We start from the raw sequence: 57,671 nt of genomic DNA, 5'->3' as shown, positions 1-57,671 counted from the left end.
GTTCATTTTTCTTTTCCCCTTAGAATCAATTTTTTAAAATACCTGTTATTTATATAGCTATATATTATATGCTAACACAAATATTACATCACCTGTTTACGAATCTGAATTATGTTATTCAAATAAAATAATTAATACTTCAAAAGAATTGCCAGATAAAAATTACATACGAAATAGGATATTTTTTACATCAGAGGAAGAAAAACAAATCACTAAGGAAACTTGTAAGATGATTGATGCTAAAAACCAAGCCTAATTGAAAAATATAAAGTAAATAAGAAAAAAGACTTGTGAATAATTACAAAAAATCGTGTTGATTAAGGAAAGTATTAAGCAAGGAAAAATGTCTACAATTCCTTTTATATCAGTAGATTTCATAGATTTTATTTTTACAATGTATGTAATATCGTAAATTTGATGTTCAATATACCTATTAACATATATTAATTTAGATGAAATATTAATATACAATGAGAATTCCTGTTATTGACGAAATATTAAGTCTTAATTGAGCAAATAAAAAAACTTCTATAAGAATAGAAGTTTTAAGATGCGTAAAATTAGCTAAATTTCTTAACCAATTCTGCTACATATGTTTCTTCATGGTTTTGAATTTCAAGCCATCTACGTCTATTTGTCTGAATCATTTCTACAGATTCTTCGGACTCAACTTTTTCAATTAAACCTAAAAAGTGTTGATTTTTTTTCACAATCATATACTCTTTCTTAATTGATTCAATTAATTCTGCCAATGCTACTAATGAACCTGCTGAACCTTTATTTATAAATCTTTTTATTTCTTCTTTCTGCATTAACGCACAAACAACAAAAGAAGTATGTTCATCTGTTTTTACGATATCCCTAATATGTTGTTCCCATCCTTTCAAAAACTCATTTACCATTGTTTGTTCATTATTCATCATCATTCTCTCCTCAATTATTGAATTTTTTTAAATACCTAATTTATATAAACTATTGTATAATACTTAGATTGCAGAAGAGATATAACATATCTTCCTTCACATCCATAAAAAAATACGGTACAATTTTTTATAAGAATGTAATAGAAAGGAGCTATTTCATTTGTTTGAAACAGACGTCCTAATCAAAAAAGTAATAGATAAGATTTCTAAAACAACATTATTAGAAAAAATGGAAGACAAAAATCTTGGTGATATTGAGGATATCATTTCTTACATATATAAAGAACATTTTGAAAATAAAGATGCAAAAGAAACATTAATTAAGGTAAAGAAAGATTCCGTAAATCGAACAAAGAGAAGATGGACACAAAATGCTATCAAGGATTATGACAAGAAAGTAAATCGAAAAAATAAAAAGGAACTTCTGGGTGAGTTCGAGCTACTAAACGATTATTATGAGAAGAATGGTAAAGAGCTTTTCTTAAAACAATTCAATAATCATCCAAATCCCGAATCTGTCATTGAAGAACGCAAACAACTTTTACTGGTATGGAGTGAATCTGATGAGAAATCACTTTCCAGCTACCCTTATCTTCATCAAAAAACAAAGAAACAAGTGGAAACAGCTATTTTTACAGATATTACAATGATTGTAGGAATGACATTATTAGAGGAAGAACGGAATTCTTATTCTACCAATATTGTCGTAGAAAGCCCCTTCTCTGCTATTGAGTATCCCATTTTTGGTAATGTAAGAGGTAAGGTAAAAGTAAATGACCATAAAGAAAAAAATACAAATGAATCTGATTTTTATGCTGATGAATACAGCCTATCAGATGGAAATAAATTCGATATTCTTATCAGTAAAGACTATGTTGATGAGTTAAATCATAACGTAAAAGATTTAGACCCTTTCGACTACAAGTTATTCTTAGAAGTGATGAGTCATAGGGATGAAACTTTTACTACACAACGTACAATCATTGTTACAATTGGTGATTTAGTGAAGAAGCTATATACATCTGACGGGAAAAAGAACTACACCGCAGTTTCAGAACGATTGCTCAAGATGGGTAATTTTAGATTTACAAACATGAAAGATGATGGCGAGGTTAACTTAGTTGGTGTGTTTTCAGATGTTAAACTAACGCCTATATCAAATGGTAACGTGGTTGCAAGAATTGTAGTTGCGGATAGTATGTACCAGAACTATATACAACGCCAAACTGTTTTGGTATATAAACAAAAAGTTGATGAATTAAAAGTTGATTTAGCCCATCATCTGGTTTTTGTACTTCAAAAAGAACGAATGATATGCTATCAAACAAGTGGTTCATATAAAATCTCAAGAGATTTAATATATTTTGCAGGAAGTATCCGATTCAAGAAGAGAAGTAAGCCTGAAAATATAAAAGAAATTGAAAAAGCATTTGACGAAATTATAGAGAAACAAATCATTGTAAAAGCATATAGAAGGATTCGTGACACGTTCCATATCGAATTCTATCCAGTGGAAGAACAGGAAGCAAAAGACTTATTAGAAACAAATTACAAAGACATTCCGATGGGATTAAACACACCGTTATAGGGTGTGTTTTTTATTTATTTGAATTTTTTGCTCTGCTAATGTGTATTTTTGCTCCTAACTCCCGTACCAATACGTAATTTTGCTCTTAACCTCCGTACTAATATGCAGTTTTGTTCTTAAAACCGCTAATTCTCCGTACTAATATGTATTTTTGCTCTTAATCTCCGTACTGATATGCAGTTCTTTATATTCTTGGTCTTTTTTTTAAAAAAAATTGTGAACATTTTGCGTCTAAAAACTCGTGTTTTCCATGATATTGCTCTCTATTTCCGTACCAATATGCAGTTTTGTTCTTAAAACCGCTAATTCTCCGTACCAATATGTAATTTTGCTCTTAACTTCCGTACCAATATGCAGTTTCTCTTGAAAATTTGTGATTCTCCCCTGCATCAATTGTCAGTTTTTTCTAAAACTACACACATTTTTGCTCTTAATCTCCGTACTAATATGTAATTTTGCTCCTAATATGCTTAATTCTCCGTACCAATATGCAGTTTTGCTCCTAACTTCCGTACCAATACGTAATTTTGCTCCTAAACTCCGTACTAATATGCAGTGTTGAACAACAAGCTATGAAGCCTGTTGTTATCACGTTTCTACAAAAAATGCTCCTAACTTCCGTACTAATATGCAGTTTTACAATGTTAGCCAAAATTTACTATACTAAACCGTAGATTAATGTCGGAGAAAGGAGGAATTTGAAATGAGCAAACCTACACTAACAATTAAAAGACATACTTTGATTGCAAATAAGCTCTTAGTACTATTCAGTGGTTTAAGTCGAAATACAAAAGTAGATGATAAGTACTATTACGAAAAACATGCTTTCGGGATTGACAGTAAGTTTTTACCTATCCCTGGTGAATTCAAATGGACAAGTTCTTTAATTAAACAAGTAATCGCATATGTTGCTAAATCAAATAGTGAAGGATTCATTTCTTTCCTTTCTGAAGAAGAGTTAGCGAATACAATTCACTGCTCTGTTCGTACTATCCGCAATAACAATAAACTTTTAGAAGATAAAGGCATTATTCGTTGGGATAGAATTTTTGGTGAATATATCAAGGTAGAACTGGTGGATTATTTATTACAGTTCTTAGACCTCCAACCCAAAGATATTGCAAACATAAAAAAAGATGATGTATTTGCAGATGTAAAGGAATACATAGCAAATGTGAAAGTTGATTTATTAGGTGAAGAATTAACTGATTATGTTTCAAAAGGTGGATATACATCAATTTCCGATGACGTTATTTATGAGTTGTTCAAAATTAAAGATGTGAACGTGCTTAGACTGGCTATGAGGGCTCTTTATTCCTTTGAAAAAGAAGTAAATGTAAAAGAGAATTCGGAAGCTGTCGTTTCCTACAGTGAAATTAAGAATGTATTACCTCCGTATATTGGATATAAGTCTGCTATTCGCAAGATGGCCGACAAACTTTCGCATATCTTCCAATTAGAATTATTCGAAGGCAATCAATGTATTCGTACCTTCTTTGAAGAAAAGAAAGCGAATAAATCAATCGAAAATAAAATCAAAGATGGTTTCGTCTTATCCTTTAACCTTGTCGGAACAAAACATAGCAAACAACAAAAGAGAACTGAAGCAATTCTCGGTGTATTTGAGTTCAACAAATTTGCTCGTAACATCGAATCATGGGGTGGCTCTTTAGATATTACAGAAAAACAAATCAAATCTCTTGTTTATGAGTTTGGTTTAGACTCTCTAAATAAAACAATCGTATCTATTGAAAAGAACATTAATGAATCTATTAAAACATTAAACGATTCAAAAGGATTCCTCGATAGAATGAAAGAGAATACATATGGTTTCATACGCAATATTGCAAATGGGTATTATCAGGCAAAAATTACAGCTTAAATACCCCTTCTTTCCCATGCCCTTTTTTAAGAAATACACCTTTTTCTCGCTTTTTAAAGTCGGAATATTTAGTCTTAAAAGCATTTCATTTCCGTATTCACACTAATTATACCGAAAAAAATTTTGAACATCGTACAAAATAGGATTTATTTTACATCCAAGGAAAAAAATCAAATTTTTAAAGAAGAATATAAAATTATCAGAGATAAAAAACAGATAGAATTGAAAATTATAGAGTGAACAAGAAAAAAGTAGTGTGAATAATTACAAGAAATGATGTTTATTATGGAAGGTATCAAGCAAGAAAAAACAACGACAAACCCTTTTGTATCAAGGGATTGAAGATATTTTATTTTTACAATGTATTTAATGTGTTGAATCTGAGTCTCAATATACCTATTAATATTTATTAATACTAATTAAATATTACTTATAAATGAACTAATGGGTGTATTTTCTGAATACTTCGATTTCCTTTATGTAAGGACCTTTCAAAGATATATAAAACTGTAAAATGTTATATAATAAAATCAAGATGTATAGGAGGTGATATAGATGAAGTTTAAAATAAAACACAGTCCAATTCCTGTAGCAATAGCTTTGATGTTTATGCCTTTAATATTTAATATTCTGTTCAGTAACCACAATAATATTGGTTCAGTAAGTTTAATGCTATTTAGTCTCATTACATTCTTATCTGTCTTTACATCTTCTTATGAGATTACTGATAAAAGTCTCATTTTAAAATACATGTGGTTTAATAAAGAAATTCCTTTTGAAGACATTCGTCATTTACGTTATTCAGGAAAACCTTCCAATTCCCCAAAATGGTCCTTGCAGAAAATAGAGGTCATGTATGGCATGTATGAAACATATTCTATTGGTGTGCCACGAGAAGAGGAAAAATTTCTTCAAATGTTACAAGAAAAATGTCCTCAAATGAAGGTAATGGATAGACCTGTAATATAACAGAAAGTTTTAGAGAATGAAAAATAGCCATCCTTTTAAAGGAGTGGCTATTTTATTTGATTACTTTTGCAATTCGATAGTTGCATAAAATTCCTTATTATGAAACATGTCAAATCGACCTACTATGTAAACTGGATATTCTTTAATCGTTAATAAAGGCTTTGATGAATCAAATTCTTTATTAACCACCTCTGCTAATTTTGAAATCAACTCTATAAATAATTCTTTTGATGGCTGTATTTTTGCTTTTTGATTAGATTCCATATCCCCAACATAAAGGATATCTTCATTTGTAAAGGAAAAACGTACAAACCCTTCAGTAATAAACGGACCTAAAAAACTATCATTTAGAATCTTCAACAATTCCACACTAATAGCAGTGTCCACATGCATTTGAGGATTTAATTTCTTTTTCAGTACTTGTGAAATGTCTTCCATATTCGCTTTTCGATAATGGGATGCCGTTACATCAAAAGCTCTGGTACTTTCATTCAAGATATTTTTCCCATAATAAACATCACCAAAATTTTCGGTTAAAATTTCTGTGATTAGATAAACACTCTGTTCATCAGTTGCATAAATAAATTCATTTGCATTAAATCGCATTTAATACCCCTCCTGCCCTTCTGTAACCAATTTATTTTTGTTTAGTAGTTTTGTATCATGTAAATAGCAGAATCCCCTATATGGAGCTCCTGCTATGTTTGTAGAGCGTATGTTTAATTCATAAACTCATGATTCCAACCAGAGTGAATCATCTGACTTGCAATTTTAGAGATATTACGAGCATCATCAATTCCTCTATGATGAATGCCCTCTAATGGTAGATGATGCCTTTTTAAGGCTCTTTCCATCCCCATAGGTCGTTGTTTTATCCAAGTACCATGTTGATGCTTTAGACTGATATGCAAATGCCCAAATGGATAATCTACGCCGAATCTCTCACAAACCTGTTTAAATTGTTTCTTGTCATAAAATCCCCAAGAAGCAAATACGCAATCATATTTGTTGTATAATGAAGCTATTTCATTCATAGCATCTTTAATGGATTTTCCATTGTTCACTTCATCCTGCCTAATCGTAGTTAAATGCAAACAATATTCGCTCAAGGTAGGAAATAAAACAGGCTTCACAAAGGTCTGATACTCTTCCACAATTTCAAAGGTTTCTGTATTTAACACTACTGCACCGATTTCAATAATTTCTGAGAAAAAATTGCGAGGTTCTGTTCCTTGTTTGAAGCAAGTAGATTCTAAATCAATAATTAGTAAATGTTTCATGTTGTTCCCCACTTCCTATTGTTGTACGGGTAATATTTCAGGATTGTCATATTCATTCCCTATTACTCTTGCACCTTTTCCGATTATATATTTTAAAAATCGCACTCCATTATCACGAAAGCTAAAGATAGCTTTATCTTCTTCATCAACTTTGTAGTATTCACATTCAGTCAAAAATTGATTATTTCGTTTTAAATATCCCTCATACTTTACTTCCATAACATCTGAAACGAAAATATGAATAATTACTTCATCAATATTATGCTCTTTCATTATTTGCCCTGCATTTGAGTTCCAAAACCCATCATTTTCATCAATTAATTTTCTTTCTAAAATTAGAAAATCCCCTTCAAAAATTTTCTTTTCTTCAGCAGAGATTTCGTTAAGTCCAATCCACTGGTTTACTGTTTCAGGGATTACTGGTGCTGATTGATGGTGCTCATCAATAAAAAACTGTTTTTCCGTATAATTTGAAATGAGAGAGCCGTATAACCAACGATTATCAGTTGTACTTTTCCCTCGGAATAATACTTTTTTCATTTTTATTAACTCCTATTTAATATAGTTTTATATGTATTGTTTATTGATAAATCTTTAGCTACTAAAAAGAAGAGGTTTGTACCTCTTCTTTTCTGTTTAAAGAAATTCTTTTAATTTGCTTTAAAGTTATACACTGGTTTGATAATTTTTTCGATACGAACAGAGTCTTGAATATTTGCAATGATTTCATCCATAGGTTTATAAGCCATAGGACTTTCATCGAGGGTGCTTTGACCAACAGATGTACTCCAAACGTCTTTCATTGTTTCTTCAAAATCAGTTAAAGACAATTGTTCTTTTGCTTTAGAACGACTCATCAATCGACCTGCCCCATGTGGACCAGAGAAATTCCAATCAGGATTTCCCTTTCCATAACAGATTAGACTTCCATCTCTCATGTTGATTGGGATAATAACCTTCTCATCTTTTTGAGCAGAAATAGCACCTTTACGTAAAATCATGTTATCTATGTCAATGTAGTTATGAATAGTCGAGAATTCTTCTACAACTGTTAAATTCATACGTCTAACTACTTCATCCATCATCGCTTTTCTGTTTAACCAAGCAAATTTCTGGGTAATTCTCATATCATGTATGTAATCATTAAATGCAGGTCCTTCTAAGTAAGCTAATTCTTTTCTTACTTTTGGTGTTGCTACTTGTTGTAAAGCGGTTTGAATTTCAGACTCTCGTCCTTCAGCTTTTAGTTGCTTGATAAGTTCAGCCTTGGTATTTGAAACAGAACTTAATATGTCATAGGCTTTATTTTGATAAAGCTCTGCAACCTGTTTCCCTAAATATCTACTACCTGAATGAACCACCATGTATAAGTTGCCTTCATCATCTCGATTGCACTCATAGAAATGATTCCCTCCCCCAAGACTACCGATACTTAACATTGCTCGTTGTAATTTAACATGGTCTGCACAACGTAAATCTTTCAAATTGATTAATTTTGCAAATGGATGTTCTTTTTCACGAATAGAAAACCCAGATGGGACATACTTTCTAATTACGTCATCTAATTGTTCGAAATTGATTTCTTTTTCTTTTAGTTTAACAGTATACATGCCACAGCCAATATCAACCCCTACTAAATTAGGCACGATTTTATCTTGGATTGTCATCGTTGTACCAACTGTACATCCTTTTCCTGCATGTGTATCAGGCATAATGCTGATTTTGCTATTCTTCGTGAATTCTTGGTTACATAAGTCAATGATTTGTCCAGTTGCTTGCTGTTCAATATTATCTGTAAACACTTTTGCATTTGCATATTTCCCACGTAGTTCTATCATTTCAACCACCCCTTCTTGTTAACTATAGTATATAATTTTATATAAAATTAGTCAATTATTTTTTACCTGATGTACAAAATTAGTTACTCCGTTTACTATAAATGCTAAAGATTATGCTACTATCTGCATAGGAGTTCTTGTAATTACAACATCATCACAAGGAACGACTTCCTCAACGTAGCAAATCCTTTTTCTATTTACGTTCTTTAATTTATCACTAAAGATATATACATTTTCAAACTTTGTGCCCTTATCTTTTTTCCCTTTTGCATCAAGATTTGTAACCCAATCATATAATTCAAATAACTCAACATCGTATCCTTTAGAACTATCCCATTCTACCAATACGTGTTCCATCTCACGTACCTTCTCAATACTAACTAAAGACACATGACTTTCGCTGTTCCCAATTCGGTCAATGTTGTATAAATAAGCAAATAAATTAGGGATTGACTCATCTATATAAAATACAAGATGTTTTACATTTACAAATTCACGGATACCGACAGTTGTTAAAGCGTTCACATCGTCAAAAGTTTGTACCTTGTCTGTATCTTTACTTCTCATAGAGTTGTTTGTAAGCATGGTAATCTTTTGTTGTGTTTTATGAAATTTATCTGGATGCTGAATGAAAATTTGAGCATTTTTAATTTTGTAGAATAAATCTTCAGCTTTTTGTTTGCCACTTCTCTCAATAACGGAAGCTAAGATTGCTCCACGAATCGTTGATAACATCGGATGCTCATAACTACGAGCAAGCAAATGACTATCTTTGTATTTTTTTAATGAAAATAATGATTTCACTTTATAAGTAACTTTTAGCATGTTCTATCATCCTTTTTTATCTGCGCTAAACATAAGGCAAGAAGGGATTAAATCCCTTCTTTCACCAATTCGCTTTATAGTACAATTGTTCTTTTTCTAAATCTCGGTGTTCAAATCTAAATTCAGTTTCTCTCCTGTTATCTTATTTGCTTGTTTCTGCAAATTGAGAGTTAATAAAATTCATGTTTCGTTCAATCATAAAGTCAAGGTATTCATCAGCTAATACTGTCTCCATGACTTTGTTGAATTCTGTAATATCTTTGAACTCATGAGAAACCTCAGATAAGTCTTTATGAATGCTGATAAAATCATCATTTAAAGCAGAGTATTTTGTCATTAAATCTACTGCATTTGTTTTCTCCGTTACAATACCTTTTACTTTAATTAAGTGAGGCATGTTACTGGAACATTTTGCACCATGAATATCTAAAATTGTATTACGGAAAGCAATTAGAGCTTTCTTGATACGACTCTTAATTAGCTCTTTATCTTCAGAGATGTATGTTTGACGTTCATCATCAAAACCAATACGAGATAAATTCATTTGTGTTCCTAAAGCATATTCAGAAGAACGCAATGTGCCATGGAATAACATTTGTGTATTTTGGTCTTTATTTGTATTTGCATCGGATGTTGTATCTTCTTTTTGTTTTGGTTTTGCATTCTTTTCTGTAGGGTCAACACGACTATGTAAGACTGTATATGGAGCAGGCCCTTTTGACTGAATGCCCCAAGAGAAGCTAACTGTTTTTTCACGTTTCTCATTTGCACCTTTACCTGCATTCATAAAGCCCATGATGTCATCAATTACACAGTTTTTCACTCGATTTCCACTCGCGGACAAAGTAGTATCAATTTCACGAACTGCCCCATTTCGCATGGGGGACATGATTTTACATGTACTACAAATTTCATCTACATTTGATAAAGCACGTAGATTTGATGCGAATACATGACTTAGCATAGGTCCAGATAGTGCATTTCGGATATCTCCATCTGTTAAAGTAACAACTCTTCCTTTTGTCACGTTACCAATTGTATCTTCGTTATTTAAAGCCTCTGCCACAAGTTCTACTCGTAAAGCAAAGTGCAATTTCCACATATAATCTTCAGTTGTAATTTTCTTTAAATCTCGTTTCATGATTCGTTTCCTCCGTATGTATGCTTATGCAACGTTTTTTGTTAGCTTTTGATTTTCTTCCACATTTTTATATTCAGGGTTCCCATTTTCATCTGTTAGAATATAAGCCTGGTTATTATCTAAAGAAATCTTTTCATTCTTCTGCACTTTCTCTTTGTAAGTGTTTGAAGATAATAGAATGAGGTTTGAAAGTGTTTTTAATTTCACACCATCATTTAAAAGGCTCATTAATTCATTCATATTTTCGTCATTTAACAAGTACGTTTTGTAATTCCTGTTATATAAGAGAGACATTTCTTGTAATACCTCAATAAGGTCTTCCTCATGTACACATGACATAAGAGATACCTGTAATGAATATCCCTTTTTGTCCCGAACTAAACGATTTAAGCCTCGTCCTAATTTTGTAATTACTTCAGCGTTATAAACGTCTTGGAATGCATTCAATTTTAATAACTCCTTTGCAGTGTTCTTACTAATCGTTTCATTTCGTTTTACGTATTGCTGTATCATTTTAAACAGGCTATCTTCATCTGGATTTAAAACATATGAAGCAGTTGCATATTTACAATCCCGATTCACAGTAGAATAGGTAACTTTTTTCAATAGTTCTTCTAATGATTTTTCGTTTAAATTAAGAATGGTAAATACCTGCACCTTATCCATTAATGGTTTGTTATTTGTGGGTACAACCTGCATCACCCATAATCCGTCATAGTTATTTGAAATTTGCTCACCTTTCAAATATTGAATGATTTCCAGATAAATACGTGACAAGGTAACCACCTTTGAATCATCTCGGATTTTTCTAAGCGATTTTATCTCTCCCGTTTCTTTGTCAACGTAAGAAAATAATTCGATTTTTAAAACATCTTCAATTTCTTTTGGTTCTAACAACCAACTAATTTCAACCTCATCACTGAGACGCACATAACTGGATGCATAATGAAATCCTAAAAAAGAAAGGAATTTTTCAAAGGGATAAACCCTTTCTGATTTAGGCGCTTTATAAGAGCGAAGTCCTTTGCTATAAAAACAAGTCCCTACATATAAAGCCCCTTCATCACGTTTGTACGATGAAATAATTGATTCATCCAATGTTTCATAGTATTTGAAGATGTTGTCCAGGTTCTGTTCACATTCAAAAAATTCTTGTATTTTTGCTAATAATTTTTCGATTTCAGATTTATTAATAGTAGAATTCAAATTATTTACTTTTTCAAAAGGCAAATCATCCAAGAAGAATTCAACATAATCCACCTCATCGTAAATCTCGATTAAATAACATGCTTTCTTGTTACTTAATTTACAAGAAACATCATTTTGTCGAAGAATGGCTAATAAGCCGTAGGCAATACAAAGTTCTTGGATAGGATTCTCTACCTTTAGAATCTTTAATTGTTTCATTTAAACAGCCTCCCAAAGTAATCCATGAGCGGTTGCTGTATTTTCACCAAATCCAACTTCATAGAGAGCCTGAATTGCTTCATAGTCACCTTTGACTAACAAAACAGATTTCCATGATGGGATATAGATGTCGTCTTTGTAATGAGTAGAAACAGGTGTTTTTTGAATGATTTCAAAATGAATGTCACCATCAATCCCCAATACTTTTAATTTTCTTTGAGAAATTTCTTTTAAACGTTCCTCAATTTCTTTCTCATCTTCAATGCGTACTTTTGTACCATCAATGGTATAGCTTGTAATGACTTTTCCTTTTAAAATATATTTCTCTTTTTTAGGCAATTCAGGGATTGTAATAATGTTTGTAATAGAAAGCATCATATCTCCAACTCGTTTCATGTTGGATACCTCGATACTATCAATAACCTCTTGAATCAAATGGTTCATTCCTGATAAATAAAAATGAAAAGTATCCTCATTTATGTAGATATTTGAAAATGTAAACAATCGAAACTTTTTAGATTGCTGATTATGAATTTTTTTCGCTCTATCAGGATTCATCGTTCCTAATAACATTGAATACATTTCATGAGTATAAAATACTTTCTCATGATTTGTTTTAGAAAGAATCTTGCCAGAAACTTTAATCCTCATATATAAATACCTCCTTCAGTAGTTAATGTGTATGTCAAGACGAAACTTGTCCTATATATTTTGACTATAGGGGAATTATAATATTTTCATTAACTATAGTCAATGAAAATAAAAGATAAAAGGGAACCTTATAAGGTTCCCTTTTATTTCTTAATCTATTTTTCGTTAACTTGTTTTTAGTTATATATCATTTTACAAAAAAACAGGTATTATATTTTCTCAGTTTCTTTTCCACCGTATTTCTTCATGAAGTCTTTGAAAGGTAATTTGTCTATTACGGTTTTTTCGTCCATTGGTGCAACAACTTCCTGCTCATCAAAGACCCCTTTTTTAGCTACCCTTGAAGAAATATCAACTGCTTTATCAGATAGAACAACTATAACAAAACCCCGTAATCTCTTTTCTGCAAAATAGGCTGAACCGATTACATCAGTGCTTTTTGTAAATGATGACCAATGATTATTAAAGTCAATTGCTTCAATATTATTGTCAGCTCGCCAATTTTTATGTGCTTCTTCAAAGACTTTAGGATAATTTGGTTGGTCATCATAATCAGTTCGTTGTGGTTCGTCATTTCCACCAGCATGAACTCTAAATAGCAATGTTTCAGGCTCAACTATTAAATCTTTTAACTCATCATTGTTATACTGTAACTCTTCAAATACTTTTGTCCATTTTTCGTCAAATCTGGTCGAACTTTCATCATTTTTAACACCTATACTTCGTTCGTGCCAGTCAAAAATTACTTTCTCTATTTCCTCTATTTTCATATGTATTCACTACCTTTTCTCTATATAGTTTTTGGCATTAGGTTTTAGGGGTAAGTTTTCTATATCAGATTTTTAAGGCAGGTTTAGTTAGGCTTTACTTAGTATATCAAAACTAAATAACAGGTTTTTCATTATCGAATATGATGCTTTTGATTGTCCTATAAATCCTCTGTTTTAAACTCTGTATAACCCTCATAGTAATAACTTGCGTCAATTCCTTTAAACAGACTTTCCATGCTCAAGTCGTCCGTCAGAGCGTTCTGTACAAGGTATTTAAGCTCTCCAGTGCTTACACTACTTCTAATCATGGCATTCAAATACTCGTCTTTTTCTATGATATTCCAGTCCGCGATTTTGCCCAGTTCCTGCTTGAGCATGCAATCGACCCATATTCGCATTGAACGACCATTTCCATCTCGGAAAGGGTGTGCCACATTCATATCAGCGTACTTGTCAAGAATTTCGTCAAAAGTCTTGTGTGGCAATTCATCAATGTATTTCAGCGACTGCTCTAAGAAAATACGAGGTGCAAACTGAAAATTACCTTTTGCAATATTCACATCTCTCACCTTGCCCGCAAAGCTATAAATTTCAGAGAAAAGCTGTTTATGTATCTCAGCTAAACCTTTGAATGTACCGACCTCGATTTTATCAATTTTGCCCGTATCAAATAGCTCTTTGGCTTTGATTTTTGACAAGCGTTCTTCCTCACGAGCAAGCTCGGTTGAGTTCGTCAAACCAAGTTTATTTTTCAGTACCATTCTTAACACCTCATTTTTCTCAACATATTACTCTTAATGGTTATTTTAGCATGAAATGAAAAGCCAGTAGATACATTCTACTGACTTTCTAAAACATATTGATATATATACTTTCTTTGGTTAGCTATCATTCTGTTTAATATCCCCAATATTGAATATTGAATCCATTTGGTGTCAGTGGTTTATCGAAAACTATTAATCGAAACTTATCATTTCTAAACATAATAGGTTGATTATTTTCATCAGGTATAAGCATATTTTGTGTGCTCCTTTCAAATCCTTTCAGTACATCTAAACAATCATTTCCTTGAATGACCCCAAAATCCTCACATTGTTCATTTAAAATTCCATGAGTAACAAGTCTGCCATTTCTAATGATAGGTTTCTCTAACTCTTTTACAACCCCAAGGAATAAAGGTTTTCCCTCAATGATACAGAATTCTTTTATATTTTTATTAGCATCCATTAACGCCATTAATTTTTCATATGTTAAAGACATGTCCCTCATCTCCTATACAAACATCACCTTCTCACCTTAATAAGGAGAAAAAGATGATGTTTATTATTTATCACTCTGAAACAAAAGTATTACTCTGCTTTTTCTAACACCATAAAGAATGTACTATCAGGAAGTGCTACAGCATTACCAGACATATCTTCGAAATCAATTTTTTCTCTCAAGTTAATTGTGTACCCTTCTTGTAGATAATTCACAGCTTTAACAATCTTTACTTTGTCTCCGAAAATATTAGTTACGAATTCTTTATATTCATTTGGTGTGAAGATACCAAATTGTTCTTGCACTTCATGAGCAAATGAATCTTCCCCCCATGTATATGTATATAAAAATTCCATAGCATCATTAATAGGCATCTTCACTGCATTGTCTGAAAGCACTTCATATTGAATCTCACGACCTTTAAATTCACGAGCATATTCTTCTAAAAACTTCAGACCATTTTCATCTTTAAAACGAACCACACGCATTAAATCTTTATCTTCGGTCATAATCCCATCACGAATGATAATTCGACCACCTGGTTTTAATGCTTCATATGCACTCTGTAATCCCTTTTTAATCACTTCCTTATTGAACTTCTTCCCCTCATATTCAATATAAGAAAATAGCTCATGAAAAATAGAAGAATATACGATTGTATCTACCGATTCTTTTTTGAAAGTATCAGCGAAGTTAAGAGCATCGCCTTTTATAACATCCCATGAACGAGACTCATTTTGTTTTTTCTGCTTCAATGAATTAATAACATTCTGTGAAATATCAATTCCATAAATATCTTTTCCCTCTGTTTCTTCTTCTATCATGTCTAACATGACTCCACCGCCTGGTCCTACATCGACAATGGTATCGCCTTTTATGTAATCCAGAATAATTCTTTTGTCATCAGCAGAGCTGTTCATATGTTCCAAATAAAGCTCTTCATTATGGAATCTATCATATGCATCCTTACGTAATCCGAAGAAATCAAATAAAAGTATATTTGCACGATTATGCATCATATCAACTTTTTCTGCTTCTACACAGAAAGTAATTAATGCTTCACCAACCGCAGAAAATTTAAAGGAAACATTTGCAGTCTGCATAGATTCATCCAACTCAACATGAAAAGAGACATGAGTATTGTCAGGATTTTTATTTTTGCGATATTCATGTAGGTATTTTTCGATAACACGTTTGCGATATACGTTATTATGTTTCTTTCCTTTAAAATCATAATGTAGTTGTTGCATTAGTGTTTCAAAGTGAATGTGATGAATCTTACTATCAGATACAGTATCTTTTATCATCAAGAAAATCGTCCAAATATCTTCGAAGCTTAAATCATGCATAGCAGGTTCAACGTACCATAAATCTTTACCTGTTAAGAAATTCTGAACGAGAAGTTCTTCATCTCCCATGATTCGTTCTTTTTCTGCTACCGTTTCTCTATGTTTATGTGTTAAACGATGCATTCGAGAAGAGAATGGTTCTACATTCCCATTAAATAACCCGTCAATTACAGCTTTTACATCTTCTTTCACCTCATTCCACAAAGATGGTGAAACACCCTCGATAATACACAGGTTTAAGTAATACAGAATATTTTTAAGTTCTTCTTCCGTGTATCTTTCATAGAAACGATTAATCATGCTTACATGTGAATCAAGACGTGCTTCGCCTCGAATATATTGACCGATTAATCCATGGGTTAAAATTAAATCACCAATTAAAAAACGTTCTCTTCTTTCATCTATATTTTCTACATGTAAGGCCGTCAAATTTTCTTCCCAATAAATACTTTTAGAGCCTTCATTATGAATCATGAGGTTAAAGCCATTTTCTAACCATTTTCTCCGTTGTCTCAATGAACCACCTTTTCCTACCTCGCTATAAACCAATACTGTTTCAAGGATTCGATATGTTTCTTCATCAACAGAAAGTTTTTCTAATGATTCTAAAGTGCGTATCACATAACTTAATAGACTATTTGTAGAAAGCTCACTAAGAGATTCTACATTTTCATAGTTTTGATGAATTTCTTCAGTCTCTACTAAATACTTTAGCCAATTAGGGATTTTACGAGTTTTACCCGAAAGGTATGCATTAATAATTTCAATGTTTTTCATGTGTATTATCTCCTTTATAACAACAAGTTTTATTTTAAATTTAAGAATTATAGCCTTGAATATTTATGCCCTTTGAATAACAGATAGTTTATTTTCAATTAGAATAAATGTGTCTTTCTATGTTTTACATTCTTTATACTTTGTATATCTGATTGCATTAATGTCCCTAAGAGATATACAAATAAAGGCCAGTCATCATCTCCAGGTGTTAAAAGGTTTGCATCTACAATCTCACCTGAGTCTGCTTTCGTAATTACTTTTTCAGTCCATCCGAGCTCACGTAGTAAACAAGGAGTCTCCTTTATAAGTTGATAAGAGTTAACCCTTTGAATACTGCCACTTGGCATAAATCGTCCATGATGTTGCAAGATAAGATTAAATTCTAATTTGTTAACAACAGGTTTTACAGACAATGCAGAAACTATATTATGTTTCACTCCACGAATCAGACCTACTTTTCTCGGTTGAAATGGCATGTGAGCCAATGGAATGTCTTCATAACCAATGTACTTTTGCCAAGCAGTTGTTAACTTTCCTAAATCATGTATACCTGCAATGAGTGAATATCGTTCTATTTCATTTTCTTTCTGAATGACACCATCCCTAATCAAGGTTATCTTCATAACTTCCTTTATTTCTTTCGAATGTTCAATCCATGATTCTTCTATATAATCTTCATATTTTTGCTTTTCTACTTTCTCCTGATTCTCTGAAAAAGATAGACAATTCAATCCATCTTCTAAGCGAAATCCACAAGCATCATAGAAACTATTGAATCCTCGTATGACTAAAGAATCACCAATACGGACAGAATGAGGGTGAACCTCTTCTATATTGCCAGATGTTCCATTCGATAATCTATATAAGACATTTGATTTTGCAAGTTTTTGTAAGGATGAAAGAGAGATAGATATAGATTCTTTTAGAAAGCTATCTTGATTTACTTCATTATCGACAATCAAATTCACATTTTGAATTGCACGTATTAAATCATTACGACTGCCATTTTTCATAGCTCTTTTATGCTTTTTTAAAGACCTCTCAGTAATGAATTGCTCATAATATGAATTCATAATTTCATTCACCCACTGTTTTTGCAGTTGCCACGAAAAACAAATACCTGGATTAGCAAGAAGCTTTTCTTTTGTAGCGAGCACAACCTCTTCATCGTATATCCCTTGATAATGACCGCTAAAAACAGTTAGACACCCATTACCACCCCAACGGGCTACACGCCCTTCACGTTGGATAAGACTATCAATCGAACAAAGGGAGGAATATACGTTAGGTGCTGAAATGTCCATCCCTGCTTCAATGATTTGTGTCGATATTAAGATTTTGTCATTAGAAAGAGAACCTTTTCCAAAATACTTAAATACATCTGCTTCAACTTGTTCTCTATCTTTTTGTTGCAACTTGTTATTTAACAAAATAACTCTACTCTTGTCTTGTATCTGTGTATACAGTTCAATTTGCTCTTTTTGCGTGTTGCAAATAATAATTTGTTTCTCCTTAAGAGATTCAATAGAAGTATAATTAAGAGATTCTTCATAAGAAACCGTAACCTGTCTGTTTTCTATAACAGGGTTTTTAACTTCAATTATTTCAGCGTTGTATCTATGGCTCATAAATTCCATTAAGTATGTCGGCATTGTTGCAGTCATTATCATAAATTGATTTCCATTTTCATGGATAGAATCCAACATGCCAAACAATGTTTTAAGAGTTTTATTGGTTTCAAGTAATTGAATTTCATCAAATATAAAATTACTTTGCAGTACATTTTTCCCTCGGATAAAAGCTTGTCTTCCAATCCCTAAATAACCAGATAGTACTTGGTCTATGGTCGTTACAGAATAATAACTATCAAGAAATGGGTCGTTACTTATGGAAGAATGCTGAATACTCCATTCCTTCCCTGATTCTAATGAAGACTCATATGTATTTAGTCGCCGTTGAATTGAAGTAGCTAATGTTTTCATGGGCAATACATAGGTTGTTTTTCTATCCCATCGTTTCGTCAATAAGTAGGATGCTTCAGTTTTTCCTGAACCACAAGGACTTAATAGAATTATATTTTTCTTTTTATTCATGACACGCACAAGCTTAGATTGAGGTTCTGTTAATTTAATTTTGTTTAAATCATGTATGTTAAAAATGCTTCTAAATGTGTGCATAAAGCCCATTGTTACACCTCAAATATATCACTTGATAAATTAAATATAGCACCTTTAATAAACTATAGTCAATATTATTATTGATGATAAGTAAAAAATATTTCACTTAATTAGACAATGACTAATAAATTTCACTAATATTTGCTCCTAATAGACTGTAAACACCAATAATAGATAAGCAAGAGTATGTCGAAATAATAAAATGTTTGTCTGTTTTGTTTTAGAAAAAATCATGATGTTTTTATGTTGTAAAGATAGTTATTGATTTTATAACATAACTATAAAAAACCAATATTAATTATTTTGTGAAATGAAATGTTGATAATATAAAATTAATTGTTTTATAAAATTATAAATTGTTATTTTATATAAAAAATAAAAAAGTGGATATCTCAAAATCCACTTTGTTTTTTCTTTAATGTATACCATTTAGTTAATGAGAGACTTTCTTCAATAGTGCCATCCTCTTTTTGATAGGGAACAGAATCCGCAAATTCCTCCCAAATATTCAAGCATGTTCTTGCTAATTCATATACAATGGAATGAATTTCTTTTCTATCGCTTGTACAAGCTGAAAAACGGATATTTGAAACTTGGATTCCATGCCAGTCTTCTCGTCTAAATATAATTGTATAATTAGCATCAATCATCTTATCTTCAGAAATCCATCCTCGTTCTTTCATGAGTTCACGTATTTCCATAATACCCATCGAGGGATTTAAATTCTTTTTCTTTGCTTCCATAAATTGAGTGAATTTTGCTCGAACTGATGTGCGTTGAGGAGATTCTTTGCTCATATGAGTTATCAGAGTCTCGTAGTCTTCTTGTGTTGTAATATATGTAGGGTGGATAGGTCTTCTCCTTCTCCATTTTATATCCCTATTTTTTCTTTTCATGCAAATAGCCCCTTTATAAAATTTTGATTATCTTCTTAAATCAATAATTTCACCTCTGCCAACATAAAAAGAGAAAACATTTGTATTCCGTGCAAAACATCGGTCTAATACTCGTTGAATCTCTTCAATATCTTCTTGATTAAAACATTCGTATGCCTCTTGATACCATCCTGACATATACCACTCTGAGTTTTTTGGAATATCCGAATTTATATTCGATAAAGTGGAGTTAATTAAAGATTCAGCATAAAAATGGAAGTTTTCTTTTTCTGGATGATACCATTTCACTTCAAATAGTTCATCTTTATCATACTGGTCATCCCCTTGCAAAATGTCCTTAATTTCTTTAACTGTTTTCATTTCACCTCTTTGATTAATTAACAATACCTCATCTCGTAAAATAGAAAATTTCATTACATATCATCTCCTTCTATTTTCTCTATCAACAATTGCCCCTCGAACATTAAATGATAAACACCATACTTTCCATCGACTGTTGCTACCACATGGTCTTCTTTACGGATAGGTTCTAAATAAAAAGGATAAATTTTACCTTTTTCAAGACCTTCCTCTTTTTTGGTTACAAAGTTCATCCAATGTGTAACCTGAGAGTATAACATTTCAACATGTTCGACTGTGTTTTCTTGTTCAAAATCAGCGACTTCTACAGCATTATATCGAATATTATCTATTAGTATTTCTTTCATAAAATCCCCTCATTTCTCACAAATAAAAGGAGGAAGAATCCTCCTAATAATTAAAATGGTTGGTCGCTTGAAGTATGATTACTTGTAAAATCATGCTTTGCATATTTCTTAATGATATCTGTAGGTAATAATGTCTTCATTTGTTGAAGCTTTTCTTGAATTTGTGCATCTATTTCTTCGATTTTTGTTTTTGCTTCAGACGGTTTAACACCAAGATTCTCTAAATCATCAGCAACTTTTTTGTACTGGTCTCGTAATGTTTTCACTACAGTAGATGCTTGAATACGAATGGTTTCCCCTTGCTTAATTTGTTTTTCAAACTCTTCAACTTGTGATGCGATATTTGTAGCACTTGCCATAAATAAACACTCCTTCTTGTTTTATTATGTATTTTTTATATACTTACAGTTTTTTTAGGAAACTAATTTCTCCATGCTATATTCATCAGTGATTCGATTAATAACAGCATTATCTATTTTGCCGTGACAAACAGGGCACTTTCCAATTTCGGTTAATAAAACTTTGTAATCATTAACCAACTTTTCATTTTTAGAAATGACGTGTTCGATTTTCTGTTTCTGTTGTTTCTCTTCTTCATTAATAGAAGACAGTCTATTTGTTAGAGATTGAACTGTTTCTTTTTTCGCCATTAATTCTTTTAATTGCGATAACGTGCTCTCGGCTTCTACTAAACTATTTGTCTTTTCTATAACTTCACTACTAACATCAATTTCTTTCACTAAACGATTCTTTGTTTCAGTGAGTTTTGTTGATTGGGTCAATAATTCTTCTTGAACTAATTTAGATTTTGCTAATTCTTTAATTTCATCTAACAATATTTGAGCATTTGGTAAACTTAATAATTGCTCTTCTACATGTTTAGACTCTTTGCCATCGGCAATAATAGTAGTAAGAGAACGATATAGTTTTTGGATTTCATTTCGTTTCTGTACCATCTCTTTGACTTGATATATTTCAGAATAAAGATTCTCAACCTGTCCCAAATCTTTAATCACATTATTAAGTTCACTAATTTTGTTATCAATTAATTCTTGTTCTTTTAGTAGAGTAGCAATCTTTTCTTTCTTGGCCATCAATAGATTTACTTCTTCACTCAATTTTTCTAATTCAGTAATCTGCATATATGTTTGAGGGAGGTGGTCAAAAGAATCAATACCTTCCTGAATTATTTTTCGCTCTTTATCAGCCGTTTCAATTTGTTTATTGTATTTTTTTAAGTCACCTTCAAGGTCTCTAATTACAGCATCAGCATAATGAGTACCGTAGATGGAACCGACAATTTTAGCTCTCTCAGAAGAAGTATAACCATCTCCAACGAAAAACCAAGAAGTACCTTGTTTCATAAAATTAATTGGAACATCATTATCTGTATCAATATTTAATTTATTGAATCCGAGAATTTCTTGTACAAGTGACAATCCTTTTGTATTTGTGCTTTCCACAGAACCATCTTTTGGGTTATAAATCTCATATCCATTCTTTCCGCTTTTAGATTTTTCTACAATACGAGAAATAACATAACCAGTGGATAAATGAATTGTTACTCTTGCAAAATTAGCACCCTTTTTGATAAATCTACGAGGGTTTCTACCGAAGTTCTCAAAGATAAATGCAAAAGCTCGTATCACTGCACTCTTACCTTGACCGCTTTCTCCAGTAAATAGATTGAGACCTTTTGAGAAATCAAGCGTAGTATTTTCGTGTGATTGGAAGTTTTCCAATACCATTTTTGTAATGTAATAGGAATCCGCTACAACATTTTTTTTCATTAAAGATTTCATTTTCGAGGTGATTCGCTCAATCACTTCATCTTTTAAAACGTTACTTACATTTTCGTTTTCAGAAATAACCTCAATGACTTCAGTAATGTTTGTTGCCTTTCCAATATTCGCTTTATTTACAATGGATTTAATTTCTTCCATCTTTCCTTGTTTTTCTTTTTTTTGTAGAATCTTTGTTCTATCTAATACTTCTTCCGCTTTTTTGGCACTCTTCAAGTAAATTGTTTTCACCTTAAGTCCACTTACTTCATCAATTTCAATGAGGAGAACTTTTGGTTTTCGTTTCATTTCTTTTAAATCACTTTTCATCCGAGGGATAGCTCCTGGATTTACAAAATACTTGCCATCTACTTCTATTAAACCGAATCCGATATGGTCATGACCAGTAACTGTTAAATCAGCTTTTGTAAGATGAGCTATTTCATCTACTAATGTATGTCGGAATAGATTCCCCATATCCTTATTTGTTAAATAACCGTGGACAATATGGATGTGATAATCACCCGCTTTTTCCTCAATGATGTAATCTGAAAGATGCTCTTTCTTATCCATTCCATGGTGGTAGTGAGTAGCTGTAATGGCAACAGTCTTTCCGTTCTCCATTTCAAAAATAATAGGATTTTCTTTTGAAGCCAATTGCATAAATCCGATTTGTTCTAAAAAACGAAGACTTGTTTTCTTATAACTATTTAACGATTCGCCTATTAATTCGTGATTTCCAATCGCACCAATCATTGGAATGGGTTTGGCATCTATTAATTTTTTTTGGAATTCATCATTAGATAACTTCCCTAAAGAAAATTGTTTAACCAAATCAAAGGTATCTACCATACTCCATTTTGATACTATATCTAATAGAAAATCATTTTGATAGGTATGTGAATTTAAAAAGTCACCAGGTTGCAAAAAAGCGGTCACTTTGTATTTGTTTCCTAATCCTTTAATTTCTTCTCTTTTCTCTGAAATACTTTGCTGATAACTATCTATTCGATTACTTGGAGTAGAAGGTCTCTCATGCATATCACCGAAGTAAAGGAACCTCAAAACATTTTTCAAATCAAACCCTCCTAATTATCCGTTCTTGTAAATTTTATTTTACTTAATGTAGTTAAAATATAACACTTTTATTAACTATAGTCAATAAAACATTTAGAGCTATAAAATTGATTGTAAAGAATAGGTCGATAGGTTTGTTGGGCAAATTTGAAATACTGTTTCTGACTGAAAGTATAAACAAACAAATAAGGTACATATAAAACCTATAAGGAATACAATTAGATACATCAAACATTTAGGCATAAAACCATCTCCTTTTAATATTTTCTCATCCTATTCAATTCAGAAATTCTGTATTCACAGATAGGGTCTTATAAATAAAAGAGTATAAAATACGCTAATATTTGGCAATTCCTCGCAATAGCCTCGCTAATAACTGACAGGGTTTGATAAAAATAATATAAAATAATGACTATAAACTGACACACTTTTTTTTACGAAAAGGATAGGATGAATAAAAAGAAATAAAGGAGGGCATATATGTGGATATATTCAAAACTATATCTTTTGGAGCGAGAAAGATTGATGCTGATAGGATTGAAAAATTACAAGAAAGGCATAAAAGAAAGTATGGAGGAGCTACTATTAATCAAAGTGATTTATTAAGGAGTTTAATAGAGATAGAATACAACAGTGGAGATAGAGAGATATTCTGTGCGAATAAAGAGGATTTAAAGCACATTACATTTTTACAAGAGCGATATGAAAAGGTATATGGAGAAGAAATTAGTCAAGCAGAACTAATAAGAGAGCTACTAAGACGAGAACATATATTAGTAGAAAAAGAAGATGGTCATGAGCGAGACATGAAGTTTATGCAACGGATTAGAAAGTAATAGCGGATATCTCCTACTCGAACACACCTCAAACACCCGAGAACTTATGAAAGCAGTCGAATCTTACTAAGATACAACATACAGAATAAAGAAATTTTATTCTAAAAACTATTATTCGAACTAAGAGGGTTTTGGGAAGGAGATGTTATATATGAATTTAACAATGACTGGAAAGCATGTATCTTTAACTGAGGGAATGAAATTTACAATGAATAAAAAACTGGATTTTTTAAATAAGTTTCTTAAGGAGGATACAATTGTAAGTGTTACTGTACAAGTGGGAAAAGGATTAACAATTTCAGTATCTGTTCCGTTTAATGGTGAGTTGATTTATGCAAAGAGTAAAGATGAAGATTTCTATGTAGCATTAGACAGTGTAGTTGATAAAGTAAAGAGACAAATTACAACTGCAAAAGATTTAGAAAAATCAATGAGACGATTACATAAAAAACATATCTTAATACCTATTGCAAATGAAACAGAAATGAAAGAGGTTAAACTTACAGATAACATTGTAAAACGCAAGCAATTCGAATTAAAACCTATGCATGAAGAAGAAGCGATTCTACAAATGGAGGTTTTAGGTCATAAGCAATTCTTATTTGTAAATGCAGAACTAAACGACACAATCTGTCTTTTATATACAAGAAAAGACGGGAAGTATGGAATGATTGAAAGTTGTGCGTGATATAAAATAATACAATCAAAATACAAATAATTATAAAATGATATCTATAATAAAACAAAAAGATACACAATAAAATGTGTATCTTTTTTTATTTGTTTACAATATTATTTTTTATTATGTTATGTAAATGCATTTTGTATCATTTAAATAAAAAAAGATGAGTTAAATTAACTCATCCTCTACATCATTAATATTCGATTGAAAAGAATTTCCACCTCTTTGGTATTCATTCTCTGAAATAACCGTAGTGCTTTTAACTTTTGCACCGACATCTTCTGCATCAACGAATGTATCATCTTCAATTTCAGAAAGAGGGTCGAGAACAACATCATTTGAAGAATAGTTATTCTTAGGTTTTTCAAGTTGAATATTTGTAACGACAGCTTCTTCATTTAATTTTTCTTTTACTAATTCCACTTTTTTCTCTTCTGTAGGTTTTTGAGAGCCACCAAATTCTTTGTGATATTTCTTATCTTGTTCTTCGTTATATTCGGCTACCATTCTATCAAGTAAATCATTTAATTCTTTAGGAATATACTCGATTTTACTAACACCTGGAGCTTGTATACTATTGTTTTTAATTAAACAATATGTAATTTGCCCGAATTCACGATAAATAATATCGGTTGGAGAATATCTGGCTTTTGTTTCTTCAGCCTCTCTAAAACTTTCATTTACTGGTCTTCGTCCTAAACCACCTAATATACTGAACTTTTCTTGAGAGTATCCTTTCTGCATTGTTTTCTCAATAATTTCTCCGAATTGTTTTGAATAGTAATCAGCATCTTGAGCATTACCACCAGGGTAAATAATTGTATTACGAGCATTGGTAGAAACAAGTTCAATAAAGTCTTTTCCATCTTTACCACTACCCATACCGATTAAGGCACGGTTTTGTGTTGCTAAATGCGATGCTACACGATAAGAACGACCTTGTGTTAACATATCAGCAAATCCAGGATTTGAATACGTTTGGAATTCATCTATATAAAGCATGTTTCCTCGTCTTGTATTCTCATTCCCTGGTCTTCTAAATACAGCCGACTGTAATTGTAGGATAATAAAGTAACCTAAGTATTTACCTAAATCACGTAGTTTACCTTGAGCGGTAGCGATTGTAATAATGGTACCTTCTGCAAGTGATTTATCAAAGTCTACATCTGAACCACGACCTTTAGGAGGATTCAGAACTCGTCTTAAATATTTATTAGAAACAAGTTTTGCTACCTGAGAACGAACACCAGAACAATGTTCGTATGTTTTTGTTGCCCCTTTATCTCCTGTTGCACCAGTGAAATAATCGTTTAAGAACCATAATGCGATATCGTTATTTTCTTTTGCCATTGAATCGCTTTCGGAAGGCAATTTAGAAAAATCCTGCACCATTTTCTTACCGCCACCACCTGTATTATGTAACAGGGTTGATAAATCAATTAACGTAGCATCATCTCCATATAAACGTTTTAACACTTTCAAAGCATTACGAATTAAGTTTTCGTTCATATCTAAGAAGAATTGAGGAGAATCAGGGTTTAACATTTTAAATGTTGTGGCCATATTCTCAATTACATCTGATTCATCTCCGAATAAAGGATTGAAATACGGGCAATCAGGTAAAATTGGATTAAAGTATTGAACCTCTCGATTATAATAACGAGCCATTGCAAAGATTTTTTCAGCTAAATCCCCTTTAGGCTCAATTACAGTAACACCTAATTCAGGATTTTGCATATCCCTATGAATCATTGGAATAATTGTTTGAGATGTTTTACCAGAACCTGTTGGTCCCAAAACTAACATGTGAAGATATCTATCTTTTAAAGGTAGAATTACAGGATTTTGTGTATCTATGTTTTGACCCAGTACCGCATCTCCTTGCTTAATTTCTTCTTTTTCTTCACCTGCTAACGCATTCCATATAGATGTCTCTGTGAATGCAATCATTTTATTTTGGAATTCTTCATTTCTAAAAATAGCAATAGAACTGATAATAATTGCAAAATCAACAAGATAAATAACCTTTGTCATACTACTGTATAATTTGGGGTCTTCTATATTGTTTAATCCAGATACAATAAAGTGGTCAAATATAGACAATGCACCAATCACTAAAGAGATTTTCATAATTTTGAGTGCAAATGATTTTTTCTTTTCATCTGCAAAGTCTTTTAAAAACGAAAAACCTAAAATAATTAACAATGCAATTCCCAGATGAATAAAAAAGAAGCTTTTCTTAAATAAAAGAATGGTAATGAACATGCTACATTGAAAAGCAAATAAGCCTATCATAATTCCGTTGATATTTTCACCTAATTGCTTTAATGTAGGGTTGTTTTTTAGTTCTGCTATCTTGTTGCTCATTATTTATCACCATCCGTTTTCAAGGATTGGTGCTTATCAAAATCCTTATCCATTTCTTTAAAGAATTGAATTGTTTTATAGTGGTACGTTTTATCTTTAGGAGCATACATACCGTAATATTCTAAAGTTGCGTTATTGTATTCGATAACATATGCAATTAAGTTATTTTTCTTTTCTACCTGAAATTCTATTTTGTGAACTCGTTCCGCACCAACCATTGTATTTTGAATAGTTTTTAACATAGGGTCATCACTTTCGCCACGTAAAACCTCATGATTTAAGATTTTTACCTCTCCATTTACAATAGGCGATAAGCTTTCGAAATCATGGATAATAGCACGTCTTTCTTTTTCGGGTAGCATAATAGTACCAATAACCATCATTTCAGGATGACGCATGTCTTTTGCAATTTTCCCTTTTTGGAAATCTGGTGCTGTCAGTGTAGACATCATGATAGATGCATCGTAGTAAATGGACGCAATTTTTGTATTCGTACCTGTTGTGAATTGATGATTTTTCAATTCATCTTTTACTTTGTTAAGTATTTTGTCATAACTTGCGGAAGAGGCTAATTGAATCAACTCTTTTTCAAATGCTTTTGCTTTGTCTTCAGGATATTCTTCTTTTCCTTGACCTTGACCAATCTTCATCAAGTTACTTTCATAATTGGCACCATCGCCACCCATCATGTCTTTTTTCTCATCAATTGTCATTTTTGAGATTTCTTCTTTTTTGAGTGGTGTATATTTCTCTAAATGCTTATCAATCTTTGCTTCCACTTTTTGTTTTATAACTTTTTCTTTTACTGCCTTATCCTCAGTAGCGAATGGATTTGCTACTGCAAACCAGATACTTGTCCCGATGCCAACAACAACAGTTGCCCCAAGTAGACCAAGTAAAACTTTTTCTTTTTTCATAAAAATCCCCTCCTAAAAAAACATGTGCTATATCATATACAAGGAGAGAAATATTTATAAAAAAAATAGACTACAAGATGTTTTAATACACTTTGTAGTCTATGAATTAGTGTTCTATTAACTATTTTGTAGAAACGGTTTGTAATTTATTGGTATATTTCAATTTAGCGCTACTCGTTTTTCCTGAACTCCAAGTCATGGTCTTTTCACCCGTCTCCTTACCATTAAGTAAGTCTATTGCCTCTTTTTTTGTGATTTTTGCTCCGAAATACTCTTTACCAATTAGTACAGTGCAAGGGTCTTTGTAATTTTCGCATAGGAAGTATTTGCTTGTCTCTTTAATGCCACCACCGCATTTAGGGCACTTACAAATCACTTCACTTTTAGATGCTGAAGAATTGGTACCTTTTGATTTTTTAGTGTCGGAATTAAAAATCATATCAATGGAACCTTTGTCTTTATTTACAGAAAGCTTTGCTTTCCATGTCTTTCCATCCTTTTTAAAGTCTAATTCTTTAGAAGATTTTCCGCTTAAGATTTTTTTTATTTCAGCTTTCGTGATTTTTGCTTCTAAGAATGTTTTTCCGAATAAAAAGTCACATCCGTTTTTGTATGCTTCGCATAGGTAATATTTTTTACCTTCAATTACATGTTTTCCGCATTTTGGACAAGAGCCAAGGGAGTCTTTGCTTGAGGATACAAATACTTTTAATTTCTTCAAATCCTCAACTTCCTTTTGTATGTAAGCAATCATTTCTTTATAAAAGACATTTGGGTCAAACTGATTTGCTTCAATTTCTGAGAGTTTTTGTTCCCATTTCGCTGTTAGTTCTGGAGATGTAATATCGTGACCATTTAAGGATTGGATAATTCCGATTCCATATTCAGTTGCAAAGAAGGATTTTTTCTTACGCTCAATCATATTAAGTAAAACTAATTTTTCAACAATACCACCTCTTGTAGCAGGTGTTCCAATGCCTTTTGCTTCTTTTAAAACTTCTTTTAGTTCATCGTCATCTATAAATCGTCCTGCATTTTCCATTGCGATGTTCAGTGTTCTATCTGTGTATCTGCCAGGCTTACTTGTTTGCTTTGTAATTAATTCCGCTTTCTTCAAGGAAACCGTTTCGCCTTTTTTTAGTGGTGGAAGCATGTTGTCTTGAGCCTTGTAATTATATAAGTCCATAAATCCGATTGACTCTAATACACTTCCTGATGTTTTAAATAAATGACCGTTATTTTCGGTAACAACACTTGTTTTTTGGCTCACCATAGGAGGTAAGAATATACTTAAAAATCTTTTTGCGATTAACATATATACATTAATTTCTTTATCTGTTAATCGACCAAAATCAGGTGATAATCCTGTCGGCACGATGGCATAATGGTCGCTTACTTTTTTATCATCAACATATTTTTTATTATTTGCTACATCTGAAAGAATTTTAGAATCATTAATAATAGCCTTTGTTTTATCTGCTAACTCAGGGATGTTTTGTAAAGGTCTAAGCATAATAGCGAAATCGTTACTGATAGCTTTTGTTAAATGGGAGCTATCTGTACGAGGGTAACTTACGAATTTTTTTTCATACAATGTTTGTGTGATATTTAAAGTTTCTTGCATTGTGTATCCATACACTGAGTTTGCTTCGTTTTGTAAGGCTGATAAAGAATGTAACTGAGGAGCGTATTTTACATCTTTTTCCTGATTCACAATTTTAACTGTGCTGTCCGTACTTAAAGAATCAATAATCTTTTGTGCATCTTCTTGCTTCCAAAATTGTGTATCCCCATCTTCATTGAAGTAAACGCCTGTATATTTCCCAAAATTAGCTTCTATTTCCCAAAAGTTTTTCGGGACAAAATTCTTAATTTCAAGTTCTCTATCAACTAAAACTTTTAGGGCAGGAGTCATAACTCGTCCTAAATTCATCTTTTTACCACCTACAATTGAAAAAGCTCTTGTAAAATTCATTCCAATTAACCAATCGAAATACGCTCGTAATTTACTTGCTTTTGTCATATTGCTTAAAGCGGGTTCATTTTCATCTCGTAGATTATCAAGAGCTCGTTTAAGTTCTTTTTCTGTTAAATCGCTATGCCAAATTCTTTTAACAGGTAAGTTACAGCCAATAGAATCATAGAAACTAAAGAAAATATGCTGACCTTCTCTTCCTGGGTCACATCCATTGATAATATAGTCGTAATTTCCATTTTTGATGGCTTTTTTAATGTCTTTATACATATCTAACTTATCCTTGGTTGGTTCATAAATGAATTTGTCAGGAACCAATGGAAGGGTAGCTAAATCCCATTTTGCCCATTCTTCTTTATACTTATCAGGATTAATTAATCCCATTGTGTGTCCTGCGAAGGATTTAAACTCGATAGTATCTTTATGACCAAAAGTGTGGTATGCACTTTGGATTTCTCTCATTAAACTCGGTTTTTCTGCAATTAGTAAAGCTCTTGCCATTTTTATCATCTCCGTTTCTTTAACTATAGTCAATATTATATGTTATTTATTGACTATATTCAATAAAAAGTAATTTTATCAACTATGTTTCGTTTTCATGGTATTTCTATGTTTTTTGTAAATGATTTAATAAAATTATATTTTCTATTATGTTGGATATATTTTTTGCTTTGTATATAGGTTTATGTTTCGGAGGGGTTTTATTTTTGTGGATATATATCGTTTTTTGAGGCTTACTTAGACAATATTCACCAATAAAAGACAATGGGTGTTCCTGATAGGTAAAATACTCAAAGTAGACATGTGACTGGAAGTAAGAAAAATGTCGAACATGATAGATGCTTGAAATGGTTTACGATTAACAAAATAAAATATATCTTGTACATAAGATGTTTTTTTATATAAAGAAATAAAATAAATTATGGTAATAAAAAATAATATTTTATAAAAGGGAGATGTTTTAATATGAAACAACAAAATACATTCAATAAATGTGGTCAAGATATAAATGATATGTTGTCCGGTGGTACAAAGAAAGGACAATCTACTATTAGTGAGAGTGAACTTAATCGGGTTGTGAATGAAGCAAATTTAGGAAGCATTCAGCAAATGGCGTTTGATTTTCTAACTGATGGTGTAAAACATTTACCAGAGATTCGAGAACGAATGAAAGCAATGGGAATGGAAGGTCAATTAGATGCAGTATTAAAAGGTTTTGGGATTCCGATGCCAGAAGAAAAGAAAGGTAAGTAAAAGTTATCTTCATAACTTTTAGCTGGTGGATAATATGTTTACTTATCAAAATACATATCAATGCTGTACATTAGATGAATCTATTTCTCGATTTTACGAAGAAATTGCAATTCGCCTAAAAACAGAAATAAAAACTTCGTTAACTCTTCATAGAGGTGTTATGGAGCTATATGCTTACATTGGATTTAAAAATGATAAAGTACTTGATATTAAGATTGAGTTAAATAAAAAGAAATTAATGTGGGTCTGCATTTGTGAAGAGTTGGATAAGGAAGATTTATTGAAATCTATTCATAAAGAAATGATTTTAGATAAAGAGGGCTCATCTGCTAACTCACGAGGTAGATTATTTCGTTTTCGAGCGGAGCGATTTCTAAGGGATATAGCTTAATAAAAACAATGTATACAAAAAGAGAATCCAGTAACATTACTGAATTCTTTTTTCTTTTTATTAATAATATGTTGTTGAAGGTGTATGTGTAGAAATATCCATTTCTTTTATTTTATTTGACCAAGTTTTAATCTTTTTGTCTGATAAATATCCAGTGTGAACACACTCTCCATCAATAAATAAGGCTCTTCCAAATCGCATGATTTTATTGTATTCTATATGCTTTTCTAAATTATAATCGGGAACAATGTTTACTACATGTGTTTCGTTGTTATAGACACCTATACTAACATGATTCATTCTTAGCCCTGCTTTCTTTAATTTATAATAAAAAAAGGATGAAACATATAGTCCATCCGTTAATCTAACCAGAAATCAATGAATAGAAACAATTAATCTTTCTCTCTTGAATAAGCCATCGACTTCTATCCAAGATGTAATCAAATCATTTTTATCCATCATGTAATCTGATAGAATGATATCTTTACTATTAACCTGTTTATCACTAAGCGTTTGTGTATCAACTGTCTTTTTATCACTTGAAACTTCTTCCAACACTACTACGTTTACCATCATTTATTCCTCCAAATTTAATTCATTTTTTCAAATACCTGATTTTAATATACAAAATATTATATGTATGTTACTCGTTATAATAACTAATTTGACTATAGTCAACAAAATTATAATTCATTAACTGATATATGTAAATAAAAAACTTCTTACCTATTGTAAGAAGTTTATAATTCTTTCTGCAATTTTTCTTTGATTCTTGAATTTCTATTCGTGTCACTAACCTTTAAAATTCCTTTATTCAGTGTTTCTTCATCACCAATACTAATTAAAATTTTCTTTGCTCTTGTTCTACCTGTATAAATTAAATTGCGAGTAGACATGCTTAATTGAGATTCGTGGAAAGGCATGATGACAATAGGGAATTCACTACCTTGGCTTTTGTGAATGGTAATTGCATAAGCCAGTTGTAATTGTTCCATGTCTTTTTCTGAATAAGCAACAGGGTCTTCTCTATCTGGATATTCTACATCAACCTTAAATTCGCCTTCATATGTATAGATAGAAGAGACAACACCAACTTCACCATTATATACGCCTAAATCTTTGTTGTTTTCTGTGTGAATTACTTTGTCACCAGTTCGGAATGTTGTAAACTCATCTCTTTGGTAATCCATTGAAGAGTTAGGTGGATTAAAATGTAACTGTATCGCACGATTTAATTCATCAGTTCCTAAGTCCCCAATACGCATAGGTGATAGTAAGCAAATGTCATCTAATTTGTAATTATATTTATCTATCATTCTTTGGATACTATCAATAATTTTTTTACGAATAACTAATGAGTTTTTCTCTTGAATAAAATACTCGTCACCTTTTGTGTGGTCAAAACGAATTCCATCAGGGTCTTTTGTTGTTTTTCCGTTAATAACCTTGTATGAATTCATTACGATTTGCGAATTTTCAGCTTGGCGGAATACCTTATCTAATTTTGTAACAGGGATTTTTCCGCTATCAATTAAATCTCGTAAAATCAATCCAGGTCCTACAGAAGGTAATTGGTCAACATCCCCAACAAATAGAATACGAGTATTCTCACCTATATTATTTACCAGTTTGTTGGCTAAATATGCATCGACCATACTAAATTCATCTACAACAATAAAATCAGATGTTAATTGATTTAATTCTTTCGTTCCACCAAAGCTATTTAGCCCTAATCCTCTATGAATTGTTGATGCATCCATGTTTGTTAATTCAGTCATTCGTTTGCTTGCTTTGCCTGTAGGGGCTAATAGTAAGATAGTAGCTTTAGGATTTACTTTTTTTATACATTGTACAATCGTGTTTGTCGTTTGCGTTTTCCCTGTTCCAGGACCGCCAGTTAAGATACTAATACCATTTAGCAAAGCCATATATACAGCTTCAGCTTGTTTTTCTGCTAATGGGAAATATGCTTTCTCATATTCCTGTATAAAATCATCAATTTGAATCCTTTGACATAATGGAGTCTTGAAAGAGTGTACTAATTCTTTTAATCCAGAAACGATATTATTTTCAATTCTGTGATAATCTGCACGATAGATGCATACTTTTCCATCGTTGTTTTCCTCGGTCACAAGAGCACCAGAAGTAAACAATCCTTGTAGTATCGCATCTATTTTTTGAATCGGTACTGATATCATCTGGTTCTTTGGATATGCCCCGACTCGAACAATGAATTCTTCTAATGAATTCAGTAACTCGTCTTTAAAAATACAAATATCACCTTTAGATTGCATTCTATGTTCGATGTAGAACATGATAGCGTGTTTAATTCGCTCTACACCATCACTCGGTTTTCCTAATGCATAAGCAATTTTATCTGCATGTGTAAAATCTAATTTTGAAATAGAACATACGACATATGGATTTCCTTTTACTTTTACTAAACTGGTATCTCCTAAATCTTCGTAAATTCGAATAGCTACAGAGGATTCCAAGTCAAAGGATTGAATAAATGTAGCTAATTCCTCAAATCGTTTATGTTCAACTAATTGGTTTTGAATACTCTTTGCTCTTTTTTCTGTAAGACCGATATTCACTAAAACTTTATAGTCTTTTTCAATAAGTGAAATAGCTTCTAATCCTAATTCATCTACAATTTTTTTCGCTGTTTTCATTCCGACTCGTGAAACACGTTTTTTTATAAAATCTATTAATCCTTTTTTTACTTGAGGGACGGTAGCGGTTGGAGTAGCAGTAAGTTTAATGGAATACCCATATACTTTGTGTAATTGAACAACACCTGTTCCTTCGAATTTGTCACCTTTATGAACCGTGTTGAAATTTCCTTGAATTCTCATTTCTTTAGGGAATTGATTTTCAGAATCGTGATTTAAAATATTTGCCGTAATAATATAGAATCTACTTTCGGCATTTTCGTGTAGTATTTTCTTTACTTCGAATTCTAATGTGAATTGTTTTCTTGTTTTAAACATGATAATACGCCTCTCTTAGCTGTGTAAAAGTAATCCTGTTTCTGAATGGATAATAACTGGAGTGTTAGCTTCACTTTCCACAACGATATATTCCTCTCCATCAACTACTGATGGATATAGCATGAAATTAAGGTTATCTTCTTCTTCAGGTACATCACTCTCGATTAGGATAGTGAAGAATAAAACACCTTTATGATTTTTAATACCTTCAGAAATCCCTCTTTTTCTTAAATTGTATCTATCAGGTCTTACTAAATGTCTGTTTTCCGTAATAAAACAATCGGGTGCATTCGATAAGGCAGTGTTTGAATCTAATTCAGTAAACAATTCTTTTCTTATAAGAACAGGTATATCGGTAGATACATTAATTCGAATAATTTCTTTGTCAGGATAAATATTCTTTAAATTGAATTGAATTGAGATTTCTTTCGCTTCTCCCCCAAAATTTGATTTATAAGATGTATAAAAAATAAATCCTCTATGAGGCACATTTAAAACTTTTTTAGGTCGAAACATTTTTCCGACAGAACAAATCCCGATGATTTCAGTCATGGAATAAATCCTCCTTCACTATATTAATCTTTCTTCAGATTAGCATTTCAATCTCATTTTGTCAATTATTCTTTACTAAAACGTATTAATCGAAGTGGGTAAGGCGATGTTCGTCTGACTGAAAACGAATATTTTTTTTGAAAAACATATAATATAACATACTTTGATAGGAAATATGTTTGAGGAAGGTGAGAAAAATGGAAAAGGTTCTGCGAGTTTTAGTTATAGATGATGCCCATTTTGTTCGTGAGTTAATAAAAAGAGCGATGGAAAAAAAACCAGATGATGAATTTATGTATGAAGTTGTAAAAGAATCTGAAACAGGAAAAGAAGGGATTATTGATTATTTTAAAATGAAACCTGATTTTATTGTCTTGGATTTAAGTCTTCCTGATATGGATGGATTTGATGCGATGAAACAGATTCTTTCAAAAGAACCAAATGCTAAAATCATAGCAATGTCAGAAGACTATAGCGATTCTATGAAAGAAAAAGCCATTGCAAACGGAGCTACATACTATGTACCAAAACCATTTCAAAATGCATTTCTTTGGAAGGGCGTAGATGTAATCATAGAACGATTAAGAGAAGAAGGGTATCAGTTTCCCTACGAAAGCTCTGAGGAGGAGCTTAATTCAGAAGTTATTTGGGAAGAAGTAAGTGAAAGTGATGAAAGTCAAAACAATGAAGCTAAAGAGGGTGTCGTAGTCATCTCTTCTTCAGATGATGAAGAAGATGAGCTCTTTGCTATCACACCTCAAAAAACGGAACAAAAGACCGTTGTTATTTTGGAGAATGAAGAGTTCGAAGAGGTTAAAGAGAGCGAGTCGTTATTTCAGGTTCCAAGGATTATAGAAGAAAGCGATAATGAGGAAACAATTAATCTTGAAATTATGACAAAAGATGACAATGATATACAAAAAGAAGAAGATCATATGTTCATAATAAAAGAAGATAAAATAATTAATGATGAAAAATTTAAAAAAGATGAACATATTATAAAACATAATAAAAACATTATCGGTAATAATGTTGCTGGTAAAACATATGATATTGAAAAAATAGAAATATCTGATGTGGATGAGGTGAACTTAGAAGGGAAAGAGGTATCTCCATCTGAGGGGGGTCGAACACCATTAGAACCAGTTAAGGAATTAATTAGTGAAGAATCATCATATAATGGATTAACAAAAGATAATGGTTCACATCCAGTGGTGCATTCAATTCGACCACCAAGGGATAAAGTTCTGAAACAAATGTATGAAGAACAATACCGAAATTATCCTAAGTTTTATGATGCAGAAGATGTTGAAAAGCCAGAAGAAAATGCTGATAAAAATAAAACAGGTTTATTTTCTTCATTAAGAAAAATTTTTCAGAAAAAATAAGGGGGAATTACACATGGAAATGACAAAAATTAAAGAAGCAATCGAAAAAGGAACAGTATTTAATGGGATGGTACGTTTAGTACAGCGAAGTGAATTGTTAAATACAGATATTCTAATGACTGAATTAAATGGAATGCAGGTAATTATTGCCCGTGAGGAAGTTGATATGAGAGATGTTAAAACTTCACTTGTTAATTATATTGGGCGAAAAATTTCATTTGTTATCGTATCTGTTGATGAAGATAAAGGAGTTTTAATAGCTTCTCGTAAAGTTGTTCAAGAAAAACAACGTGATGCGTTAATTGCTGAATTAGAATCTGGAACAGAGTTCGAAGCTAAAATCACAAAAATCTTACCATTTGGTGCATATGTAGAGATTAAAGGAATTGCTGTACTGTTACGCAACTCGGACTTTGCAGAAGGCTATACTGCTTTACGTGAAGTAAGCAAGGTGGGTGATGTTTTACAAGTGAAATTAGCGAAAGTAACGAAAAACAATCGTATTTTAGTTCAAGCGGTTGAGAAATATAAAACAGATTCACCTATGAATTTAGAGAACTTTGAACCTAATCAAGTTGTATTAGGTCGAATTAGAAGTGTGAAACCTTGGGGTTGCTTCGTATGTATCGCAGAAAATATTGATGCGTTATGTCCAATTCCTGGAACAATTGAAGTCGAGGAAGATATGCGTGTTAGCTTCCGAATTACACAAGTACGTAAAGAAGAAGAAAAAGTCAGAGGTAAAATCATTAACATCTTACCAGATGACATTGAAGAATAGAATTCTAATAGAACAGAGGATAAGATAGCAAGAGTATTTATCTCTTGCTATCTTTATATCACGAAAGGAGATGTTGTCATGTATCTAAATGAGTTAAATAAAATATCTGATATTCCTGACGACTTAAGGCAGACGTTTCAAAATAAATTTACAAATACCGTTTCTAAAAATGAAATTATAAAAATGAAAAACGATGGAAAACTAACTGAGCGAGATTTAGAGATTGCTAAATTCCTATTTAAATTTAGATTTGCAACAGCAAGTCAAATTCAACAATATTTACAGATTTTAAAAGAAGATTCTGAGGAGAGTGCATCCATTTATGCAATTCGGAATCGTTTGGAAAAATTAGTACAAAATCGAGTTTTAAACAAGTTTATGCTTGGTGATTTTGAAGAAGAGCATATTAAACAAGATTCGTATCCTTTTTATTGCTTGGATTTAGGTGGGAAATACTTAGTTACTCACTACTCTAAAGAGGATACATTTGATTGGTATATGATTACAAATATGAAATCATCTGAAATCATTGCAAAAGACTTGCTTTCTACTCAATTTTACTTGCAGTTAATGGAGACTTGTCCTGAGAAAATTGTATTCTTTAATGTAAATCCTGAATTGCGAGTAGGAAATAAAAATATTGTTCCATCGTTTGAATTTTGCATGAAAATAGATGGCTTGGAAGGGCAACATAGATATTTCCTTGGTGAAATTGGTAGAGATGCTGATGTCCCTCTATTATTTAGGCAAAAAGCTGAAAAATTAGAGCAACTTATTATTACAAATGCATGGAAGAAATACTACTATGATAGTGATATCGCTCCAGTTTTATTTGTTGTAAGTGAAACGGATGTCTTAGCGAAAGAATGCGGAAAAATCTTAGATACTTGTACAGAAATCAAAAATTATCGTTTTACTACATATGAGAGAATGAAGCGACCTTTATATGAAAAGGGTGCATTTTTAAGATATCTTCCAGATGTAGAAGCCTTGATGGAAACAAAAGCCTCTACCTTTAAACAATAAAAAGTACCGTAATTTACGGTACTTTTTATTATGCTCCTACAACGATATAGACAAATAGCATATAAACAAGAGGTATTGCACCTAAGAAGCCTGTACAAATCCCAACAATAAATAACTCGTGTGTGATTTCTTTTCTTTTTGTCGGATTATCTGCATGTGCCCCTAATTTCATAAATAAAGTGATGAAGGCTAAAACACCTGTCATGACTCCAAATCCAATACCACCTGCAATATGGAATTTATATTCAGCCATAAAGTCATTAAAAGCATCTGCAAACTTTTCACCTAAAAGAGATTGTGCATGTGTTAAATATGTAGACAATAGAAATGTATAAACAAGTGTAACAATAAATAGGCTTTTTTGAGTTGTATTTCGTATTAATTTCATTCGAATATCCCCTTTCTATGGTTGTTTAGATTCTTTATCATATGTTTTTAACAGGTCATATTCTATGATATTTCGTTCTATCATTCTTTATAATTAATTTGACTATAGTTAATAAAAGTATTATAGTCCTACTATATTTATTTATGACTATATAAATTTGGTATATAAACATATTTGTTTGAATAGGAGGATATTATAAATGCGTACAAGTGGATTGTTTATTTCTATTGAAGGTGGAGAGGGTTCAGGTAAATCAGCTTTAATTCAAGGTCTCGCTCTTTATTTAGAAGAACAGGGTATGGAATGTTTAACATCAAGGGAACCAGGAGGTGTAAAAGTTGCAGAAGAAATTAGAGAACTTATTATGGAAAATGAGATGGATGCTATTACAGAGGCTTTATTGTTTGCTTCTGCAAGGAGAGAACACTTCAAAAATAAAATTTCCCCTGCATTAACAGAAGGAAAAATCGTTATTTGTGATAGATTTGTTGATAGCTCAATTGTGTATCAAGGATATGTGCAAGGTATTGGCATGGATAATGTCTTAAGTATTAACTCGCAAGCTCTTGAAGGATTAGTAATGCCACATCTAACGCTTTATTTAGATGTAGAACCTACTATTGCATTGAATCGAATTGCTCAAAATAATCGAGAAACAAATCGTTTTGATGAAAAATCTATGGAATTTCATAAAAAAGTTCGTGAGGGGTATTTGCTTATTGAAGAAAAATATTCAAATCGAATAAAAAAAGTGGATGCGTCATTATCTAAAGAGGAAGTATTACAGCAATCAATTGAATATATAAAAAATATTTTATAATCACTTGTATAACAGGTGATTATTTCTTTTTAGTTAAAAATAATTGACTAAATACTAAAGAGGATTATATAATGAAGTCAAATTACAAAATATAATAAATGAAAGATATCATAGAGAACGTGAGGTTTTGATTATGAAGATTAAAGATTTTGATGAACTAAAAAGGAAAGGATATGTAATTGTTGATGGTGAGATTACCGTAACAAATAAAGTAGAAGAAATTCTAAAAGAACGAGGCTTAGAGCAAGCAGACTTAGCGAAAATGACAGGTTTATCAAAACAATACATTAGTTCTGTAATAAAAGAGAATGTAAAACCTGGTATTGATTCGGCAATAAAAATAGCTTATGTATTGGATATGGCAGTAGAGGAATTATTCCATTTAAAAGAAATAGGATGGACTTCAGGTATAAAAGAAACAGGTGAAGAAACACTATTTTTAGATTTGTATGAAATGGAGATTATTCGTGATAAGGAAATGGAACAAAGAACGAATAATGAAATAGAGAATTCAAACGACACTACAGCAGGATATACCTATTTCGATAAAGATACGAACGAAAAGGTATCAAAAGAGCGATATGATGAAATGTTAGAGTTATTTATTTCAGAACGTATTCATCAGGAAATTGAAAATGTTAAAAATGCATTAGAACGTGGTATGGCTAAAAAGGCTGTTGAATCAAGAGCGAAAAAACAACTGCAAGCGGAGTTTAATAAGCGATATACAGAAAGATATAAAAAATTAGATAAAATTGTTATGCCACTTGTAAATAAAAGAAAATAGAGCAGAGTCTGAATATATCAGGCTCTTTTTTTGTACGCCCATTTTTTCGATTGAAATTCTTTTGAAATGAATACAATAAGGCATTTCAATAAAGAAAGGGTGATATAAAATGAATCATCATGCTCATAAAATTGGTGGGGTTTGTGCAGGGGTTATAGCTTGTACGGCCATGATGAATGCACCGATTACTTACGACAAGTGCTTATTGTCAGGAACGTTATTAATTGGAAGTTTTATAGGAGGTTTATTACTTGATATTGACCATCCTGATAGTAAAATGGGGAGGAAATTTAAATTTCTGTCCTGGGGTATCAACAAGGTTTTTGGTCATAGAGGTCTTACGCATACTCTTATATTTACGATGCTTTTATCCATCTTACTCTTCTTTTGTACAACGTTCTTTGATGGATATTTACAGATTCTATATTCGCAATTTGTTATAGGTATTACAGTTGGATGTCTAAGTCATCTATTATTAGATAGTATGACGAAAGCGGGTGTGCCTCTCTTCTATCCATTTACCAAAAAACATTTCCGAATAGCTAAGTTCAGGACGAATCGGGATGAATTTGTAGTTTCAACGATATGTATTGTGGTTACATTGGCAATCGTTTCTATTTTAATTTAAGAGTGATGAAATATAATTTGTAAAACTATAATAAATGGATATTTAAAAAAGCAGGAATTTTACAAAATTACTTATTGAGGAGAGAAAGGTTATGAACACAACTTTAAATGAAAAAGGTATGGAATTAGTAAAATACAAGAACGAATTGGATAAAGCGTCAAATAATTCAATTGCAAAAGAAGCTATTATTGATTTGGTCAAAAAGAAATTTTCTTCAACTGAAGCAAGTCTTATTATTCATTCTAATTCGGCTTCTTCATTAATTGAGCAATTAGCTAATGATAAAAGGTATGCTTTGTCAAAAGAACGAATTGTTCAGGAAAACTTGAACAAAATTATAGCCTCTGTAAAAAAACATGCTCAACCACAAAGAAAACTTTGGCAAAGGGCGAGTAAAGTGTACAATCTGAAATTTGCGGTAGCAGAAGATAGCGATACAGAAACATATGCAGTAATTAAGCATATTGGTTTGGGTAAAGAATTTTTAAAAAATTATTTCAATGTTACTGATGGTCGAACGGCTAAGTCACTGATGAAAAAAGATGGATTCTTAGACAAATATGTATCTATGCGGTTGCCATTTGTTATTGAAAAGGTATTAGATGGTATCCATGAGAATCATAAAGAAAGATTAAACATAATTGTTTCAGATTCTTATTTTGCTGAAAAGACTCAATTATATAACGTAGATGTTAGATTAGAATTCAATATGAATTCTGATATGGATGAAGCGGGTAGGAATATTGCTCATATTCTTCGTTGTTTAGAAAATGGTGTAAAATTAAAAGAGATTTGATAAAAGGGTCCCTTAAAGGGCCTTTTTATTTTGGATATGATTATCTATTTGAAGATGAATTTTTAATAGCATTCTCAGATTTCTCAAGTATCTCTTTTGTATGTGGAGACATTCCTGAATTAGGAGTTTTTGAACCAGATTTTTTACTCATAAATTAACCACCTCTCAATGGAATAAAAAAGAAGATGTACCTTTGTACATCTCCATTTATTCCCGTTTTAACGAGAGTTTATACTGTATTCTTTAATAATGTTTTCGCTTTTATCAATTATTCGTTTTGTATATGGACTCATACTGGCAGTTGTTGGAGTAGAGACTCTACTTCTTCTCTTTTGTCTTATAGTGCGAAAATCATTTTGTACAGATTGTCCATTAGATTTTTCAGACGTTTTCCCCATCTTCAACAGCTCCTCTCTCATCACGTTCACAAATTGCTAAATCATAGACATGTATTAGTAAGAAAAAAATATCTACATCTATTTCTGTTATCACTTTCTTAGAAGAGATTTGCAAAATATACTCTTGTTCTAACACTGTTATTGGAGCAAGGGCGATTTTACTATCTTTGCTATAAAAGGTTTTTTTGTCAACTAATGTCCCAATAGCTTCTGTACGGTTGTCCAAAGAGAGAATGTCAATAAGTCCTCTCATTTCGGCATGAGAACTGAAACGATTTAAAGATATATCAATTCTATTCTCTTCTCCATAGTTTTTTAATACATTGGACAACCCTGTTATGTACATTGTATCATTTTGTATATTTTCTTCAATAGTTACATCTCCTATATATGTAACAAGAGACTTCATTTTTTCGCTAAAGGATAGTACCAATTGATTACTATCCTTTAAAGCTTCTATCGGTTCATTTAATTCGGTAGGACCTATTTTTTTGACTAAAGGTGTTTGGAAGACCGCTATATCTATTAATACAGCAGAGATAAACGCATATAGGAATTGTAATGAGTTCTTCTCAGTAATGGGATAATTCGTAACAACATAACATGCACCGATTACAAATAGTAGATACCAAAATTTTCGAAAGAGCAAAATATTGAACCTACTATCCTTCTTTGTTAGTTTATCTGTAAAAGACAACAATATTAAATAAGTAAAAAGATATACGACAGCAAACCATAGAGCTGCTTTTCCTGCAAATATCAATCTATCATCCCCTTGTATTTATCTATTTTGTCTTATCTTTTAGTATACATTCTATAAGAGTTTACGATAATCTTTTTTTATGTAAAACCTTTTTTATTGACTATAATACTTTACAGTGATATTTTTATTGACTATAGTTAATAAAAGGAAGGTGATGGTAATATGAATGAACATTTGAAGACAAAGTGGATTCGCCCAGAGAACACAGTTGAACGAAGAAGTAAGTTACAGGATTTAAGAAATGCTAAAGAGTTAAATCATTTAGCAGATTGTGTTTTGGAGATATTATATAATAGAGGATTTGATACAGTAGAAAAAATTGAATCGTTTCTACATATGGATATTACTGATATGCATAATCCGCAATTAATGAAAGATAGTGATAAAGCAGTCTCACTTCTTAGTCACGCAATTGAAAATAACCTACATATTGTGGTATATGGAGACTACGATTGTGATGGAGTGTCGGCAACCTCAGTTGCTGTTTTAGCTTTAAGGAATTTAGGAGCAAGGGTTAGTTACTTTGTTAATAATAGATTCAAACATGGATATGGAATGAATGTTCTTGGATTAGAGGATATGTTGAAGAAATATCCTGATGTAGATGTTGTACTAACAGTTGATAATGGGATTGTGGCATATGAAGGAATTAAGAAAGCAAAAGAATTAGGGCTAACAGTGATTGTTACAGACCACCATGACCCAGGCGACCATCTTCCAGAAGAAGCTGATGCAGTTGTAAACCCAAAGAGACATGATTGTCAGTATCCTTTTAAAGGTCTTTGTGGAGCAAGTGTTATTTATAAAGTAATGCTTCAGCTTTATTGGGAATTAGATAAAGATTTAGACTATGTACAAGATATGATTGATATTGTGGGGATTGCAACCGTAGGAGACATTATGCCTCTTATTGATGAGAATAGGGTGTTTGTAACAGAAAGCATTCGCCAAGTAAAACGTGCCCAAAGACATGTGTTTAAAGTATTACAAGAGAAAACGGGAGTTAAGGAGATTACGGAAGAGACATACGGATTCAAATATGTTCCCATGATTAATGCATTAGGGCGAATTACGGGCGATGTTGATGAAGCTATTGAAATGTTTGTTTCGCAAGATGAGGAAAAAATTCCTGAGATTGTAGAAAAAGTCATTGAAACAAATGAGTATCGTAAAAAAATTACGGAAGAGCAAGAAGCATTAGCAATTCAGATGGTAGAAGAAAAAGGTATCAAACCCGTCATTGTTATTTATCATCCTTCGTTCCATGAAGGGATTGTTGGATTAATTGCAGGTAGATTAAAAGAAAGATATTTTAGACCTGTTATTGTTCTTGCGGAGGGGCATGGATTTATTAAAGGTTCAGCTCGTAGTATTCCTAATTTTCATATTAAGAAAGCCTTTGATGAAACGAAAGAGTATTTAATTGGCTATGGTGGACATCCAATGGCAGGAGGATTATCTTTAAAAGAAGAGCATTTAGAAGCATTTGAAGAAGAAATTTGTAGTCTTGCTGAATCTCAGTTAACGGAAGCTGATTTTATCCCTCGTATTATGGTAGATACAGTTGTAGAACCTAAAGATGTTACAGTTGATTTGGTGGAAGAATTAGATGTGTTAAAACCATTTGGTGAGGCGTTTTCCAAACCGAATTTTGGACTGAAGGGTTTCAAAGTGGATAAAGTTTATTATATGGGCGAAAATAAAAATCATCTGAAGTTAAAAGAGAAAAAATTAGAAATCATTATGTTTAATAGAGCTGATATCTATCAAGAAATGCAAGAACCAAGAAATATAAAAGCCTTAGGGTACCCTTCTCTTAACATATGGAATAATAATGTTAATGTTCAATTTAATATAGAAGGCATAAACCTTGCAGGGTGCTAAACAGAGTCTTATCCATATAAAATGGGTAAGACTTTTTGTTTATTATGGACTGGATTTAGCAAACATTAGCGAATGTTGTGGAGTTTTAAGAAAAAATATTATAAACATAAAACAAAATATTGTTTTATAAGAAAAAATAAAGCGTTGATAGTAGAATATAATATTTTGTTAAATAGTAAAATTAAATAATAGTTGTTGATAAAATTTTAAAAAATAAATTTAAATAAAATAAAACAAAAAATAATGTTTGATTTTTGATATTGCATAACGAAAGAGGGGGAAAATATGAATAAAAAATTAATGGCAGTTCTTTCAGTAGGAGTTATAGCGAGTAGTTTTATTGGCAATACAACAATGGCTCATGCCGATGAGAATGTAAAAGAAGCTCAAATTCAAAAAGAATTTAACAAAAATATTGTTGATAATGCAAATGAATTGATGAAGATAATTGTTAATGCGGAACAGACAATGAATCCAGAAGATATTGATAAGGCTATCGTCGCTTTTATAGATATGCATAAACCGTTGGAACCACAGGATTATATTGTCCATAAGAGTAATGATGTCTATGACCAAGCATTCTATAAAGTGTTTAACACAATAAATAAATTAGATGGTGTAGAGAAAAACAACAAGATAGTCTCTTTACATAATCAATTAACATCTCAAATCAAAAAAGGGACAGGTACGTTCTATAAAGAATACCTGTTCTATATGAACAATACGAATCAAATTCCAGAAATTAGAGATACGTTAATGAAGAATGTATCTGATATTCAATTTATTATAACCAGTCCCCCTGACATGGAAGTTGTGAATCCTGATGGTTCTATTAAAGTACCCGATGCACCATCGAAAGAAGAGATTCAACGAGTTATAGATAATGGTAGGGAAAATAAATTAGCGGAATTAGAAAAAAACGGGGAGATGGAAGATAAGCAAGAAAATCATGAGTCAGTGAAACCAGAGCCGATTCGTTCAGAGTCTGTTACGTATGAAAAAGAAAGGGATATGTGCTACAAAGTTACAACGTTCTATGCTGATGGTGTACAGGAAAAGCAAGATAAAGGTGAAGTACCTAAAATGGACTATGTATATTGTGGCATCTTAGATTACGTGGATTATGGTGGCGGAAATGTGAAACAAGAGGTTCCTGAGAATTGGGATTATCTTGTGAAAGAACAAAACCCTGAAAGCAATTTGACGCTACAATACACTGTAGATAAAAAGGGAGAAAAACCCTACTACTATGATTCGGGTATTCGTGTAGCCTTAAACGGGACAGCTTCCTATGAACAATTTAAGGACATTCTCTATCAAGTATCTGTTAAGTCTAAAGGATACGTTGTAGAAGATAAAGGAAAGATGCTTGTAATTGTGGAAGGGAAACCAATCCTCGTGAAAGATGCGAAAAAAGAATACTCGAAAGAAGAGATAGAGTCAATTTTTAAAGACTTTGAAAAAGTAGATATACGAATTATGGAAACAAGAATCGGCAAGTCTGAAAGTTTAGAAGAAAGAATTGTAAGTAAGCAAGCGAAGAACGTAAAAATTGCTGATAAATCAATAGAGTTAGAAACAAATCCAATCGTAAAAGATGAGAGAGTGTTATTACCTGTTGAGCAAATAGCTAAAGAGCTTGGAGCAACTGTTGAAAGAAAAGAAGATGTCTTAACATTGAAGAAGGATAATAACATTGTCGTGTACAAAGACAAGAACGACACAATCTCTCTAAATGGAAAAGACGTAAAAATAGCTACAAGTCCTGAATACAAGAATGATATATTTATGGCAGAAATTCAAGAAATGATAGATATTTTTGGTTTCGATATGCTTTGGGATGGAGAGACATCTACAATTCAAATTAATAACAAATAAAAAGAGGAGTTGCATTCTAAAATGCAACTCTTTTTGTAATAACAATGATATATAAAATAATTTCAACATAAAATAAAATAATTTAATGATAATAGTGAAATATAGTTTACTGAACATAAGTTAAATTATATACTATAGTTAATAAAATTTGAGGAGGGGTAGATAACATGAACATTAAAAATAAAAATAAAATGCTTTCTTTATTTGCGACAGGAGTTGTTTTAACAGCAGGGTTACCTCTTACAGCTCATGCTGATACAGAAAAGAAAGAAATTGCAGTACAAGAGGTTCAGGGAGAAAAGGTAGTTCCTATGAAAAAGCTACTTGATGAAATGAAAGGTCAAGTCCAAGAAGGTAGCGATGAAAATGGTGATTACAAAGTATACATTGTAGGTAGCAAATCAATTAAAATCCACGAAAAATCTTCTTGTGCTTATGTAGATGGTGAGTTACAACCATATAAAAAAGACAAAATTGGTGGTTATACATTTCCTGCGTATTGGGAGCCGATGTATACATCAGATGATGTGTTAGTACCTGCGAATTTTGTATTGGATGTTTTGCCTGTTAAATTAAACGGAGACAAGATTGAATTTGATGTAGAAAAGAAACAAGAAACTCCAAAGGAAGAACCAAAAACAGAAATTAAAGAGCAAAAAACGAGTAATCTTCCTACTCCAAAAGGACAGGAAGAAAGTAGTAAACAAGTAGTGGTAGAAAACAAACCTGATTCAACAAGTGTTCAAAAAATAGAGGCGAACCAAGGGAATCAATCAAAAAAAGTATCAGAGAACTCTAATGGTCAATCAAGCTCATCTCAGCAAAATGTATCAAAGCAAAAAGAGGTAACTCCTCCTAAAAATGATGCTTCTCATAATAAAGAAACACAAACGAAAGAAGATAAACCAGTTCAACCATCTCAAGAAAAGCAAGATGGTAATAAGGGTGATGAAAATATAAAAGTAGATGAAGGAAAACAGACGACTGTGAATGGTAAAACGTATACAGCTCCTGAAATAAAGCAGTTGGCTTATACATTAGGATTTTTTAATGGTGAAAAAGGATTAAGGTTTAATCCACATGGAAAAGATGCTGACAAGATGTTTGATGTTGCGAACTTATATGCTATAGGAGATGGTCAATGGGATGTCAGCATCTTTATCTTTAATGGAGATAATTCTATTGATGAGCCGTTAAGTAAAATATTTAATCGTCTATTACCTACAGAAGGGGCTAAACTTTATGAAATTGTAAATCATGCTGAATCAGGGGTTCAGGAAATAGAGTTAGATAACAGGCTTATTAAGATTAAAAAAGGACAAGTGTTAGCTATTTATGTTAGTCCTATTAATAGATAATATCGAAATACAGTGTTTCATGTGAAACATTGTCGAATATTTTTCTTGAGAGTATTCATTAGGTAATATGGATACTCTCTTTGTATAGAACCTAATAAGTACAAAAATACACCTTTATAGTTATAATATATTGCTTAATTTAACTATAATAAAATATTAAATGTGAAATTAATTTACTGAATATAAATAGATAGATTGAAAGGGGATGTCTAACATGAATATAAAAAGACTGTCTGTAGGTGCGTCAAGTTTATCAGTAGGATTTTTAGCTTTATTAGCAAGTCCTATTGCTGTTAATGCTCTTGATAATATGGATAACGGGGCAAACTCAACTTTAGAACCAGTTTGGGAAGGTGTACCTGAACATTTAAAATGGAATATAAAGCCTCCTATGATGAAATTTACAGATAAAGATGGAAATAGGAAATATTGGTACGATAGAAATAGTGAAAATATTTTATTTCGAACTAATTATTATGGTGTCACTTATTATTCCCCAGTACCACCAAAACAATTAGAGTATATGACGAGTATGAGGTCATATTTTTATGTATTAGAAAACTATAATAGTAGAAATATTAATGGTGGTTATGAGGAAAGATATGATAAGTCATACCCGAACTTTAAAACGAAGTCTACAGTTGTGAACCAAACAAGTCGTAATGCTCTTCAATCGCCGCATTATTATAACGAGTATGAAGCTTATAGAGGTGCAGTTGGGGAATGGAGGTACTTAGGATATTCTGCATTTGGTAATAATGTTGAGAATCCTTATTTTCCACCAGATATTTTCTCTGACGAAACTCCAGGTAGCTATAAATGGGATTTATTCCCTTATAACTTGGGTTCGAAATGGCTTCCTCAAGGACCTTCTCGTTGGGATGATTCAACTATTGGAGATTTATTTAATGCAAAAATAAAGGCAATTAAAAGATTGTTGGACCAAGAACCATCTATGAAGTATAAAAACTCAAATCCATATTATTGGGCTGATAGATTATCGTTAACTTCAGACCCTGATGCTGAGATGGCTGTCTTTATAGGGACAAGAGAAGGCGGTCGTAAATATAGAACATTAACAGTAAAATCCGATGAGATGAAGAACCTTAGGATTACGGAATATACAGTGTTAGATAATAATGGTAATGTTGTAGGTACTTTTACAAGAAGAGATGGGGTTGACTCTGGAAGTTCTCGTACATTTAAAAAATTAATGAAGGGAGAAAAGTATAAAATTATTGTTCGAGTAAAAAATGACTCTCAACAAGAAACGACATTAAACCCAACTAAGTTAGATATAGGGTATAGTTTATCATCTACAACTTGGAGTAAAGGGAGTAATAATTGGAATACAACTTTATCAGAAGAACGAACACTTGTACCAGGTGAATCAGCTACATTCACATATGATAATTTTGTTATCCCTCTAAACTCTAATAAGTACATTGGATTAACGGGGAATATTAATAAAGACCATTTCTTCGCAGGGGATAATACGAATCCGAATGATGATGATGCAAACTTAGTATTTCCAGTCGAAGGTACGGGGAATATGAGTGCTGAAAATATCACTTTAATTGATAGAAATGGTAATGAAGTTGAAAAGCCTATTCCAGGTGAAGATTATAAAATTAAATATAAATTTAAATATCAAGGTATTGACATTAGGGAACCTGTTTATAGGGATGAAGGCTTTTGTGAAGCACACAATAATAGTGGAATATGTATATCTTGGGGAACAAGGTCTGTATTTGACCATTACTATTACCCTGAAGTGAATATTGATGCCTATTATACAATTAATAGAAAGTTACCAAAAGGTGAAAGTGATTCTATTAATGGTCATCTAACAAAAAGAATGCAATTAAGAAATGGTACAACTTTTGAATTTATCACACCTGAGTATACTACTTATGAAGTTCCAATTATTGATACTTCTATACGTATGAACTTAGAAAATAATTATGATTATGCGAATATAGATAAAGGTGATGATACTTCGAGAAAAAAATGGCATAGTTTCTATAATTACAAAGTAAAAAATGTAGAAATACTTCCTAAAACAGAAAAACCTACAGAAGCAGGATATCAAACTTTTGCTGTAAAATTTGATGTTGATAATGAAGTGCCATCAGAAGTAACTGATTTTGAAAAAGATGTTCAAATTGGTATTACTGTAAATGGCGAGAAACATTTATTTATGGAGCATATTGGAATTGGCGAAAATAAAAACATTGTAAAAGAAGTGAAGATTTGGGTTGACCCAAAAGTAACTTCTAAAGTTGATGCTCAAGTGTATGTGAATGTTGATAAAAATGCATGGGAAGAAGACTTGAGTACACAAGAAGATAATAAGGGGGATACAGCAACAACTATAAAAGGTTCCGAGAAAACAACAGGAGCTAAAATAGAAAGACCAATGAATCCTTTTGAAAAAGCTTGTGCTCTTGGTAAAAACACGAAAAATACATGGAATCAGTATTATGAATTACACGAGTGGAGTGGTCAATTAAAAAAATACTCAGCTAATGGAAAATCGTATGAATTCTATAAATATAGTGCAGGAAGTAAACACGATGGAACAGTTCAGCAACAAGAAGAGTATAAAATAAGCAAAGTGTTATTTAAATCTAAACTAACTGAGGATTTAAAAATGGGTGCTTCAAGAGATGGTTGGGTGGATTTAGCAAAAGGAGAAATTGGTAAAATTAAAGCGGGATATGGTTATGAATTGAAAGTAGATGTAGATTATAATACAAATGCCTTTGAAACAGAGCCTCAATCTTGGAATGTAAACGGGACAGGTCAATGGGTTCGTCCAAAACATGTTGAACCTAACATTCCAAGCGAGCTATATATCAAAACTCCTGATGGAAAAATTTTATCGGTTTCTGGTGTGCATGGAACCAATAAAGGGCTTGATGTAAAACGAGAAGGAGATAGAAATAAGGTAAGTATGACATATACGATAAAACCAAAAGACACATTAGGTGTTAAAAATGCTCCAAAGATTTACATTGACCCAAATACAAAAGATGGTTCGTATAAACTGCAAGTGTTTACACCTGAAATCAACGGAATACCTACAAAATCTAAAATGGAAGGTAATACGTTAACAAGTATTGGAAATATGTTGTGTGACAATTTAACAGATTTAAAACTTGAAGTTACAGGCAGTGCAACAGATGATTTAAAAGGACATATTGTTCAATAAAAAAGAGATGGATTTCCATCTCTTTTTTGATAGTTAAATTATTTTTTTGAGCTAAATAGAATGCTCACAACTGAATTTCTCTTAACAACAACTTTTCTTCCATCCATTTCAAATTCCTGGTAATTAGGGCCTTTACTATTGATAATTTTCCATAATTCATTACTTTTCGTAGGGACAAGTATGTCTAAAAATTGCTTTATAGGTTTATCCACAACCGAATTCCCATCAAAAACAAACATTTTTGTTTCCCATTCACTACCATCATTCATATATAAATGCATAATGTCAAACATTGAATCACCATTTGGACCGCCAATGTTATAAGTATAATGGTTTTCTTTAGGGAAGAATCCATTCTCTTCAGCTACACGTTTTAACTTGTCCATGTCACTTTGTTTTCCTTCTTCAGGCTTTTGATTTTGGTCTTTATAGATAGAACTATACATAAACTTAGCGAATTGCTCTCTTGTTACATCGTATTGTCCACCATATTGATTTTGACCCACACCATTTGTCACACCATTTGTATATAAAGCCTGAATAGCCTCTTTTGCCCAATGACCATTTGGAATATCAGTAAATGTCATGTTTCCTTTAACTGCTAAATCAAATGCGTGTTGTAAAACAGATGACATTTCATAGCGAGTTAGTGTAGCGTCTGGTCGGAATTTATCTGTTCCATCACCCTTCATAATTCCTGCTTGGATAACGGCGTTGATATTGCCTTCAAATGGGTGATTTTGAATATCTGTAAAGGAAGTATTTCGTGAACCGTTATCTTGTAGTTTAAAGTATCGAGCCATAATAGAGGCTACTTGTCCACGAGTGACGTTATCACCAAATCCATAGATTCCATTACCGTATCCATATACAATTCCATTGTCAGACAAATAGCTAATAGCTCCTTCAGACCAATGACCACTTGGTACGTCATTAAATTTTGTTGTTTGTGCCTGTGCTGTCATTGTTGCTCCAAATAAAGTTGCAGTGATTAAACTTGTTGCGATTACATTTTTAAATTTCATAATATTTTCCTCCTAAAGAAAATGTTTTATCTATAATTATATTTTTAAATTTTGTCTTATTGAGTATAAATCATATATTTCTTGTATCTCTATAAACAACTATAACAATTTTACTTTTATTTGTCAATTATTTTTTACTAAAATAAAAATCTTCTTATTTCCTTGATAATAGAAAAAGAGATAGTATCCCTATCTCTTGATATCTTTATTGTTTTCTGTAACAAATATTGTAAAAACTCATGTTTATATAATTTTGTATTAGCAACAATTTGTGTTTTATTCGTATTGAACAATTATCACGTTCAAGTCTCCACTAAATGCAGTACATTCTTCATATATAATTTCCATGCATTTTTCTTCACTGAATTTTCCTGCACCACAGCCAATCAAAGGAACTGCAATAGATGTAAATGAGTGTTTTATACATAACCCCAATGCGTTCTTTACGGATAATCGAATGGCTTTCTCTGATGAATTCCATAGCATTCCGATTCCTGCAACATGTATGATGCCTTTGCAATTTAATTTGCCTGCTGAAGTTAGCACCGCTTCCCCTAAAGACAATAGACCTTTACGTTGAACTTCATTAAATGGTTTTAAACCTGCTTTCTTCTTAATTGCTTTTGATACACCATGAGGAAGTAAAATCCAATAAGGAATAAAATTTCGATTCCATGCATTCACAATTACATCAACTTCTGTATGAAAATCTGTTATATTTCCACGTTTAACAAGAATATTCATCTCGACACCCTCTCTGTTGACTATAATAAATAAAAGTATATTGTATTGACTATAGTATATATGATATCATAAAAACAGCAATTTAATATATAGGAAGGCTGTGCATTTATATGAAACAAAAAGATTCCTTTTTGAAGGGTTTCATCACTTGTTTTATTATTACACTTATTATGTGGAGCTTGTATTCATACCTAAATACAACGCCAATACACATTAGGTGGGGGAGTAAATTCAACATTTTCTTGATTCTTTTTATTTTATTAAGTGGTGCATTTGCATACTTTAGTGAAGGTGTAACACAGAAGAAAACAATATATTCGGTGTTGATTGCCAGTGGTTTATTAGTAGTCTCGAATATTATCTTCTTTTGTATAACAACACCTTTATTCCATAGTTCAGATTATCGAAATTTAATCGGAAACGTTGAAGAAAAGAAATTTGAAAAAGATGTTTCTCATGTGGACTTAAAAGAGTTACCAACAATTGATAAAGAATTAGCGAGGAATTATGCAGACAAAAAGTTAGGTGAAATTCCTGCTTTAGGTAGTCAGATGGAGGTTGGTGATTTAACTATCCAACAGATAAAAGGGAAGTTGTATTATGTTGCTCCACTTGAACATACAGGGATTTTTAAGTGGTTTGAGAATAGCAAAGGTACGAAAGGTTTTATAAAAGTAAGTGCAACAGATTCTCAAGACGTTGAGCTTGTAACATCTGTAAAAGGAAAAGATGTAAATCTAAAGTATTTGCCAAGTTCTTATTTTAACTCAAATCTGTATAGACATGTGTATTTAAATCACCCAACAAAGGGTGTGAAAGGTTATACATTTGAACTTGATGATGAAGGGAATCCTTATTGGGTGGCATCTGTTTACAAACGCACGATTGGACGTTCAGGAGAAGTCATTACAGGAACACTTGTTATTGACCCTCAAACAGGCAAGATGAAAGAATATAGTATAAAAGATACGCCTAAATGGGTGGATATTATTCAGCCGAAATCAACAATAGCGGATTACTTAGATTATTGGGGAGAATATGTACATGGCTATATTAACTTTTCAAATCAAGATAAATTAGAAACTACAGAAGGAATGCAAGTGATTTACAATAATGGCGAATGCTATTTCTATACGGGAATTTCTTCAGTAGGAAAAGATGAATCTACAGTAGGATTTGTATTGGCGAATACTCGTACAGGAAAAACGAGTTTCTATAAGGTATCTGGTGCTACAGAAACAGCGAGTATGCAATCAGCAGAAGGTAGTGTGCAACAATTAAGATATACAGCGACATTCCCTATCTTGATAAACGTACAAAACGAGCCAACGTACTTTCTAACATTGAAAGATAAAAAAGGATTAGTGAAATCCTATGCAATGGTCAATGTAGAAAATTACAACATTGTAGCGATTGGAGATTCATTGCAAGCTACACTAAATAATTATGTCAAATCATTAGCGGGTAAGAGCTCGCATACAAACTTAAATTCAAATGGCCTTGAGAAAAGTGAAGTGGGAACAATTGAAAGAATTGGCTCTCTAACAAATGAGAATGGACAAGTCTTTTATATCCTGCTAAAAGAAAAGCCAAACACACTACTTATGGTTCCATCTTCTATTTCAAAAGAATTACCTTTAAGTAAAGAAGGTGATAAAGTGAAGTTTTCGTACATTGAATTGCCTAATATGAGTGGCATTACTGCTAAAGAATTTGAAAATGAAAATATGGATATTAAATAAGGAGAGTCTTTCTCCTTATTTTTATGTAAAGAATCGAGGTAAAAAATGCAAAAGGTAGAAAGTTGGTCTTTTGATGAGAAGGTAACAAAAATATTTGATGAACATGTGCGTCAATCCATTCCATCTTATGAAATGCTTCAAGACTTAATATGTGGTATTGCTCAATTTTTTATAGTTGAGAACGGTGTTGTAATTGATGTAGGTTGTTCAACGGGTGAGACGATAAAGCAATTAAAAGAAGTTACACCTAAAACATTTAGAGCATTTGGATTAGACACCTCTCAATCTATGTTGGAAAAAGCAAAAGAAAAGTTATCTACCACTGAAGATGTTTATTTATTCGATGAAGATATTTCAAAAGTGGTATTACCAAAAGCAGACGTTATTATCAGTTGTCTAACAAATCCGTTTATTTCAGTAGATGAGAGAAAAAAACATATGAAACGATTAATAGCAAAGCTGAAAAAGGGTGGAGCATTAATTGTTGTTGAAAAGACTTATGCAAAAAATTCCATGCATCAGGATATTTTTACACAACTACATCATGATTTTAAAGAACAACAAGGCTTCTCAACACAGGAAATCAGGAATAAAGATAAGTCTTTAAGAGGTGTGTTTCGAGTAAGTCAGGTAGAGGAAAATAAACGATTTTTAGAAAGAAAAGGAATGCTCGTTGAAGAATTTTTTAGATGCTTGCATTTTGTAGGATACGTTGGGATAAAACAAGCTTAAACGCTTGTTTTATTTATGTCTACAAACATCCAATCTATAATTTCATTAACAATAGTTAATGAAATTAGGGGGAATCAGGATGAAAATGAACGAAATGCGATGGGGGATGGAAGCGAGACCTCAAAACGGATTGATTTGTGTAGATTTATTTTGTGGAGCAGGAGTAGGTGCTTGTGGCGTTAAATTAGCAGGTTATCATATGGCTTATGCTGTAGACAATAACCCATATGCTGTTAAGACTTACAATAAAATGATTGGTCCACATGCTGTTTTATCTGATATTCGAAAAATAAATCCAAATGATATTCCAGACCATGATTTTATGATTGCTACACCTGTATGCAAGAGTTTTAGTGTGGCAGGAAAAGGAGATGGATTTGAAAATAAAGATTTCGGTGATTTACCACATGAATTCTTAAGAATATTAAAAGCGAAAAAACCAAAAGCATTTTTATTTGAAAATGTGAATGGAATGGTAAATAAGAAGAATAGACCAGGATTTGAAGCCTTTGTGAAAGAGATTGAAAACAGTTCATATAATGTTACATGGAAGCTTGTAGATTGCTATGAATATGGGATTCCACAACATAGAAAAAGAGTGTTTATGGTAGGGATTCGAAGTGATTTAGGAAAGACATTTGAATTCCCAGAAATAGTCTCTAAAAGTGAAAGGAAGACGATACGTGATGCGATAGGCGATTTACCTAATCCTGATAAGGTGATGAATTCTTTAAAAGACATACAATACGAAGCACAAGAACAAAGTTCTGTTCATAACCACGTAGGATATGGGATTCGAAATGATGGAAAAGAATTTGTACATAAAATTCCTGTGGGTGGAAATTGGAAGGCTTTAAACGAAGAAGATGCTCGTAAATTTATGGGTAGAGCATTTGAAAGTGGTGGAGGAAGAACGGGATTCTTAAGAAAAGTATCCTTTGACCAACCTGCTTATACGATTACAAGTCTAATGAACGGAAAAAATAACGCCCAAATCATTGATAATCAAGATAAGTATTACGAAGGTGGATTTTCTCCAAGGTATGTAAGTAGGAATAGACAAAAACAATGGAATGAAGCATCCTATACAATTGTGTCTGAAGCCCGTCAATTACCTCTGTATCCTGAACCTGCTAATTATGATATTCGCAAAATGGATACATATGACGTCTTACCACCAAGGAGATTTACAGTGAGAGAATGTTTAAGGCTACAGACTGTTCCAGATTGGTTTTCTTTCGCTGAAGATGTTCCATTGAATAAACAATATGAACGATGCTCTGGCATTCCATCATTGATGGCATATAAATTAGCGATTGAGATAGAAAAATATTTAACTTGAGATATTACGTTCGTGAATTATTGACATCAGAAATCAATAAAATGTAAAAAGGGGGTGGAAAGGATGGATACTACATATATCATTAAAGAAATTTATTTAACGAAGAAGATGGAAGATACGTCATTGAGTGAGAAGGAACGAAAAATAGCAAGAAATGAACTGAAGGCATTACAAAAAAGTCTAAATAAAAAAGAGGTTAATTCGAATTAACCTCTTTTTTATTTTAAGCTACTTTCATAGTCCCTCTCTTGAAATCCGCTATTTGAAAAATGATGGATATTTCCTAAACTGTCATATTGATATACAGCTTCATGCAGGGGTTTGGTATTTAATCGTTCTAAAGTTGTAAAGTATATATTTTTAATACCTACCAAATCATTGGTTTCCAAATCGTGAAAAGCTTCTACTTCATTTTTAACAAGGATTAAATAGCCAATTTCTCTACCAAACCTTCTGTGAAATGAAGCGATATTTCTTTCGTGATAAGCAATTTTTTTTAAAATAGAGAGTGGTTGAGAAGTGTAATCATCAAATAGGAATTCTTGCACTCGACCATTTTCGATTAGTAGATTATTATCCTGTTTGATTTTTCTTATATAGAATCCATAATCCGTATCGTGTAAAGCTTTTCTTAATTTCTCCCCATTTGAAAAGTGAAATCCGTGTTTTTCATGGATAATTCTTAATACCTCTTCCTGTCTCCAATTACTAT

General features: G+C 31.9%; 55 protein-coding genes (2 of these 55 running past the window's edge). 22 read left to right on the top strand and 33 right to left on the bottom strand.

The genetic code is table 11. The annotated features are described in order from the left end of the window. Window positions 1-6: the 5' end (the start) of a hypothetical protein gene (locus MHB52_RS33770; protein WP_061662747.1), read on the bottom strand. Its footprint begins 588 nt before the window's first position; the window shows 6 of its 594 coding nt (coding positions 1-6); the start codon lies at window positions 4-6; the stop codon falls past the left edge of the window. 554 nt (window positions 7-560) lie between these two features. Continuing rightward, window positions 561-920, bottom strand: coding sequence for a hypothetical protein (locus tag MHB52_RS33765; RefSeq protein WP_061662748.1), 360 nt, complete (start codon window positions 918-920; stop codon window positions 561-563). Between the two features lie 163 nt (window positions 921-1,083). Between MHB52_RS33765 and MHB52_RS33760 the strand changes: the two genes are divergently transcribed. The 3 genes from MHB52_RS33760 to MHB52_RS33750 all read left to right on the top strand — a co-directional run bounded on the left by MHB52_RS33760 (window position 1,084) and on the right by MHB52_RS33750 (window position 5,362). Continuing rightward, a complete protein-coding gene (locus tag MHB52_RS33760) occupies window positions 1,084-2,511 on the top strand; it encodes a hypothetical protein (RefSeq protein WP_061662749.1) in 1,428 nt (475 codons plus the stop codon). Window positions 2,512-3,214: 703 nt separating this feature from the next. Then, on the top strand, window positions 3,215-4,393 hold the full coding sequence (locus tag MHB52_RS33755) for a hypothetical protein (RefSeq protein ID WP_061662750.1): 1,179 nt from the start codon (window positions 3,215-3,217) through the stop codon (window positions 4,391-4,393). A 555-nt stretch (window positions 4,394-4,948) separates the two neighbouring features. Beyond that, the gene (locus MHB52_RS33750) at window positions 4,949-5,362 is read left to right on the top strand and encodes a PH domain-containing protein (protein WP_061662751.1); all 414 of its coding nucleotides are present in this window, start codon (window positions 4,949-4,951) and stop codon (window positions 5,360-5,362) included. A gap of 60 nt (window positions 5,363-5,422) precedes the next feature. On the opposite strand, the gene MHB52_RS33745 is transcribed toward MHB52_RS33750, so the two are convergent. The 18 genes from MHB52_RS33745 to MHB52_RS33660 all read right to left on the bottom strand — a co-directional run bounded on the left by MHB52_RS33745 (window position 5,423) and on the right by MHB52_RS33660 (window position 23,298). After that, a complete protein-coding gene (locus MHB52_RS33745) occupies window positions 5,423-5,968 on the bottom strand; it encodes a hypothetical protein (protein WP_061662752.1) in 546 nt (181 codons plus the stop codon). A 113-nt stretch (window positions 5,969-6,081) separates the two neighbouring features. Next, window positions 6,082-6,642 carry a 3'-5' exonuclease gene (locus MHB52_RS33740; RefSeq protein WP_061662753.1) on the bottom strand — a complete coding sequence of 187 codons (561 nt, stop codon included), beginning with the start codon at window positions 6,640-6,642 and terminating at the stop codon, window positions 6,082-6,084. A gap of 15 nt (window positions 6,643-6,657) precedes the next feature. Then, entirely contained in the window at window positions 6,658-7,182 is a 525-nt protein-coding gene (locus MHB52_RS33735) for a hypothetical protein (protein WP_061662754.1), read from the bottom strand. Window positions 7,183-7,292: 110 nt separating this feature from the next. Further along, entirely contained in the window at window positions 7,293-8,480 is a 1,188-nt protein-coding gene (locus tag MHB52_RS33730; RefSeq protein ID WP_061662755.1) for an RtcB family protein, read from the bottom strand. Window positions 8,481-8,591: 111 nt separating this feature from the next. Then, window positions 8,592-9,305, bottom strand: a complete 714-nt coding sequence (locus MHB52_RS33725) for a hypothetical protein (RefSeq protein ID WP_061662756.1) — start codon at window positions 9,303-9,305, stop codon at window positions 8,592-8,594. Window positions 9,306-9,447: 142 nt separating this feature from the next. Further along, window positions 9,448-10,446: a DevR family CRISPR-associated autoregulator gene (locus MHB52_RS33720; RefSeq protein ID WP_061662757.1), complete on the bottom strand. Its 999-nt coding sequence runs from the start codon at window positions 10,444-10,446 to the stop codon at window positions 9,448-9,450. A 24-nt stretch (window positions 10,447-10,470) separates the two neighbouring features. Continuing rightward, complete coding sequence (locus MHB52_RS33715; RefSeq protein ID WP_061662758.1) at window positions 10,471-11,853, bottom strand: hypothetical protein; 1,383 nt, start codon at window positions 11,851-11,853, stop codon at window positions 10,471-10,473. After that, a complete protein-coding gene (locus tag MHB52_RS33710; RefSeq protein WP_080451506.1) occupies window positions 11,854-12,504 on the bottom strand; it encodes a CRISPR-associated endoribonuclease Cas6 in 651 nt (216 codons plus the stop codon). Between the two features lie 209 nt (window positions 12,505-12,713). Further along, window positions 12,714-13,274: a hypothetical protein gene (locus tag MHB52_RS33705; RefSeq protein WP_061662759.1), complete on the bottom strand. Its 561-nt coding sequence runs from the start codon at window positions 13,272-13,274 to the stop codon at window positions 12,714-12,716. Window positions 13,275-13,432: 158 nt separating this feature from the next. Beyond that, window positions 13,433-14,035: a protein adenylyltransferase Fic gene (gene fic, locus MHB52_RS33700; RefSeq protein ID WP_061662760.1), complete on the bottom strand. Its 603-nt coding sequence runs from the start codon at window positions 14,033-14,035 to the stop codon at window positions 13,433-13,435. Between the two features lie 136 nt (window positions 14,036-14,171). Beyond that, window positions 14,172-14,534, bottom strand: a complete 363-nt coding sequence (locus MHB52_RS33695; protein WP_000060400.1) for a hypothetical protein — start codon at window positions 14,532-14,534, stop codon at window positions 14,172-14,174. Between the two features lie 89 nt (window positions 14,535-14,623). After that, window positions 14,624-16,660 (bottom strand): class I SAM-dependent methyltransferase, encoded by a 2,037-nt coding sequence (locus MHB52_RS33690; RefSeq protein WP_061662761.1) that lies wholly within the window; start codon window positions 16,658-16,660, stop codon window positions 14,624-14,626. A 98-nt stretch (window positions 16,661-16,758) separates the two neighbouring features. Continuing rightward, window positions 16,759-18,846, bottom strand: a complete 2,088-nt coding sequence (gene cas3 / locus MHB52_RS33685; RefSeq protein ID WP_061662762.1) for a CRISPR-associated helicase Cas3' — start codon at window positions 18,844-18,846, stop codon at window positions 16,759-16,761. A gap of 383 nt (window positions 18,847-19,229) precedes the next feature. Next, the gene (locus MHB52_RS33680; RefSeq protein WP_061662763.1) at window positions 19,230-19,733 is read right to left on the bottom strand and encodes a hypothetical protein; all 504 of its coding nucleotides are present in this window, start codon (window positions 19,731-19,733) and stop codon (window positions 19,230-19,232) included. Between the two features lie 27 nt (window positions 19,734-19,760). Continuing rightward, on the bottom strand, window positions 19,761-20,147 hold the full coding sequence (locus tag MHB52_RS33675; protein WP_061662764.1) for a hypothetical protein: 387 nt from the start codon (window positions 20,145-20,147) through the stop codon (window positions 19,761-19,763). After that, window positions 20,147-20,440: a hypothetical protein gene (locus tag MHB52_RS33670; protein WP_061662765.1), complete on the bottom strand. Its 294-nt coding sequence runs from the start codon at window positions 20,438-20,440 to the stop codon at window positions 20,147-20,149. The genes MHB52_RS33675 and MHB52_RS33670 overlap by 1 nt, the downstream gene beginning before the upstream one ends. 50 nt (window positions 20,441-20,490) lie before the next feature. After that, window positions 20,491-20,799: a hypothetical protein gene (locus tag MHB52_RS33665; protein ID WP_061662766.1), complete on the bottom strand. Its 309-nt coding sequence runs from the start codon at window positions 20,797-20,799 to the stop codon at window positions 20,491-20,493. 54 nt (window positions 20,800-20,853) lie between these two features. Next, on the bottom strand, window positions 20,854-23,298 hold the full coding sequence (locus MHB52_RS33660) for a metallophosphoesterase (RefSeq protein ID WP_080451507.1): 2,445 nt from the start codon (window positions 23,296-23,298) through the stop codon (window positions 20,854-20,856). Between the two features lie 482 nt (window positions 23,299-23,780). Between MHB52_RS33660 and MHB52_RS33655 the strand changes: the two genes are divergently transcribed. Both MHB52_RS33655 and hpf read left to right on the top strand, forming a co-directional pair. After that, a complete protein-coding gene (locus tag MHB52_RS33655; protein WP_061662767.1) occupies window positions 23,781-24,134 on the top strand; it encodes a hypothetical protein in 354 nt (117 codons plus the stop codon). A 151-nt stretch (window positions 24,135-24,285) separates the two neighbouring features. Continuing rightward, window positions 24,286-24,822, top strand: a complete 537-nt coding sequence (hpf, locus tag MHB52_RS33650; RefSeq protein ID WP_253703224.1) for a ribosome hibernation-promoting factor, HPF/YfiA family — start codon at window positions 24,286-24,288, stop codon at window positions 24,820-24,822. A gap of 162 nt (window positions 24,823-24,984) precedes the next feature. Here the strand turns inward: hpf and MHB52_RS33645 are convergent, their stop codons facing one another. The 3 genes from MHB52_RS33645 to MHB52_RS33635 form a co-directional block, all read right to left on the bottom strand. Next, a complete protein-coding gene (locus MHB52_RS33645; protein ID WP_061662769.1) occupies window positions 24,985-27,183 on the bottom strand; it encodes a type IV secretory system conjugative DNA transfer family protein in 2,199 nt (732 codons plus the stop codon). Then, window positions 27,183-28,100 carry a hypothetical protein gene (locus MHB52_RS33640; protein WP_061662770.1) on the bottom strand — a complete coding sequence of 306 codons (918 nt, stop codon included), beginning with the start codon at window positions 28,098-28,100 and terminating at the stop codon, window positions 27,183-27,185. Before MHB52_RS33640 ends, MHB52_RS33645 begins: the two co-directional genes overlap by 1 nt. A 121-nt stretch (window positions 28,101-28,221) precedes the next feature. After that, the gene (locus MHB52_RS33635) at window positions 28,222-30,576 is read right to left on the bottom strand and encodes a type IA DNA topoisomerase (protein WP_253703227.1); all 2,355 of its coding nucleotides are present in this window, start codon (window positions 30,574-30,576) and stop codon (window positions 28,222-28,224) included. A 465-nt stretch (window positions 30,577-31,041) separates the two neighbouring features. On the opposite strand from MHB52_RS33635, the gene MHB52_RS33630 reads away from it, so the two are divergent. Both MHB52_RS33630 and MHB52_RS33625 read left to right on the top strand, forming a co-directional pair. After that, a complete protein-coding gene (locus tag MHB52_RS33630; protein ID WP_061662772.1) occupies window positions 31,042-31,329 on the top strand; it encodes a hypothetical protein in 288 nt (95 codons plus the stop codon). A 34-nt stretch (window positions 31,330-31,363) separates the two neighbouring features. Further along, entirely contained in the window at window positions 31,364-31,720 is a 357-nt protein-coding gene (locus MHB52_RS33625; RefSeq protein ID WP_061662773.1) for a hypothetical protein, read from the top strand. Between the two features lie 60 nt (window positions 31,721-31,780). On the opposite strand, the gene MHB52_RS33620 is transcribed toward MHB52_RS33625, so the two are convergent. The 4 genes from MHB52_RS33620 to MHB52_RS33605 all read right to left on the bottom strand — a co-directional run bounded on the left by MHB52_RS33620 (window position 31,781) and on the right by MHB52_RS33605 (window position 35,265). Then, the gene (locus MHB52_RS33620) at window positions 31,781-32,020 is read right to left on the bottom strand and encodes a hypothetical protein (RefSeq protein WP_061662774.1); all 240 of its coding nucleotides are present in this window, start codon (window positions 32,018-32,020) and stop codon (window positions 31,781-31,783) included. 75 nt (window positions 32,021-32,095) lie between these two features. After that, a complete protein-coding gene (locus MHB52_RS33615; RefSeq protein ID WP_061662775.1) occupies window positions 32,096-32,296 on the bottom strand; it encodes a hypothetical protein in 201 nt (66 codons plus the stop codon). A gap of 164 nt (window positions 32,297-32,460) precedes the next feature. Beyond that, complete coding sequence (gene recD2, locus MHB52_RS33610) at window positions 32,461-34,713, bottom strand: SF1B family DNA helicase RecD2 (RefSeq protein ID WP_061662776.1); 2,253 nt, start codon at window positions 34,711-34,713, stop codon at window positions 32,461-32,463. A gap of 15 nt (window positions 34,714-34,728) precedes the next feature. Then, window positions 34,729-35,265 carry a hypothetical protein gene (locus MHB52_RS33605; protein ID WP_061662777.1) on the bottom strand — a complete coding sequence of 179 codons (537 nt, stop codon included), beginning with the start codon at window positions 35,263-35,265 and terminating at the stop codon, window positions 34,729-34,731. A 197-nt stretch (window positions 35,266-35,462) separates the two neighbouring features. On the opposite strand from MHB52_RS33605, the gene MHB52_RS33600 reads away from it, so the two are divergent. The 3 genes from MHB52_RS33600 to MHB52_RS33590 all read left to right on the top strand — a co-directional run bounded on the left by MHB52_RS33600 (window position 35,463) and on the right by MHB52_RS33590 (window position 38,460). Continuing rightward, window positions 35,463-36,653, top strand: coding sequence for a response regulator (locus MHB52_RS33600; RefSeq protein WP_061662778.1), 1,191 nt, complete (start codon window positions 35,463-35,465; stop codon window positions 36,651-36,653). Window positions 36,654-36,666: 13 nt separating this feature from the next. Beyond that, window positions 36,667-37,434: a S1 RNA-binding domain-containing protein gene (locus tag MHB52_RS33595; RefSeq protein WP_061662779.1), complete on the top strand. Its 768-nt coding sequence runs from the start codon at window positions 36,667-36,669 to the stop codon at window positions 37,432-37,434. Between the two features lie 78 nt (window positions 37,435-37,512). Beyond that, complete coding sequence (locus MHB52_RS33590; RefSeq protein WP_061662780.1) at window positions 37,513-38,460, top strand: hypothetical protein; 948 nt, start codon at window positions 37,513-37,515, stop codon at window positions 38,458-38,460. Between the two features lie 28 nt (window positions 38,461-38,488). Here MHB52_RS33590 and MHB52_RS33585 read toward each other — a convergent pair whose 3' ends face one another. Further along, complete coding sequence (locus MHB52_RS33585; RefSeq protein WP_061662781.1) at window positions 38,489-38,848, bottom strand: hypothetical protein; 360 nt, start codon at window positions 38,846-38,848, stop codon at window positions 38,489-38,491. 199 nt (window positions 38,849-39,047) lie between these two features. Here MHB52_RS33585 and tmk point away from each other — a divergent pair, with 199 nt between their 5' ends. The 4 genes from tmk to MHB52_RS33565 all read left to right on the top strand — a co-directional run bounded on the left by tmk (window position 39,048) and on the right by MHB52_RS33565 (window position 41,879). Then, window positions 39,048-39,668, top strand: a complete 621-nt coding sequence (tmk, locus tag MHB52_RS33580; protein WP_061662782.1) for a dTMP kinase — start codon at window positions 39,048-39,050, stop codon at window positions 39,666-39,668. Window positions 39,669-39,801: 133 nt separating this feature from the next. Next, window positions 39,802-40,455 carry a helix-turn-helix transcriptional regulator gene (locus tag MHB52_RS33575; RefSeq protein WP_061662783.1) on the top strand — a complete coding sequence of 218 codons (654 nt, stop codon included), beginning with the start codon at window positions 39,802-39,804 and terminating at the stop codon, window positions 40,453-40,455. Between the two features lie 109 nt (window positions 40,456-40,564). After that, on the top strand, window positions 40,565-41,083 hold the full coding sequence (locus MHB52_RS33570) for a metal-dependent hydrolase (protein ID WP_061662784.1): 519 nt from the start codon (window positions 40,565-40,567) through the stop codon (window positions 41,081-41,083). A gap of 91 nt (window positions 41,084-41,174) precedes the next feature. Then, window positions 41,175-41,879: a hypothetical protein gene (locus tag MHB52_RS33565; protein ID WP_061662785.1), complete on the top strand. Its 705-nt coding sequence runs from the start codon at window positions 41,175-41,177 to the stop codon at window positions 41,877-41,879. 218 nt (window positions 41,880-42,097) lie between these two features. Here MHB52_RS33565 and MHB52_RS33560 read toward each other — a convergent pair whose 3' ends face one another. Next, window positions 42,098-42,277: a hypothetical protein gene (locus MHB52_RS33560; RefSeq protein WP_061662786.1), complete on the bottom strand. Its 180-nt coding sequence runs from the start codon at window positions 42,275-42,277 to the stop codon at window positions 42,098-42,100. Next, the gene (locus MHB52_RS33555; RefSeq protein ID WP_080451508.1) at window positions 42,261-43,040 is read right to left on the bottom strand and encodes a type II toxin-antitoxin system SpoIISA family toxin; all 780 of its coding nucleotides are present in this window, start codon (window positions 43,038-43,040) and stop codon (window positions 42,261-42,263) included. The genes MHB52_RS33560 and MHB52_RS33555 overlap by 17 nt, the downstream gene beginning before the upstream one ends. A 162-nt stretch (window positions 43,041-43,202) precedes the next feature. Here MHB52_RS33555 and recJ point away from each other — a divergent pair, with 162 nt between their 5' ends. The 4 genes from recJ to MHB52_RS33535 all read left to right on the top strand — a co-directional run bounded on the left by recJ (window position 43,203) and on the right by MHB52_RS33535 (window position 51,374). Then, window positions 43,203-44,924 carry a single-stranded-DNA-specific exonuclease RecJ gene (gene recJ, locus MHB52_RS33550; RefSeq protein WP_061662787.1) on the top strand — a complete coding sequence of 574 codons (1,722 nt, stop codon included), beginning with the start codon at window positions 43,203-43,205 and terminating at the stop codon, window positions 44,922-44,924. A gap of 285 nt (window positions 44,925-45,209) precedes the next feature. Continuing rightward, window positions 45,210-46,802, top strand: a complete 1,593-nt coding sequence (locus MHB52_RS33545) for a copper amine oxidase N-terminal domain-containing protein (RefSeq protein ID WP_061662788.1) — start codon at window positions 45,210-45,212, stop codon at window positions 46,800-46,802. 167 nt (window positions 46,803-46,969) lie between these two features. Beyond that, complete coding sequence (locus tag MHB52_RS33540) at window positions 46,970-48,160, top strand: hypothetical protein (RefSeq protein WP_061662789.1); 1,191 nt, start codon at window positions 46,970-46,972, stop codon at window positions 48,158-48,160. Between the two features lie 214 nt (window positions 48,161-48,374). After that, the gene (locus tag MHB52_RS33535; RefSeq protein WP_253703229.1) at window positions 48,375-51,374 is read left to right on the top strand and encodes a hypothetical protein; all 3,000 of its coding nucleotides are present in this window, start codon (window positions 48,375-48,377) and stop codon (window positions 51,372-51,374) included. 38 nt (window positions 51,375-51,412) lie between these two features. On the opposite strand, the gene MHB52_RS33530 is transcribed toward MHB52_RS33535, so the two are convergent. Beyond that, entirely contained in the window at window positions 51,413-52,399 is a 987-nt protein-coding gene (locus tag MHB52_RS33530; protein ID WP_061662791.1) for an S-layer homology domain-containing protein, read from the bottom strand. Between the two features lie 276 nt (window positions 52,400-52,675). Next, window positions 52,676-53,143: a macro domain-containing protein gene (locus MHB52_RS33525; RefSeq protein ID WP_061662792.1), complete on the bottom strand. Its 468-nt coding sequence runs from the start codon at window positions 53,141-53,143 to the stop codon at window positions 52,676-52,678. A gap of 110 nt (window positions 53,144-53,253) precedes the next feature. Here MHB52_RS33525 and MHB52_RS33520 point away from each other — a divergent pair, with 110 nt between their 5' ends. The 4 genes from MHB52_RS33520 to MHB52_RS33505 all read left to right on the top strand — a co-directional run bounded on the left by MHB52_RS33520 (window position 53,254) and on the right by MHB52_RS33505 (window position 57,169). Continuing rightward, a complete protein-coding gene (locus MHB52_RS33520; RefSeq protein ID WP_253703231.1) occupies window positions 53,254-54,885 on the top strand; it encodes a cell shape-determining protein in 1,632 nt (543 codons plus the stop codon). A 45-nt stretch (window positions 54,886-54,930) separates the two neighbouring features. Beyond that, window positions 54,931-55,617, top strand: a complete 687-nt coding sequence (locus tag MHB52_RS33515) for a methyltransferase domain-containing protein (protein WP_061662794.1) — start codon at window positions 54,931-54,933, stop codon at window positions 55,615-55,617. Between the two features lie 79 nt (window positions 55,618-55,696). Next, a complete protein-coding gene (locus MHB52_RS33510) occupies window positions 55,697-56,959 on the top strand; it encodes a DNA cytosine methyltransferase (RefSeq protein ID WP_061662795.1) in 1,263 nt (420 codons plus the stop codon). 63 nt (window positions 56,960-57,022) lie between these two features. Next, window positions 57,023-57,169, top strand: coding sequence for a hypothetical protein (locus MHB52_RS33505; RefSeq protein ID WP_172796990.1), 147 nt, complete (start codon window positions 57,023-57,025; stop codon window positions 57,167-57,169). An 8-nt stretch (window positions 57,170-57,177) separates the two neighbouring features. On the opposite strand, the gene MHB52_RS33500 is transcribed toward MHB52_RS33505, so the two are convergent. Then, window positions 57,178-57,671, bottom strand: partial view of a replication-relaxation family protein gene (locus MHB52_RS33500; RefSeq protein WP_340768922.1) — the 3' portion only. It continues 811 nt past the right edge of the window; 494 of the gene's 1,305 nt are visible here — the last part of the coding sequence; its start codon lies beyond the right edge, outside the window; its stop codon occupies window positions 57,178-57,180.

The sequence above is a fragment of the Bacillus sp. FSL K6-0073 genome, assembly GCF_038006085.1.
GTDB classification, from domain to species: domain Bacteria; phylum Bacillota; class Bacilli; order Bacillales; family Bacillaceae_G; genus Bacillus_A; species Bacillus_A cereus.
The sequence above is the reverse complement of the archived record's forward strand: the minus strand, read 5'-3'. Positions and strand labels throughout refer to the sequence as shown.

What these genes read in the sequence shown, in the direction of transcription:
- MHB52_RS33765 (WP_061662748.1), bottom strand. Translation starts at nt 920, where the DNA reads ATGAATAATGAACAAACAATGGTAAATGAGTTTTTGAAAGGATGGGAA.
- MHB52_RS33755 (WP_061662750.1), top strand. Translation starts at nt 3,215, where the DNA reads ATGAGCAAACCTACACTAACAATTAAAAGACATACTTTGATTGCAAAT.
- MHB52_RS33750 (WP_061662751.1), top strand. Translation starts at nt 4,949, where the DNA reads ATGAAGTTTAAAATAAAACACAGTCCAATTCCTGTAGCAATAGCTTTG.
- MHB52_RS33745 (WP_061662752.1), bottom strand. Translation starts at nt 5,968, where the DNA reads ATGCGATTTAATGCAAATGAATTTATTTATGCAACTGATGAACAGAGT.
- MHB52_RS33740 (WP_061662753.1), bottom strand. Translation starts at nt 6,642, where the DNA reads ATGAAACATTTACTAATTATTGATTTAGAATCTACTTGCTTCAAACAA.
- MHB52_RS33735 (WP_061662754.1), bottom strand. Translation starts at nt 7,182, where the DNA reads ATGAAAAAAGTATTATTCCGAGGGAAAAGTACAACTGATAATCGTTGG.
- MHB52_RS33730 (WP_061662755.1), bottom strand. Translation starts at nt 8,480, where the DNA reads ATGATAGAACTACGTGGGAAATATGCAAATGCAAAAGTGTTTACAGAT.
- MHB52_RS33725 (WP_061662756.1), bottom strand. Translation starts at nt 9,305, where the DNA reads ATGCTAAAAGTTACTTATAAAGTGAAATCATTATTTTCATTAAAAAAA.
- MHB52_RS33720 (WP_061662757.1), bottom strand. Translation starts at nt 10,446, where the DNA reads ATGAAACGAGATTTAAAGAAAATTACAACTGAAGATTATATGTGGAAA.
- MHB52_RS33715 (WP_061662758.1), bottom strand. Translation starts at nt 11,853, where the DNA reads ATGAAACAATTAAAGATTCTAAAGGTAGAGAATCCTATCCAAGAACTT.
- MHB52_RS33710 (WP_080451506.1), bottom strand. Translation starts at nt 12,504, where the DNA reads ATGAGGATTAAAGTTTCTGGCAAGATTCTTTCTAAAACAAATCATGAG.
- MHB52_RS33705 (WP_061662759.1), bottom strand. Translation starts at nt 13,274, where the DNA reads ATGAAAATAGAGGAAATAGAGAAAGTAATTTTTGACTGGCACGAACGA.
- fic (WP_061662760.1), bottom strand. Translation starts at nt 14,035, where the DNA reads ATGGTACTGAAAAATAAACTTGGTTTGACGAACTCAACCGAGCTTGCT.
- MHB52_RS33695 (WP_000060400.1), bottom strand. Translation starts at nt 14,534, where the DNA reads ATGTCTTTAACATATGAAAAATTAATGGCGTTAATGGATGCTAATAAA.
- MHB52_RS33690 (WP_061662761.1), bottom strand. Translation starts at nt 16,660, where the DNA reads ATGAAAAACATTGAAATTATTAATGCATACCTTTCGGGTAAAACTCGT.
- cas3 (WP_061662762.1), bottom strand. Translation starts at nt 18,846, where the DNA reads ATGGGCTTTATGCACACATTTAGAAGCATTTTTAACATACATGATTTA.
- MHB52_RS33680 (WP_061662763.1), bottom strand. Translation starts at nt 19,733, where the DNA reads ATGAAAAGAAAAAATAGGGATATAAAATGGAGAAGGAGAAGACCTATC.
- MHB52_RS33675 (WP_061662764.1), bottom strand. Translation starts at nt 20,147, where the DNA reads ATGAAATTTTCTATTTTACGAGATGAGGTATTGTTAATTAATCAAAGA.
- MHB52_RS33670 (WP_061662765.1), bottom strand. Translation starts at nt 20,440, where the DNA reads ATGAAAGAAATACTAATAGATAATATTCGATATAATGCTGTAGAAGTC.
- MHB52_RS33665 (WP_061662766.1), bottom strand. Translation starts at nt 20,799, where the DNA reads ATGGCAAGTGCTACAAATATCGCATCACAAGTTGAAGAGTTTGAAAAA.
- hpf (WP_253703224.1), top strand. Translation starts at nt 24,286, where the DNA reads ATGAATTTAACAATGACTGGAAAGCATGTATCTTTAACTGAGGGAATG.
- MHB52_RS33645 (WP_061662769.1), bottom strand. Translation starts at nt 27,183, where the DNA reads ATGAGCAACAAGATAGCAGAACTAAAAAACAACCCTACATTAAAGCAA.
- MHB52_RS33640 (WP_061662770.1), bottom strand. Translation starts at nt 28,100, where the DNA reads ATGAAAAAAGAAAAAGTTTTACTTGGTCTACTTGGGGCAACTGTTGTT.
- MHB52_RS33635 (WP_253703227.1), bottom strand. Translation starts at nt 30,576, where the DNA reads ATGGCAAGAGCTTTACTAATTGCAGAAAAACCGAGTTTAATGAGAGAA.
- MHB52_RS33630 (WP_061662772.1), top strand. Translation starts at nt 31,042, where the DNA reads ATGAAACAACAAAATACATTCAATAAATGTGGTCAAGATATAAATGAT.
- MHB52_RS33625 (WP_061662773.1), top strand. Translation starts at nt 31,364, where the DNA reads ATGTTTACTTATCAAAATACATATCAATGCTGTACATTAGATGAATCT.
- MHB52_RS33620 (WP_061662774.1), bottom strand. Translation starts at nt 32,020, where the DNA reads ATGAATCATGTTAGTATAGGTGTCTATAACAACGAAACACATGTAGTA.
- MHB52_RS33615 (WP_061662775.1), bottom strand. Translation starts at nt 32,296, where the DNA reads ATGATGGTAAACGTAGTAGTGTTGGAAGAAGTTTCAAGTGATAAAAAG.
- recD2 (WP_061662776.1), bottom strand. Translation starts at nt 34,713, where the DNA reads ATGTTTAAAACAAGAAAACAATTCACATTAGAATTCGAAGTAAAGAAA.
- MHB52_RS33605 (WP_061662777.1), bottom strand. Translation starts at nt 35,265, where the DNA reads ATGACTGAAATCATCGGGATTTGTTCTGTCGGAAAAATGTTTCGACCT.
- MHB52_RS33600 (WP_061662778.1), top strand. Translation starts at nt 35,463, where the DNA reads ATGGAAAAGGTTCTGCGAGTTTTAGTTATAGATGATGCCCATTTTGTT.
- MHB52_RS33595 (WP_061662779.1), top strand. Translation starts at nt 36,667, where the DNA reads ATGGAAATGACAAAAATTAAAGAAGCAATCGAAAAAGGAACAGTATTT.
- MHB52_RS33590 (WP_061662780.1), top strand. Translation starts at nt 37,513, where the DNA reads ATGTATCTAAATGAGTTAAATAAAATATCTGATATTCCTGACGACTTA.
- MHB52_RS33585 (WP_061662781.1), bottom strand. Translation starts at nt 38,848, where the DNA reads ATGAAATTAATACGAAATACAACTCAAAAAAGCCTATTTATTGTTACA.
- tmk (WP_061662782.1), top strand. Translation starts at nt 39,048, where the DNA reads ATGCGTACAAGTGGATTGTTTATTTCTATTGAAGGTGGAGAGGGTTCA.
- MHB52_RS33575 (WP_061662783.1), top strand. Translation starts at nt 39,802, where the DNA reads ATGAAGATTAAAGATTTTGATGAACTAAAAAGGAAAGGATATGTAATT.
- MHB52_RS33570 (WP_061662784.1), top strand. Translation starts at nt 40,565, where the DNA reads ATGAATCATCATGCTCATAAAATTGGTGGGGTTTGTGCAGGGGTTATA.
- MHB52_RS33565 (WP_061662785.1), top strand. Translation starts at nt 41,175, where the DNA reads ATGAACACAACTTTAAATGAAAAAGGTATGGAATTAGTAAAATACAAG.
- MHB52_RS33560 (WP_061662786.1), bottom strand. Translation starts at nt 42,277, where the DNA reads ATGGGGAAAACGTCTGAAAAATCTAATGGACAATCTGTACAAAATGAT.
- recJ (WP_061662787.1), top strand. Translation starts at nt 43,203, where the DNA reads ATGAATGAACATTTGAAGACAAAGTGGATTCGCCCAGAGAACACAGTT.
- MHB52_RS33545 (WP_061662788.1), top strand. Translation starts at nt 45,210, where the DNA reads ATGAATAAAAAATTAATGGCAGTTCTTTCAGTAGGAGTTATAGCGAGT.
- MHB52_RS33540 (WP_061662789.1), top strand. Translation starts at nt 46,970, where the DNA reads ATGAACATTAAAAATAAAAATAAAATGCTTTCTTTATTTGCGACAGGA.
- MHB52_RS33535 (WP_253703229.1), top strand. Translation starts at nt 48,375, where the DNA reads ATGAATATAAAAAGACTGTCTGTAGGTGCGTCAAGTTTATCAGTAGGA.
- MHB52_RS33530 (WP_061662791.1), bottom strand. Translation starts at nt 52,399, where the DNA reads ATGAAATTTAAAAATGTAATCGCAACAAGTTTAATCACTGCAACTTTA.
- MHB52_RS33525 (WP_061662792.1), bottom strand. Translation starts at nt 53,143, where the DNA reads ATGAATATTCTTGTTAAACGTGGAAATATAACAGATTTTCATACAGAA.
- MHB52_RS33520 (WP_253703231.1), top strand. Translation starts at nt 53,254, where the DNA reads ATGAAACAAAAAGATTCCTTTTTGAAGGGTTTCATCACTTGTTTTATT.
- MHB52_RS33515 (WP_061662794.1), top strand. Translation starts at nt 54,931, where the DNA reads ATGCAAAAGGTAGAAAGTTGGTCTTTTGATGAGAAGGTAACAAAAATA.
- MHB52_RS33510 (WP_061662795.1), top strand. Translation starts at nt 55,697, where the DNA reads ATGAAAATGAACGAAATGCGATGGGGGATGGAAGCGAGACCTCAAAAC.
- MHB52_RS33505 (WP_172796990.1), top strand. Translation starts at nt 57,023, where the DNA reads ATGGATACTACATATATCATTAAAGAAATTTATTTAACGAAGAAGATG.